The sequence below is a fragment of the Deltaproteobacteria bacterium genome (assembly GCA_005879535.1).
GTDB lineage: Bacteria > Myxococcota > Myxococcia > Myxococcales > 40CM-4-68-19 > 40CM-4-68-19.
The window spans coordinates 1-56,151 of record VBKI01000070.1 but is presented as its reverse complement, the minus strand read 5'-3'; the positions used below and the strand labels follow the sequence as shown (position 1 = coordinate 56,151).

The 56,151-nt window shown below is 69.1% G+C and carries 51 protein-coding genes, 2 tRNA genes and 1 pseudogene (1 of these 54 only partly in view); 35 read left to right on the top strand and 19 right to left on the bottom strand.

The window, feature by feature from the left end:
* The 4 genes in view from E6J58_15630 to cglE are tightly spaced (at most 41 nt apart) and all read left to right on the top strand, a layout consistent with a single transcriptional unit that may run on beyond the window.
* On the top strand, positions 1-839 hold the 3' portion of the coding sequence (locus E6J58_15630; protein TMB35625.1) for a tetratricopeptide repeat protein. It extends 1,066 nt beyond the left edge of the window; only the last 839 of its 1,905 coding nucleotides appear in the window; the start codon falls outside the window, past its left edge; its stop codon occupies positions 837-839.
* Between the two features lie 41 nt (positions 840-880).
* The gene (locus E6J58_15625; protein TMB35624.1) at positions 881-1,171 is read left to right on the top strand and encodes a hypothetical protein; all 291 of its coding nucleotides are present in this window, start codon (positions 881-883) and stop codon (positions 1,169-1,171) included.
* 11 nt (positions 1,172-1,182) lie between these two features.
* Positions 1,183-2,661, top strand: coding sequence for an AgmX/PglI C-terminal domain-containing protein (locus E6J58_15620; GenBank protein TMB35623.1), 1,479 nt, complete (start codon positions 1,183-1,185; stop codon positions 2,659-2,661).
* Entirely contained in the window at positions 2,658-3,284 is a 627-nt protein-coding gene (cglE, locus tag E6J58_15615; GenBank protein ID TMB35622.1) for an adventurous gliding motility protein CglE, read from the top strand. The genes E6J58_15620 and cglE overlap by 4 nt, the downstream gene beginning before the upstream one ends.
* A 9-nt stretch (positions 3,285-3,293) precedes the next feature.
* On the opposite strand, the gene E6J58_15610 is transcribed toward cglE, so the two are convergent.
* Positions 3,294-4,133 (bottom strand): SDR family oxidoreductase, encoded by an 840-nt coding sequence (locus E6J58_15610; protein TMB35621.1) that lies wholly within the window; start codon positions 4,131-4,133, stop codon positions 3,294-3,296.
* A gap of 56 nt (positions 4,134-4,189) precedes the next feature.
* Between E6J58_15610 and E6J58_15605 the strand changes: the two genes are divergently transcribed.
* Positions 4,190-5,710, top strand: a complete 1,521-nt coding sequence (locus tag E6J58_15605; protein TMB35620.1) for a hypothetical protein — start codon at positions 4,190-4,192, stop codon at positions 5,708-5,710.
* Between the two features lie 97 nt (positions 5,711-5,807).
* Positions 5,808-7,046, top strand: coding sequence for a hypothetical protein (locus E6J58_15600; GenBank protein ID TMB35619.1), 1,239 nt, complete (start codon positions 5,808-5,810; stop codon positions 7,044-7,046).
* On the opposite strand, the gene E6J58_15595 is transcribed toward E6J58_15600, so the two are convergent.
* Both E6J58_15595 and typA read right to left on the bottom strand, forming a co-directional pair.
* Positions 7,047-7,316 carry a hypothetical protein gene (locus tag E6J58_15595; GenBank protein TMB35618.1) on the bottom strand — a complete coding sequence of 90 codons (270 nt, stop codon included), beginning with the start codon at positions 7,314-7,316 and terminating at the stop codon, positions 7,047-7,049.
* A 38-nt stretch (positions 7,317-7,354) separates the two neighbouring features.
* Entirely contained in the window at positions 7,355-9,271 is a 1,917-nt protein-coding gene (gene typA, locus E6J58_15590) for a translational GTPase TypA (GenBank protein TMB35617.1), read from the bottom strand.
* A gap of 25 nt (positions 9,272-9,296) precedes the next feature.
* Between typA and E6J58_15585 the strand changes: the two genes are divergently transcribed.
* From E6J58_15585 to E6J58_15555, 7 genes are read left to right on the top strand one after another with little or no spacing between them, the layout of a single operon-like run.
* Positions 9,297-9,698: a VOC family protein gene (locus E6J58_15585; GenBank protein TMB35616.1), complete on the top strand. Its 402-nt coding sequence runs from the start codon at positions 9,297-9,299 to the stop codon at positions 9,696-9,698.
* Positions 9,699-9,708: 10 nt separating this feature from the next.
* The gene (locus E6J58_15580; protein ID TMB35615.1) at positions 9,709-10,371 is read left to right on the top strand and encodes a protein-L-isoaspartate(D-aspartate) O-methyltransferase; all 663 of its coding nucleotides are present in this window, start codon (positions 9,709-9,711) and stop codon (positions 10,369-10,371) included.
* A gap of 53 nt (positions 10,372-10,424) precedes the next feature.
* Positions 10,425-10,880 carry a hypothetical protein gene (locus E6J58_15575; protein ID TMB35614.1) on the top strand — a complete coding sequence of 152 codons (456 nt, stop codon included), beginning with the start codon at positions 10,425-10,427 and terminating at the stop codon, positions 10,878-10,880.
* Between the two features lie 36 nt (positions 10,881-10,916).
* Positions 10,917-11,231: a hypothetical protein gene (locus tag E6J58_15570; GenBank protein TMB35613.1), complete on the top strand. Its 315-nt coding sequence runs from the start codon at positions 10,917-10,919 to the stop codon at positions 11,229-11,231.
* Positions 11,228-11,857 (top strand): dTMP kinase, encoded by a 630-nt coding sequence (gene tmk, locus E6J58_15565; protein ID TMB35612.1) that lies wholly within the window; start codon positions 11,228-11,230, stop codon positions 11,855-11,857. The genes E6J58_15570 and tmk overlap by 4 nt, the downstream gene beginning before the upstream one ends.
* On the top strand, positions 11,854-13,413 hold the full coding sequence (locus E6J58_15560; GenBank protein ID TMB35611.1) for a sigma-54-dependent Fis family transcriptional regulator: 1,560 nt from the start codon (positions 11,854-11,856) through the stop codon (positions 13,411-13,413). Before tmk ends, E6J58_15560 begins: the two co-directional genes overlap by 4 nt.
* Entirely contained in the window at positions 13,410-14,135 is a 726-nt protein-coding gene (locus tag E6J58_15555; protein TMB35610.1) for a competence/damage-inducible protein A, read from the top strand. The genes E6J58_15560 and E6J58_15555 overlap by 4 nt, the downstream gene beginning before the upstream one ends.
* Positions 14,136-14,186: 51 nt before the next feature.
* Here the strand turns inward: E6J58_15555 and E6J58_15550 are convergent, their stop codons facing one another.
* Positions 14,187-18,839, bottom strand: a complete 4,653-nt coding sequence (locus tag E6J58_15550) for a hypothetical protein (protein TMB35609.1) — start codon at positions 18,837-18,839, stop codon at positions 14,187-14,189.
* Positions 18,840-19,147: 308 nt separating this feature from the next.
* Positions 19,148-20,689 (bottom strand): histidine ammonia-lyase, encoded by a 1,542-nt coding sequence (gene hutH, locus E6J58_15545; GenBank protein TMB35608.1) that lies wholly within the window; start codon positions 20,687-20,689, stop codon positions 19,148-19,150.
* A gap of 76 nt (positions 20,690-20,765) precedes the next feature.
* On the opposite strand from hutH, the pseudogene E6J58_15540 reads away from it, so the two are divergent.
* The 3 genes and pseudogenes from E6J58_15540 to E6J58_15530 all read left to right on the top strand — a co-directional run bounded on the left by E6J58_15540 (position 20,766) and on the right by E6J58_15530 (position 24,267).
* Positions 20,766-21,961: pseudogene (locus E6J58_15540) on the top strand (aspartate kinase).
* A 2-nt stretch (positions 21,962-21,963) separates the two neighbouring features.
* Entirely contained in the window at positions 21,964-22,989 is a 1,026-nt protein-coding gene (locus E6J58_15535) for a hypothetical protein (protein ID TMB35607.1), read from the top strand.
* A gap of 90 nt (positions 22,990-23,079) precedes the next feature.
* A complete protein-coding gene (locus tag E6J58_15530) occupies positions 23,080-24,267 on the top strand; it encodes a glycosyltransferase family 2 protein (protein TMB35606.1) in 1,188 nt (395 codons plus the stop codon).
* A gap of 85 nt (positions 24,268-24,352) precedes the next feature.
* Here the strand turns inward: E6J58_15530 and E6J58_15525 are convergent.
* The 4 genes from E6J58_15525 to E6J58_15510 form a co-directional block, all read right to left on the bottom strand.
* Positions 24,353-24,428, bottom strand: a tRNA-Glu gene (locus tag E6J58_15525).
* A 53-nt stretch (positions 24,429-24,481) separates the two neighbouring features.
* Positions 24,482-24,555: transfer RNA gene (locus E6J58_15520), tRNA-Gln, on the bottom strand.
* A gap of 41 nt (positions 24,556-24,596) precedes the next feature.
* Positions 24,597-24,956 (bottom strand): hypothetical protein, encoded by a 360-nt coding sequence (locus E6J58_15515; protein ID TMB35605.1) that lies wholly within the window; start codon positions 24,954-24,956, stop codon positions 24,597-24,599.
* Positions 24,953-26,329 carry a glutamate--tRNA ligase gene (locus tag E6J58_15510; protein TMB35604.1) on the bottom strand — a complete coding sequence of 459 codons (1,377 nt, stop codon included), beginning with the start codon at positions 26,327-26,329 and terminating at the stop codon, positions 24,953-24,955. Before E6J58_15510 ends, E6J58_15515 begins: the two co-directional genes overlap by 4 nt.
* Before the next feature lie 38 nt (positions 26,330-26,367).
* On the opposite strand from E6J58_15510, the gene ggt reads away from it, so the two are divergent.
* From ggt to E6J58_15495, 3 genes are read left to right on the top strand one after another with little or no spacing between them, the layout of a single operon-like run.
* Complete coding sequence (gene ggt / locus E6J58_15505) at positions 26,368-28,059, top strand: gamma-glutamyltransferase (GenBank protein ID TMB35603.1); 1,692 nt, start codon at positions 26,368-26,370, stop codon at positions 28,057-28,059.
* Positions 28,060-28,071: 12 nt separating this feature from the next.
* Positions 28,072-28,563, top strand: a complete 492-nt coding sequence (locus E6J58_15500; protein TMB35602.1) for a hypothetical protein — start codon at positions 28,072-28,074, stop codon at positions 28,561-28,563.
* Complete coding sequence (locus tag E6J58_15495) at positions 28,560-29,501, top strand: matrixin family metalloprotease (protein ID TMB35601.1); 942 nt, start codon at positions 28,560-28,562, stop codon at positions 29,499-29,501. Before E6J58_15500 ends, E6J58_15495 begins: the two co-directional genes overlap by 4 nt.
* Here E6J58_15495 and E6J58_15490 read toward each other — a convergent pair.
* The 4 genes from E6J58_15490 to E6J58_15475 form a co-directional block, all read right to left on the bottom strand.
* Complete coding sequence (locus E6J58_15490) at positions 29,357-30,436, bottom strand: sterol desaturase family protein (protein ID TMB35600.1); 1,080 nt, start codon at positions 30,434-30,436, stop codon at positions 29,357-29,359. The two genes, E6J58_15495 and E6J58_15490, sit on opposite strands and share 145 nt — an antisense overlap.
* 8 nt (positions 30,437-30,444) lie before the next feature.
* Positions 30,445-30,915: a hypothetical protein gene (locus E6J58_15485; GenBank protein ID TMB35599.1), complete on the bottom strand. Its 471-nt coding sequence runs from the start codon at positions 30,913-30,915 to the stop codon at positions 30,445-30,447.
* Positions 30,912-32,219, bottom strand: coding sequence for an aspartate aminotransferase family protein (locus E6J58_15480; protein TMB35598.1), 1,308 nt, complete (start codon positions 32,217-32,219; stop codon positions 30,912-30,914). Before E6J58_15480 ends, E6J58_15485 begins: the two co-directional genes overlap by 4 nt.
* 108 nt (positions 32,220-32,327) lie before the next feature.
* Positions 32,328-34,322 carry a hypothetical protein gene (locus E6J58_15475; GenBank protein TMB35597.1) on the bottom strand — a complete coding sequence of 665 codons (1,995 nt, stop codon included), beginning with the start codon at positions 34,320-34,322 and terminating at the stop codon, positions 32,328-32,330.
* Positions 34,323-34,568: 246 nt separating this feature from the next.
* Here E6J58_15475 and E6J58_15470 point away from each other — a divergent pair, with 246 nt between their 5' ends.
* The 3 genes from E6J58_15470 to E6J58_15460 are packed head-to-tail and all read left to right on the top strand — an operon-like array spanning position 34,569 to position 37,787.
* Positions 34,569-35,030, top strand: a complete 462-nt coding sequence (locus E6J58_15470; protein TMB35596.1) for a (2Fe-2S)-binding protein — start codon at positions 34,569-34,571, stop codon at positions 35,028-35,030.
* Positions 35,027-37,168, top strand: a complete 2,142-nt coding sequence (locus tag E6J58_15465; protein ID TMB35595.1) for a xanthine dehydrogenase family protein molybdopterin-binding subunit — start codon at positions 35,027-35,029, stop codon at positions 37,166-37,168. Before E6J58_15470 ends, E6J58_15465 begins: the two co-directional genes overlap by 4 nt.
* A gap of 7 nt (positions 37,169-37,175) precedes the next feature.
* Positions 37,176-37,787, top strand: coding sequence for a hypothetical protein (locus tag E6J58_15460; GenBank protein TMB35594.1), 612 nt, complete (start codon positions 37,176-37,178; stop codon positions 37,785-37,787).
* Between the two features lie 9 nt (positions 37,788-37,796).
* Here E6J58_15460 and E6J58_15455 read toward each other — a convergent pair whose 3' ends face one another.
* The gene (locus E6J58_15455; protein ID TMB35593.1) at positions 37,797-38,702 is read right to left on the bottom strand and encodes a DUF1835 domain-containing protein; all 906 of its coding nucleotides are present in this window, start codon (positions 38,700-38,702) and stop codon (positions 37,797-37,799) included.
* A gap of 57 nt (positions 38,703-38,759) precedes the next feature.
* On the opposite strand from E6J58_15455, the gene E6J58_15450 reads away from it, so the two are divergent.
* The 4 genes from E6J58_15450 to E6J58_15435 all read left to right on the top strand — a co-directional run bounded on the left by E6J58_15450 (position 38,760) and on the right by E6J58_15435 (position 41,101).
* Positions 38,760-39,545, top strand: a complete 786-nt coding sequence (locus E6J58_15450) for a hypothetical protein (protein ID TMB35592.1) — start codon at positions 38,760-38,762, stop codon at positions 39,543-39,545.
* A gap of 55 nt (positions 39,546-39,600) precedes the next feature.
* Positions 39,601-40,017 carry a hypothetical protein gene (locus tag E6J58_15445; protein TMB35591.1) on the top strand — a complete coding sequence of 139 codons (417 nt, stop codon included), beginning with the start codon at positions 39,601-39,603 and terminating at the stop codon, positions 40,015-40,017.
* 123 nt (positions 40,018-40,140) lie between these two features.
* Positions 40,141-40,464, top strand: coding sequence for a hypothetical protein (locus E6J58_15440; GenBank protein ID TMB35590.1), 324 nt, complete (start codon positions 40,141-40,143; stop codon positions 40,462-40,464).
* Positions 40,465-40,480: 16 nt separating this feature from the next.
* A complete protein-coding gene (locus tag E6J58_15435; GenBank protein TMB35589.1) occupies positions 40,481-41,101 on the top strand; it encodes a hypothetical protein in 621 nt (206 codons plus the stop codon).
* Positions 41,102-41,117: 16 nt separating this feature from the next.
* Here the strand turns inward: E6J58_15435 and E6J58_15430 are convergent, their stop codons facing one another.
* The 5 genes from E6J58_15430 to dnaK all read right to left on the bottom strand — a co-directional run bounded on the left by E6J58_15430 (position 41,118) and on the right by dnaK (position 46,886).
* Positions 41,118-41,771 (bottom strand): VWA domain-containing protein, encoded by a 654-nt coding sequence (locus E6J58_15430; GenBank protein TMB35588.1) that lies wholly within the window; start codon positions 41,769-41,771, stop codon positions 41,118-41,120.
* Positions 41,768-43,216 (bottom strand): hypothetical protein, encoded by a 1,449-nt coding sequence (locus tag E6J58_15425; GenBank protein ID TMB35587.1) that lies wholly within the window; start codon positions 43,214-43,216, stop codon positions 41,768-41,770. Before E6J58_15425 ends, E6J58_15430 begins: the two co-directional genes overlap by 4 nt.
* Positions 43,217-43,241: 25 nt before the next feature.
* A complete protein-coding gene (locus E6J58_15420) occupies positions 43,242-43,880 on the bottom strand; it encodes a hypothetical protein (GenBank protein TMB35586.1) in 639 nt (212 codons plus the stop codon).
* Between the two features lie 82 nt (positions 43,881-43,962).
* Complete coding sequence (gene xth / locus E6J58_15415) at positions 43,963-44,793, bottom strand: exodeoxyribonuclease III (GenBank protein TMB35585.1); 831 nt, start codon at positions 44,791-44,793, stop codon at positions 43,963-43,965.
* 173 nt (positions 44,794-44,966) lie between these two features.
* A complete protein-coding gene (gene dnaK / locus E6J58_15410; GenBank protein TMB35584.1) occupies positions 44,967-46,886 on the bottom strand; it encodes a molecular chaperone DnaK in 1,920 nt (639 codons plus the stop codon).
* A gap of 103 nt (positions 46,887-46,989) precedes the next feature.
* Here dnaK and E6J58_15405 point away from each other — a divergent pair, with 103 nt between their 5' ends.
* From E6J58_15405 to E6J58_15365, 9 genes are all read left to right on the top strand, one after another.
* Complete coding sequence (locus E6J58_15405) at positions 46,990-48,306, top strand: PEGA domain-containing protein (protein ID TMB35583.1); 1,317 nt, start codon at positions 46,990-46,992, stop codon at positions 48,304-48,306.
* Positions 48,307-48,552: 246 nt separating this feature from the next.
* Positions 48,553-49,065 (top strand): MerR family transcriptional regulator, encoded by a 513-nt coding sequence (locus E6J58_15400; protein ID TMB35744.1) that lies wholly within the window; start codon positions 48,553-48,555, stop codon positions 49,063-49,065.
* An 82-nt stretch (positions 49,066-49,147) separates the two neighbouring features.
* The gene (locus E6J58_15395) at positions 49,148-49,564 is read left to right on the top strand and encodes a DNA-binding protein (GenBank protein ID TMB35743.1); all 417 of its coding nucleotides are present in this window, start codon (positions 49,148-49,150) and stop codon (positions 49,562-49,564) included.
* Between the two features lie 199 nt (positions 49,565-49,763).
* Positions 49,764-51,356, top strand: a complete 1,593-nt coding sequence (gene purH, locus E6J58_15390; protein TMB35582.1) for a bifunctional phosphoribosylaminoimidazolecarboxamide formyltransferase/IMP cyclohydrolase — start codon at positions 49,764-49,766, stop codon at positions 51,354-51,356.
* A 4-nt stretch (positions 51,357-51,360) separates the two neighbouring features.
* Positions 51,361-52,602 (top strand): phosphoribosylamine--glycine ligase, encoded by a 1,242-nt coding sequence (gene purD / locus E6J58_15385; GenBank protein ID TMB35581.1) that lies wholly within the window; start codon positions 51,361-51,363, stop codon positions 52,600-52,602.
* Positions 52,603-52,647: 45 nt separating this feature from the next.
* Entirely contained in the window at positions 52,648-53,718 is a 1,071-nt protein-coding gene (locus E6J58_15380; GenBank protein TMB35580.1) for a YjgP/YjgQ family permease, read from the top strand.
* Between the two features lie 28 nt (positions 53,719-53,746).
* Positions 53,747-54,457, top strand: coding sequence for a spore coat protein (locus E6J58_15375; GenBank protein ID TMB35579.1), 711 nt, complete (start codon positions 53,747-53,749; stop codon positions 54,455-54,457).
* The gene (gene rfbB / locus E6J58_15370; GenBank protein ID TMB35578.1) at positions 54,454-55,470 is read left to right on the top strand and encodes a dTDP-glucose 4,6-dehydratase; all 1,017 of its coding nucleotides are present in this window, start codon (positions 54,454-54,456) and stop codon (positions 55,468-55,470) included. The genes E6J58_15375 and rfbB overlap by 4 nt, the downstream gene beginning before the upstream one ends.
* On the top strand, positions 55,467-56,151 hold a 685-nt coding region (locus tag E6J58_15365), incomplete at its 3' end, for an NAD(P)-dependent oxidoreductase (protein ID TMB35577.1). The genes rfbB and E6J58_15365, both read left to right, overlap by 4 nt.

The window sequence follows — 56,151 nt, the reverse complement described above, 5'->3', positions numbered from 1 at the left end:
TCCTGCGCGCGGCTTTGCTGAAACAACCGGCCGATCCCCGACTGCTGAACGCGCTTGCCACCATTTTGCGCGGGCGGCGCCAGCTCGAGGACGCCGCGGCGGTGCTCCGCCAGGTGCTGCAGCGACATCCGCGCGATGCCGATGCGTATCGCAATCTCGCCGCCATCGAAGGCGACCAGGGACACGTCCGCCTCGCCGAGGCGGCGTTCGACCACGCGCGAAAGCTCGATCCGAAGGATGCCAGGATCCCGAACAGCCTCGGGCTGCTGGCGCTGCAGCGCGAGGACGTGGCCGCCGCGCGCGCATTCTTCGAGGAGGCAGCTCAGCTCGATCCGGACTTCGCCCCCGCCTTCATCAACCTCGGGGCGCTCGCAACGAGGTATCGCGACTACGCGGCGGCGGAAGAGGCGTTCGCCAGGGCGCTCCAGCTGGATCCCGCGCGCTGGGAGTCGCATCTCGGTCGAGCCTGGGCATTGGAAGGCCTGCGCCGGCCTGGGGAGGCGCGCGCCGAATACGAGAAGGTGCTCGCCATCGCGCCGCGCCAGGACGACGCGCTGTACGGGAGGGCCACGGCGCTCAAATCGGAGGGAGACCTCCCCGCTGCACTCTCTGGATTCAAGGAATACCTGGGGCTGCCGAAGGCAAGCCGTCTGAAGGAAGCGCAAAATCAGCTCGCCTCAATCGATCTCCGGCTGCGGAATGCGCCTCCTGCGGTCGCGAGGACTGCGGCGAAAGCTGCCGGCGCCAGCCTCGATCTGTCGAAATTGCCACAAGGCGCGGATCCCGGATCGTCGCCGGAAGACCTTCCCCCGGAAGACGCCCCTTCGGTTGTCCGTTGAACGACGGGCGAGCGGGCTGACGGTTGGCCGATCGCGCTGCGATGCAAATCGTCCCCGCGGAGGTGAGTGTGAGGAGAACCGTCCTGATCGTCCTGCTCGCGCTGCCGGCGCTCGCCGAGGAAAAGCCCCGCGCGAAGGTCGTGCAGGAAGCCGACCGGATCGTGGTCCGCAAGCGCACCGTCATCGACTTCAACGACGTGACGGTCGAGGGCGAGCTCACGAGGCCGGAGGGCAGCTACGTCCTCAATCGCAACCGCACGCGGTTCCGCTCGCTGGTCCGTCTCCGCGACAACTTCAATCCCGAGCTGCAGAAGTCCGCCGACAACCTGTAGGACGCGGGAAGATGGCCCAGATCGAGCGCATGGTGGAGGTCGAGGAGGTGGAGGGAGCGCAGGGGACGCGTCCGACGCTCGCCTCCCGGGTCTCGGACGCGGCGGCGGCGCAGCTGCTGATCTTCGACGAGCTTCCGGACGACGAGCGGCCACGGCCCGGCGGCCGCGTCCTGCTCGTCGGTATCGTCTGGGGCGGCTCGACGTTGGTCGAGCTGGAACAGGTCGGCGATGGCGCGGATCTCAGCGTCAGCCGCCTGTTCGATCTGCCGGAATCGACGCTCCCCAGGAACTTCCACCTGGTGAAGCACGCGCCGGACGGGCACGTGGTGACGCTGCCCGACGAGCTGCATGCGGAAGTGCACGGCGGCGGCAGGGTCCTCCCTCTGGCGGTGAAGGGCCGACGCGTCGACGCGCCGTTCCGCGGATACGCGCACGCCATCGCGGGCGACGATCGGGTCGTCGCACAGCTCACGCCGTCGTTGACGTTGATCGCCCGCTACGTCCGCGCGGAGCGGCAGAAGGAAACGCCCGCGCTGAAGCGGATCGACCTGCCGTTCGCGATCGTCGTGGTGTTCGCCCTCCTCGCGCTGCTCGCGTTCCTCCGCGCGATGAGCTCGATGCCGCGGGTCGATCTCGACCGCGACGCCCTGGTGCAGAACCCGGAGCGCTTCGCGAAGTACCAGGTGAAGCCGGCGGAGAAGGCGTCCGAACCGCCCAAGGCGAAGGAGCTGTCCGGAGCCAAGGAGGGCGACAAGAGCGCCGGCGCCGAAGGAAAGCTCGGCAAGCGGGAACCGAAGAAGAAGGAAGCGGCGCCTTCGAAGCCCGGTGGCGATCCGGACAAGAAGAGGAGGGATCTGTCGAAGATCAAGAAGCTCGGCCTCATCGCCGCTCTCTCGAAGATGGGAGCCGTGGGTGGTGGCGGCGCGGGCCTGCCCGGGCCGAGAGGGCTCGGCGCCGGCGTCAATCCTTCGCTCGGCGGCACGCGCGCCCGGGCGGGCGTCGGCGATGCATATGGCGTCGGCGGTCTGGGCACCCGCGGCACCGGAGCAGGTGGCGGCGGCCAGGCGTTGGGCATCGGAGGCCTCGGCACCAAGGGCTCCGGACATGGTCGAGGCGGGTACGGCGACGTCGATCTCGGCGGGCGCGGGAAGGACGAGACGGTGTTCGTGCCCGGCCGCACGGTCGTCGTCGGCGGCCTGTCGCGCGATGTGATCAACCGCGTGATCCAGAAGCACTACAACGAGATCAAGTACTGCTACGAGAAGGAGCTCTCGAAGAAGCCCGAGCTGTACGGGAAGGTGACGGTGCTGTTCATGATCGAGGGCAGCGGCCGCGTCGGAGAGGCTCTCATCCAACAGACGACGATGGGAAGCGAGCCCGTGGAAAGCTGCATGATCAATCACGTACGCCGCTGGCTGTTCCCCGCTCCGCAGGGCGGCGGAACGGTGCAGGTCACCTATCCCTACGTCTTCAAGAGCAGCGCGCAATGAAGGCCTTCCTGATTGGCGTGCTGCTGGGCACCGCCGCCTGGGCGCAACCCGACCCGGGGGCGCGGCCACCCGACACGGTGGTCGTCGCTGGCGTCGACGATGCGCCTCGCCGCGGAACGTACGTCGAGGCCGCGCTAGGGGTGTTCACGGCGATGGGCGGTACCCGGCCGTTCTCGAGCGGCGAGCCGTACCTCGCGTTGACGTTCGGGCGCGACCTCGGCTCGCGCGCGTCGGTCTTCGCCTCGCTCGGGCTCGGCGCTGCGCGCTCTTCCTGCTACCAGCTGAGCCCGACGGGAGATTCCTGCCTGGGCGCCGACTCCTTCGGCGCCACCTTCCTGGAGGTCGGGGTCTCGTACGGTTTCGCGATCGCTCCCCGGACGATGCTGGCGGCGAAGGTGCTCGGAGGATTCACCGACCTCTCGCCAGGACCGGTCCAGCGGAACGGCTCCGTGCCAGACCACGTGCCCGGCCTGCATGCGGGCGGCGGATTCTCGCTGGATTACGATACCCGCCTCGATCACTTCGCCGTCGGGATCGATGCGGTGATCCGCGAGACGTTTGCCAGGTACGGCGTCAGGATGCCTTCGCTGGTGGTGATGCCGCGCATCCGCTACGTCTTCTGACGCCGCCCCCTACTTCGCCTTTCCACGCATCGCCTTGAGCATCTGCTTGAGGTTCTCGCGATCGTAGTCGGTGGCGTAGCTGAACTCGCCGCCGTTCCGCAGCCACTCGCCTCCGTCGATGGTCAGGCAGTCGCCGGTGACGTAGCCGGCGCCGTCGGACATCAGATAGACGGCGGCATCGGCGATCTCGCGCGGCGTGCCGAATCGCTTCAGCGGCACGCGATTGCGGGCCATCTCCTCGAGGCTGGGGTCGGGCATCAGCCGGGAGAACGCACCTTCCGTCGGCACCGGTCCCGGAGCGATGGCGTTGACCCGGATCCGGTAGGCGGCCCACTCGACCGCCAGCGACCGCGTCAGCGCGAGGACTCCCGCCTTGGCGCAGGCGGACGGCAGGACGAAGGCCGATCCGGTCCACGCATACGTCGTGACGATGTTCAGGATCGCGCCGCCCTTGCCGGATTCGATCATCCTCCGGCCGAACGCGCTCGTGCAGTGGAAGGTGCCGTTGAGCACGATGTCGACCACCGCCTTGAAGCCGTTCGCCGACAGGTCCTCGGCTGCTGCGAGGAAATTGCCCGCGGCGTTGTTCACCAGTCCGTCGACCTGGCCGACGCGCGAGGCCACCTCCTGGACCGCCGCGAAGTCCCTCACGTCGCAGGAATGGGCGCTCGCCCTTCCGCCAGCGCGCTCGATCTGCGCCACCACCTCGTCGAGCTTTTCCTTGCGCCGCCCGAGGACGACGGAGTGGGCGCCGAGCCCGGCGAAGCGCTTCGCCATCTCCGCTCCGAGCCCCGTCCCGCCGCCCGTCACCACGAAGGTCTTGTCTTTCAGCAGCCCAGCCTGGAACATGCGCGCACAATGCAGGCCCGACGACAATCGATCAAGCCCGACCCGGTCATCCTCAAATGATTGCCTCGCTCCTTTTGGCGGCGGCCGCGGCGGCGCCGCAAGGCCGGCTGGTGGTTCTCGTCGTGGTCGATCAGCTCCGGTACCAGGACGTGCTCTGGCTTTCGCCCGAGTTGGGTCCGAAGGGGTTCGCCGGTCTGGGCCGCGCTGCGCCCATGCGCTACGAGACCGCGGTCACCGAAACGGCGCCGGGCCACGCGACGCTCGCAACCGGCACGTATGCAGAGGTGCACGGCATCGTCGGCAACCGGTTTCCGCTGGGCGCGCGCGAGCAGGAGGCCGTCGACGATCCGGCCTGCCCGGTCTGGGGATCGAAGGTCGGAAAGAGCGCCAACGCGTTGCGCGCCCCGACCGTCGCCGATGCGCTCAAGCTCAATACGGACGGGAAGGCGCGCGTCGTCTCGATCAGCGTGAAGGACCGGAGCGCGCTCTTTCTCGGCGGTCCCTCCGCGGACGTGGCGCTCTGGTGGGAGGCGGAGGCCGGCGAGATGGCCTCCACCACCTGCTACGCCCCGGGTCCGCCTGCATGGCTGCCTCGGCGTCCGGCGGAGGCGTACAAGGACTGGATCTGGACGATGTCGCACCCCGATGCGATCGCCCGGCTGTTGCCCAATCCCGGTCCTGCGCCGGCAGCGCCTGCCTACGACATCGGTCCCTCGTTCCCGCATCGCGTCGGTCAGGGCGTCCTCGACGCGCGGCTCTATCGCGCGATCCGCAATACGCCCGCGAGCACCACCATCGCCTTGCGCACCGCCCGCGCCGCCGTCGGGGCGCTGAAGCTCGGTGAGAACGGCACCGCCGATCTGCTCACGGTCGCTGTGGCCGCGGTCGATACGGTCGGACACCAGTTCGGAACGCTCTCGCGGGAGCGGATCGACGCCGTGCTCCGCGTCCACGACGAGCTGTCCACCTTTCTCGGCGAGCTGCGCGCCCGCCTCGGGACGCGAGTGTCGGTGGTGCTCACCGCGGATCACGGCCTCAATCCGACCGAGGTGGAGGAGAAGCGCCTGCGCGTTACCCAGGGTGGCACGGTCGCGCTCGACGAGCTGACCCCGCGCCTGAACCGGGCGCTGGCGGAAGCGGTCGGCGAGCGTTCCGACGGGTGGGTTGCCAGCATCGACGCGAACGCGCTCACGCTGCGGACGCCGTTTCCGCCGCGGGCGGTCGAGGTCGCTCTCGACGTCCTGCGGCGGGAGCCGGGGATCTGGAAGGCGGTCCCGGCGAGCGAGATCGAGCGGGCGGAGGCCTTCATCCGCCACGCGTACTTTCCCGGCCGCAGCGGGCATGTCCTCCTCGTCCTCCGGCCGCTCTGGACGTTGAAGCGCCGCAGCGAAGGCGCCGACCATGGGACGCCCTGGAACGACGACGCCCTCGTCCCCCTGATGGTCCAGTCGCCGCAATACCGCCTTCGCCGCGATCCGCAGTTCCGGGCGACGCAGGTGGCGCCTACCGTCGCCATGCTTCTGCAGACCGCTCCTCCGGCCGCGGCGCTGGATTCCGCGGCGATCGAGCAGCCCTGAATACAGGGGCGCACTTCCACGCAGATCCGCTTCTTTGACGCTGACCCAGCGCGTTGCCATACGAGAGAAGCGTCTCGCTTTCTGGCCGGGGGGCCCAATGAACCGCATCGCCCTGATCGCATCGTTCCTCGTCGCGTCGGCCGTTCAGGCCGCGCCACCCAAAGAGATCAAGCTCGGAGCGGCGCTGCCGCTGACCGGCGCCGAGAGCAAGAGCGGCGGCCGCCTGCGCGACGGCTACGAGCTCGCGGTGGAGCTCGCGAACCAGCAAGGCGGAGTGGACATCGCCGGCGCCCACGTCCCGGTGAAGCTGGTCCTGGTGGACGACAAGAGCGACGGCGCCGCCGACGAGCGCGCCGTCGAGGATCTGGCCGGCCAGGGCGTCGACGTCATGCTCGGCACGTTCGGGTCGTCGCTGGTGGAGAAGGGCAGCGCGGTCTCCGAGAAGCTCCGGGTTCCGTACGTGGCGGCCACCGGAGCGAGCAAGGCGCTGTACCAGCGCGGCTTCAAGCACCTGTTCGGCCTGCAGGCTCCCATCGAGCAGCTCGCAAACGCGCTCATGCGCTGGGCCGAAGAGGAGCAGCAGCGGGGCCGGCTGCCTTCGCCCGCGCGCGTCGCCGTCATCTGGGAGAAGACCTCCCACGGCAAGGAGTACGCCGAGGCGATCAAGGATTTCGCGGCCAAGACGCCGCGCCGGCGCGGCGCCTGGAACATCGTGATGGACGAGTCGTTCGAATTGAACGCCAAGGACTTCAAGCCTGCGCTCGAACGGCTCAAGGGGGCCAAGGCCGACGTCGTCCTCGTCGACGCCCACCTCCCCGACTACATCACCATGCACGGCCAGTACGCGAAGATGGGCCTCTGCCACAAGATGATCTCCTACGGTGCGCGCGGCCCCGAGCGCGAAGCCCGCGAGCAGCTCAAGGCGGCGGCAGACTACGTGACGTCGGCGGTGTGGTGGAGCGACGAGATGGCGCACAACGCGCGGACCGCCGAGTTCGTGAAGAAGTTCAACGAGAAGTACAACCGCTCCGCCGACTGGTACGAGGCGCTCGGATACGAGGCGGTGCGCGTCTCGCTGGAGGCGATCCATCGCGCCGGCACCACCGATCGCGCCACGGTCCGGAACGCGATCACGCAGCTGAAGATGGAGTCGCTGCTTCCAGGCGGCTTCCTCGCCTTCCCCGAACAATACGGCGGCCAGGCGCAGTACCTCTTCGTCGTGCAGCAAAATCTGCCCGACGGGAGCGCGCCGGTCATCTACCCGCGCATCGCGGCGGTGAAGGAGGGCGTCGCGCCCAACCCCGCCTGCCCGGGATCGACCGTGGCCGGCAAGTAGTTACCCCTTGTCGCCGCAGGCGGGACACGCCTCGCCGCGCCAGAGCTGGACCAGCCACTCCGAGGTGTGCATGTGCGCGAGCACGAGCCACCCGATCCGCCGCCGGCATCGCGGACAGCGGATGCTGAGGGCCAACCACAGGTACGCCCCGGCGGCGATGAAGACCACGCCGAGCGCGAACACCACCACGGTCTCCTCCGGCGCACGCCCGATCGCCGCGAAGAGCGCGAAGAGGCAGCCGGCGGTGACCAGCATCAGGGCGCAGAACACCCACAGCTTCCACTTCTGCCCGGTCGCCCCGATCCAGCTCAGATGAGCCCGTCCGCGCGCTTCCGCTCGCGCTCCAGCCGGTAGCGGTCGCCCGCCGAGAGCACCTTCTTGCGCAGCCGCACGTTCTTCGGCGTCACCTCTACCAGCTCGTCCTCGTTGATCCACTCCAGCGCCTTCTCCAGCGACATCTCGCGGGGCGGGCTGAGGATGACGTTCTCGTCGCGGCCGGCAGCGCGGACGTTGGTGAGCTTCCGCCCCCGGGTCACGTTGACGTCCAGATCGTTCGGGTGGGCGTGCTCGCCGCAGATCATCCCTTCGTACACGGGGACGCCGGGTCCGTAGAAGAGCGCGCCGCGCTCCTGGATGTCGAAGAGCGCGTAGGCCACCGTCTCGCCTTCGCGGTCGCTGACGATGGCGCCGTTGCTGCGCTTGGGGACCTTCCCCTGCCAGGGCTCGTACCCGTCGAACTGCGAGGACATGATTCCTTCGCCCCGGGTGATGGTGAGGAACTCGTTCCGGAACCCGACGAGCCCGCGCGCGGGCACGCGGAAATTGAGGCGCACGCGGTCCGAGCCGATGCTCTGCATCTCCGTCATCCGACCCTTGCGCGGTCCCAGGCGCTCGGTGACGACGCCGACCGCGGACTGCGGGACGTCGCACACCATCAGCTCCATCGGCTCGTGCACCTGGCCGCCGATTTCCTTGGTGATCGGCTCCGGGTTCGAGACCGTCAGCTCGTATCCCTCGCGCCGAATGGTCTCCACGATCACCGCGAGCTGCAGCTCGCCGCGCCCGATTACCTTGAAGGCATCGGGGGAGTCGGTGTCGAAGACGCGGATGGAGACGTTCCGGTAGGACTCGCGCTGGAGGCGCTCCCGCAGGTTCCGCGAGGTGACGTACTTGCCCTCCCGGCCCGCGAACGGGCCGTCGTTCACCTTGAAGACCATCGACATCGTCGGCTCGTCGACGTGGATGCGCTCGAGCGGGATGGGGTGCTCGGGGTCGGCGATGGTGTCGCCGATGGAGACCTCCTCGAGGCCCGCGAGCGAGATGATCTCCCCGGGACCCGCCTCCGCAATTTCCACCTTCTTCAACCCTTCGAACGCGTAGATCTTGGTGACCTTGCCGCGCGGCGTGCTGCCGTCGGCGCGGCAGACGGAGATCTGCTGCCCCACCTCGATGCTTCCGCTGCTCAGCCGCCCGATGGCGAGGCGGCCGACGTAATCGTCGTAGTCGAGGTTCGCCACCAGCATCTGGAGCTTTTCGTGCGTGGTCTCCGCTTTTTTCGGCGGCGGAACGGTCTCCAGGATGGCGTCGAGCAGCGGCTCGAGCGTACGGGCACGGGATCCCGGCTCCTCTCCCGGGTGCGGAGCGGCCCCGGGCGCCGCGGCCTTGCCGGCGGGAAGGTCGTCGAAATTGGACAACCTGAGGGACGCTCTCCCTGCGCGGGCGACCGCGTAGATCACGGGGAACTCGATCTGGTGCTCGTTCGCGCCCAGGTCGATGAACAGCGAGTAGATGGCGTCGAGGACCTCTGGAACGCGAGCGTCCTGCCGGTCGACCTTGTTGACCACCACCACGGCCGGCAACCCGAGCGCCAGTGCCTTGCCGAGCACGAAACGCGTCTGCGGAAGGGGACCTTCGGCCGCGTCGACGAGGAGGAGCACGCCGTCGACCAGCCGGAGGCCCCGCTCGACTTCGCCGCCGAAGTCCGCGTGTCCGGGCGTATCGACGATGTTGATCTTCACGCCGCGATAATTCACCGCGGTGTTCTTGGCGAGGATGGTGATGCCTTTCTCCCGCTCGAGATCGTTCGAGTCCATCGCCCGCTCCTGCACCTGCTCGTTGGCCCGGAAAGTCCCGGTCTGGCGGAAGAGGAAGTCCACCAGGGTCGTCTTTCCGTGGTCGACGTGCGCGATGATGGCGATGTTGCGAATCTGCTCGCGGGGAAGCATGGCGGGGCTCCTTTATACTGGCCCGATGCCGCAGGTCCACGGACATCACCATCTCGCCATCCAGGTGAAAGACCTTCCCGCCGCGGAGCGCTTCTACGTCGAGGCGCTCGGGCTTCGCGTCCTGAGGCGGTGGCCGTGGGAAGACGGCCGCCCCGGCGAACGATCGGTGTGGTTGTCGGTGGGTGCGGGAGAGGAGTTCCTGGCGCTGGAATCGTGCGAGGCGGAACGTCCGGCCGCGCCGTTCCGGGACCCCCACGGTGGACTGCACCTGTTGGCGCTGCGCATCGTGCCCGGCGAGCGCAAGGCCTGGGAGCAGAAGCTCGCCTCGCTGGGAGTCCCGATCGTGCACCGGACGCGCTGGTCTCTTTACGTCCGGGATCCCGAGGGAAACCGCATCGGGCTTTCGCACTTCCCTCACGAGGGGTAGGTTGGGGAGCATGGAGGGCCTTCTCCCGCAGCCCCTCGAGGGACCGCTCGTGCGCCGGCTCATCGAGCAGGGAATCCGCGACTCGCGCGTGCTCGCCGCGTTCGGCCGCGTCCCGCGCCGGTTCTTCGTCCCCGACGATGCCCAGTTGTTCTCGGAAGGGGACCACCCGCTCGAGATCGGGTACGGCCAGACCATCTCGCAGCCTTACATCGTCGCGGCGATGACCGAAGCGCTTCAGCTCGAAGGAAACGAGCGCGTGCTCGAGGTCGGCACCGGCAGCGGCTACCAGACGGCGATCCTCTGCGAGCTCCTCCCCTTGGCGAGCATCGTCCGGACCATCGAGATCGTCCCCGAGCTTTCCTGGCGCGGGCAACGGACCCTGAAGGAATTGGGCTACGAGAACGTCGAGTTCCGGGTGGCAGACGGCTCGAACGGCTGGCCCGAGGCAGCGCCCTTCGATGCGATCCTCGTCGCCGCCGCGCCCGAAGTGGTCCCCCGGCCATTGCTGGAGCAGCTCGCGCCGGGCGGACGCCTGGTGATCCCGGTGGGGCCGGATCCAGACCACCAGGAGCTTCAGCTCTGGCGCAAGATCCCCGGGACTGGAGCTTTCGATCGCAAGGTCCTGATGCACGTCCGGTTCGTCCCTCTGACCGGCGATTCGCGCCTGCACTGACGGCATCAGGGCTGATCGGTTTGTCTTCTTGGCGGGCGCATCGCGGTGGTACGTTGCGCGCGATGCACTGCCCGATCTGCGAAACCGAGAACCCCGACGACTTACCGGAGTGCGCGACGTGCGGCGGTATGCTGCACGCCGCCGCGTCCCGCGCAGGCCAGCCCGTGACGCCGATCGAAGGTCTGGAGCCGACGGCGTTGGCACCGGCCGATCTGGCCGTCCAGACCGAACCGATCCCCGACATGGAACATACGCGCCTGGACGACTTCGGTGAGCGGATGCCGGCGCCGCCGGAGACGGCGACGTGTCCGTGGTGCGGGACAGCCTCGCTCGGCCTGGTCTGCGACTCCTGCGGTCGCCGCAAATCGCGTTACCTCGCTCCCCCTGTTGTGGAGGTGCGCCGGGTAGCCACCGGCGAGACGGTGACCTGTCCCTCGTGTTTCGCCCGCGTCGCGAAGGACGTCCGCTGCAGTGACTGCGGCGTGCCATTCCCGCTGCAAGAGCTGTGATTGACGGACGTGGCTGCGGGGAGTAGAGCGCGCGCGATGCACGAGCGGGCCGCCATGGAGCAGGAGCTTTCGATCCTGGCGGTCGCCGCCCGCGAGCGAAGGTCCGCCGACCTGTTCCTTCGGGCGGCGGTCGAGGGCTTGTGCTGGGCGCTGCTCGCCGGCGTCTGTGGAAAGCTCCTCTGGGACTCCCGCATCCCGCCGTTGTTCTTCTGGCCTCTCGTGCTCCTCGACCTGGTGCTGCTCTGGGACGCGGTGCGCCGCTATCGCGAGGGCCGCGTCAGCCTCCGCCGCGAGGTCCAGGTGGAAGCGCGATTGCGCGAGCTTCGTCTGGCCCTGGGGATCGATCCATGACGGTTCCCGGCCGCTTCATCGTCTTCGAGGGTCTCGACGGCGCCGGGACCACCACGCAGGCGCGCCTTCTCTCGGAGCGACTCCAGAAGCAGGGAAGAACCGTCTATCTCGCACACCAGCCCAGCGAAGGGTCGGTGGGGCTCCTGATCCGTCAGATCCTCGCCGGCCGCGCCGCCACCACGCAGGCGGACGGAAAGCTGGGAGTGGTCGACGAGAGGGTGATGGCGCTGCTCTTCGCCGCCGACAGGCTCGACCACCTCGGATCGCAGATCGACCCGCGCCTCGCCCGCGGGGAGGACGTGATCCTCGATCGGTACACGCTGTCCTCGCTCGCGTATCAGGGCGCCAGCGTCTCGCACGACTTCATCAACCACGCGAACCGCTTCGCGCGCCGGCCCGACCTCACCCTCTTTCTCTACGTGCCGGCGAATGTGGCGCTCGAACGGGTGCGGAGCCGCGGCGCGAAGCTCGAGCGGTACGAGACCGCCCAGCAACTCGGGCTCATCGAGCGCGAGTACTCGCGCCTGGTCGGCACCCTGGCCTCGGTGGTGTCCATCGACGGAACCCGATCGGTGACCGAGGTCGCCGATCTCTGCAACGCGGCGCTGCAACAGCAGCTGGGATGAGCGCCATGCCCATCGACTCCACACGCCTGGAAGAGCTCCAGATCGTCCGGCGGATCCGCGAGACGGTCCGGCGCTGGTGGGGCATCGAGCTCTCCTTCACCGACGCGCGAGGTCTCGTGCTGCAGCAGGGCAAGGGCATCATCGTCCCGCCCCAGAACCGGATCTGTACCGCCTGCCTCGGCGATCGCGAAGGCCTGCGCCGCTGCAACGAAAGCATCGAAAAGGCCGTGCAGAAGCTCTCGCGGGGCACCGAGCTGCTCGGGCCGTGTCACATGGGCCTCGAGATCGTCGGCACGCCCATCTCCTTCGCGGGCGAACGCCAGGGAGCGCTCTTCGCCTGCGGCTTTTTGGTGGAGGAGAAGGCGCGCGGCGCGCGCGACCGCGCGGTGACCACGGTGAAGGCGCTCTCCCTGCCGGTCATCCAACCGGAGGACGCGTTCGAAAGCATTCAGAGAATCGAGGCCCGCGAAGTGCCGCGCCTCGCCGACCTGATGGACACCACGGTCGAGGAGATCGACGCCTACCACGCCGCCGTGGCGCAGCGGGAGAGGCGGATCCGCGATCTGCAGGACGAGCTGGAGGGCCGGTACCGGTTCGCCGACATCATCGGCAAGAGCGACCCGATGCGAAGGCTGTACGGGTTGCTCGACAAGCTGGTCGCCAGCGACGTCACGGTGCTGATCCACGGGGAGAACGGCACCGGGAAGGAGCTGATCGCCCGGGCGCTCCACTTCAGCGGGCCGCGCAAGGACAAGCAGTTCGTCGCCCAGAACTGCTCGGCGCTCAACGACCAGCTCCTCGAGTCGGAGCTGTTCGGGCACGTGAAGGGATCGTTCACCGGCGCCACCCGCGACAAGCCGGGCCTGTTCAAGGTCGCCGACGGCGGCACGTTCTTCCTCGACGAAGTCGCGGACATGAGCCCGGCGATGCAGGTGAAGCTCCTGCGCGTGTTGCAGGAGGGAACCTTCGTGCCCGTGGGCGGCACCAAGCCGGAGAAGGTGGACGTCCGCATCATCGCGGCCTCCAACAAGGACTTGCGGGAGGCGGTCCTGCGCCGGGAGTTCCGCGAGGATCTCTTCTACCGCCTCCACGTCGTCGCCCTCGAGGTGCCGTCCCTGCGCGAGCGCCTCACCGATCTTCCGCTGCTGGTCGATCATTTCCTCGACGCCGTGGCCCAGCGGACGGGAAAGCCGCGCAAGAGGCTGCACCCCGAGCTGATGGCCGCTTTCTACGAATGGCGCTGGCCGGGCAACGTGCGCGAGCTGGAGAACGAGATCGAGCGGCTCTGCGTGCTCGCCGGCGATGCCGACGTGATCCCGCCGGAGCTTCGCGCGCAGCGGGCGGCGAAGGCTCCCGCCAACGCCGCGCACCTGGCGGCGCTCGTGCAACAAGGTTTGGGTAGCGATCTCGCCACGGCGGTCGGGGCGTTGGAGAAGGAGCTGATCGAGACCGGGCTGCGGGAAACGAGAGGGAACCGCAGCAAGCTCGCGGAGAGGCTCGGCGTGTCGCGCACCACGCTGATCAAGAAGATCCGAGAGTACGGCATCGCCGAATGAGCACCGCCGCCATTCTCGTGATCGGCAACGAGATCCTCTCTGCGAAGGTGCAGGACGAGAACGGTCCGTTCCTCGCCCGCGAGCTGCGCGCCCTCGGGGTGGACCTGCGCCGCGTCGAGACGGTGCCCGACGAGGTGCCGCTGATCGTCGACGCCCTGAAGCGGTGCCTCGCGCAGGCGCAGTGGGTCTTCACCAGCGGGGGGATCGGCCCGACGCACGACGACGTCACCATCGCCGCCGTCTCGCAGGCCTTCGGCCGCGCGGTGGTGCTGGACGAACGGACCCTGGAGCTGCTCCGCGCGCGCTTCGGCGAGCCGCTGAAGCCCGCCTTGCGCCGGCTCGCGGAGGTGCCGCAGGGTTCGCGCGTCGAATTCCACGAGGGGTACGTGTTCCCGGTGATCTCGCTGGAGAACGTCGTCATCCTCCCCGGGGTCCCGTCGCTCTTGCGAGAAGGGTTCATGCGGATCCGTGACCGCTTCCGCGTCTCGCCCATCCATTCCAGGGCGCTGTACTTCTCGGTGGGGGAGGCGATGCTTGCGGAGCATCTCGATGCGACGGTCGCGCGCTTTCCAGCGGTGGGGATCGGGAGTTATCCGCGCTTCGACGACGCGGACCACCGCGTCAAAGTCACGTTCGATTCGCGCGATGAGGGGCAGGTGCGCGCCGCGGCGGAGTTCCTCAAGTCGCGGCTGCCCGGCGGAGTGATCGTCCGCGAGGAGTGAGAGTACGGGTCCAAAACCTGGCCGCAGTGCGCGCCTTGCGGCGCGGAGCGGCTACTTCGCGCGGATCGCGAGATACGCCTCGCTGACGGCGAATCTCGCCAGGCGCGCGACCTCCGGCCGCTCCAGCCCGCCCTGGACCTCGCTGCAGACGATGGAAATGGCGGGCGCCGGATCGCCGCAGATCGCGAGAGCGACGCGCTCCGCGCTCTCACGGATCCCGAGCGCGAGCGCGTCCCAGTCCGGCGCCGGTTCCGCGGCGACGTTCGCCGCCAGCCAAGAGAGCGTCTCGCGCGCCTCCTGACCAAAGTATGGCGCGAGCCGCTCGCCAAGCACCGGATCCGCAGGAGGAAGATGGGAGAAATCCGTTTCGACCGGCGCGGCGATGCGCACGATCTGGCCCACGAGGCTGGCGAGGCCCGGGCCCGGGAGATGGGCGATCGCGTGCGTGCCGCGGCGGATGTGCGCGAGCGCCCGTGCGTAGAGGAACCGCTGCTGGCGAGGGGACCAGTGCTTGGGGACTTCGGAGCCGACGAGAATGCCCGGCGGTTCCGCCGCGACGGGCGCGACGACGCCGGGCTCCGTGCGCGAGAGATACAGGGCCGGCTCCGTCATCCCCAGAGCGCGGGCAATGGCGGCCACGACCCGGCGCACGGGGTTGTCGCCCTTGACCACCGCTCCCCGCCTGCCGCTCATGTCCGTGGCCAGCGCTCTGGCGAGCTCGGGTGCGGCCGCCGCGAGGAGATCCCGCGCCGCTCCGGCGTCGCTCGAGGCCCGAACCGAGGCGTCGTCGGCGATCTGGGGCAATTCCACCGGCGGCGGACGGCTGGAGCTCGCCTCGTGGCGAGTGCGCTCCTCGGGCTCCGCAGCTCCGAGCCCGGCGAGGACGGCCGCCGCACAGAATGAGCCGTCGGGCCGCGACTGCGCCTCGAACAGCTTGCCCAGAGCGCGGATCGGCTCGACGGACGGATTGACCTCGAAGAGCGCGAGCTGGGCCTCGACGCCGTCGGACGAGCCGCCCAGCTCAGCTACGTGCCGGAGAGCGGCGACGTTGCCGGGCTCGTGGACCAAGGCGAGGCGGAAGGCCTGCAATGCCGCCTGCGGCTGTCCTTCGGCGAGAAGCCGGCGCCCGAGGGCCTCGCTCCACTCGGCGAGCTGCGCCTGGGTCGGACCGGGATCCGTCGCGGCGGGAAAAAGATCGAGCAACCGCCGATAGAGGCGCACGGCGTCGGGCGCGGGGAGTGACCGCGCTCCCGAGGCGAGGTGCATCAGCACCGCCGGCTCGATCCCCTCGAGCGAGCCGAGCAAGGAGAGGGCCTTTTGCGCCTCGCCGGTCTCGGCGTAGAGCCGTCCGAGGCGCAGCCTCCACGACGGCGCGCGTGGGTCTTCGCCGGCGATCTCGATGCGCTTGCGCAGCGCCTCGGCGGCGTCGCGGGCGCGTCCCGCGGCCTCTCCCGCGTCCGCGCGCAGCTCCAGCGCGTCCGGATTGCCGGGATCGCGTGCCAGTGCCCTGCCGGCGGCGAAGAATGCCGCGGGAGCGTCGGCGAGCTCGCGCAGCTCGAGCTTTCCTGCCTCGATCCACGCGCGGGCGCCCAGCTTCGGGTCGGCGTGGGCATGGCCGATGCGCTCGTGGATTCCCGCGAGCCCCCGGACCGAATCGTTGCCGAGGACGGCGCGCAGCTTGGCCGCGACTTCGGCGTTTCCCGGATCTCCTTCCAGGACGGTCGCGAGTCGCTCGACGGCGTCGTCGTCCTGGCCCATGTCGGCGGCGAGCAGCGCCGATTCGACCATCGCTCCGGCGTTGCTCGCGACCGAACCTTCCTTGGCGAGCAGGCGGGCCACCTCGGCTTCGTCGCCGAGAAGCCCGGCGATGTGACGCGCGCCCTTCAATGCGACCAGGGAAGCCGGCTCGCTCGCCAGGGCCTGGCGGTAGGCGGCCGCCGCCTCCTTCATCCGGCCTTGCTCGACGAAGATCTGCGCCTGCTCCAGCGCGAGCGCGGCCCGCGTGTCTCCGTCGGCGAACGAGCAGCGGAAGGCGAGGTGGTCCGCGAGCACGGACTTCTGTCCGCTGCCTCGCAGCACGTCCTCGACCACGTCGAGCGCGACCCGATCCTGGGGGTTGAGCGCCAGCGCCCGCCGGTACTCAGCGATGCCCTGGTCCCGCTCCCCGGCCGCCAGGCGGTCCTCTCCGGACTCCGCGCGCAAGAGAGCGGCAACGCGCGGGTCCTGGCATCTGGAGGCGAGCCGGCCGCGCAGCTCGACGCGCTCCTTGCGGGCCGCGGCGGTCGCTTCATGCGCGATCAACCCGAGCAGCTCGGCGGCCGCCTCGAGGTCTCCAGGCGCGTCGGCGAGCAGCGCCCGCAGGAGCGACGCCGCCTTCTCGGGCTGCCCGGCCCGGTGCGCATAGAGGGAGGCTGCCCAGCGCCGCGCCTCGTTGCGCTCGGAGAGCGGTTGGGCAACGGCGGCGAGGTGCTCGCAGGCCAGAGCCGCCTCCGCCGGCTTTTCCGTCCAGGCGAGAAGGCGCGCCAGCTGCGACCAGGCGAACGCGGCCTGCGGATGCTGCTGCGTTGCTGCCTTGTAGAGATCGATGGCGCGCAGCGGATCGCCGACGCGCCACTCCGCCGCCTCGGCCGCCCGCCCGTAAGCCTCCGCCCGCGGATGTCCCTCGGGGACCGTCTCGGCGACGTGTACCAGCGCCGCGAGTGCCGCCGCGTGATCGCCGCGGCGGAGCTGCAGCCGGACGAGCCGCCGGAGCACCGCGAGGTCGAGCCCGGCGAGCGTCAGCGCCTGGGTGCAAGCGTACACCGCCTCGTCGACGCGTCCTTCCTCCTCGAGGAGCATGGCGCGCTCGGCCTGCAGCGCCGCCGCCCGCTCGGGCGCCGTGTGGCGCGCTTCTTCCTGCAGCAGCTCGATGCGCTCGCGGCTCGGGATCGTGCTGAGGGCGAGCAGCGCGTTGCGCGCCGTGGACGAGCCGGGATCGACCCCGCGCGCCTTGCGCAAGAGCGTGGTGGATCGCACGTCGTTGCCCGCGGCCCGGGCCAGCTCGCTCGCCTCGACCAGCAGGTCCGCGGCGTCCGAGCCGGAGGTGGAATCGGCGCGCGCTTCCAGCGCTTGCGAGAGCTGGGCGAAGTCCCTCAGCTTGAAGGCGAACGTGCACCAGGTCTCCAGCCCTCGTGGGCTGACGAGGCCGCGGGCCATCTCGGCCGCCCGCCGGGCGAGAGCGATGCTCCGCTCCGGCTCGGCTTCGCTCACCAGCGCTGCGGCGCGCGCGAGAAGCTCGGCGCCGATGGCGCGGGGAAGCTGGACCGAGGCGTGCTCGAGAAGGTCGGCGAGCTGGTCTCCCGCCATCAGGCCGGGCAGCGTGCGCGTCAGAAGCCGGAGCGCGGGAAGGTGCTTCGGCACGAGCTTCAGCGCGCGCTGGGCGAGTGCCGCGGCCTCTGCACGCCCGCCGGCGCGTTCGTGCCAGACCCCGGCCTCGAGATAGTGCGCCGCCGCCTCGTCGGGCGCATGCGTTTCCAGCGCCTCGCCGAGCGCGATGAACCGTTCCGCGGCGGAGCCCGGATCGCGCTGCGTGACCAGTCGCGCGTGGAGCGCGATCGCCGCCGCGTCTCCGGGGTTGTCGGCCAACGCCTCGGAGAGGAGCTGCTCCTGCTCGAGCGGGTCGGACAGCAGCAGCGCCGTGCGCATCTTGAGATGGGCGCGCTCGGTCGCCTCGATGCTTCCCGCGGCGCGCTGGCGGAGCACGTCGGCGAGGTCCGGCGACTTCTGCTGCTCGGAGAGCTCGCTGCGCAGCGCGAGCAGCGCGCCGTCGCGGCGGTTGTCCTCGAGCGCGGCGGTGGCCTCCGCCAGGCCTTCGGAGACTCGACCCAGGCGGTACGCCGCGATGGCGGCTGCCAGCGCCCGGTCGGCGGCGCCGGCGGTCCGATCGGCCCGCTGCCGGCAGAGGCGGAGAACCGTCTCCCAGTCGTTGCTCGAACGTGCGCGCAACAGCGTCGCGAAGAACCCGATGGCGTCGTTGGGATCCGCCTGGTGCAGCTTGTGGACCACCTCGTCGTGCAGCTGCGTGATATCCCCGGACGCACCATCCGGTTGCGCTCGCAGCGCGTCGAGCAGCAAGACCGCCCGCCGCAAGTGCTGCGCTTTGTAGACGGGGTCGCGCGTGGCGCGCGCGGAACGGATCAAGAGGGTCGCGGTGCGCGCCCGATCGCCCTCGCGCTCGGAGGCCTCGACGCTCGCTTTCAGGAGGGCTGGATGCTCGGGCGCGAGGCGGAGCGCGCCGTCGATCAGTTTCTTCGCGTCTTCCACCCTGCCGAGCTCACGAAGGAGCAACGCCTGTGCGCGCAGCGATTCCGCGCGTTCGCCGTCGTCGTCCAGCAGCGCTTCTTCGCGGTGATGGAGCGCGAGCGCCTTGTCCTTCCGCCCGGCGGCGGCGAAGAGGCGTCGAGCGGACTCGAGGTTGGGCCGGTATCGCGGGTTCAAATCGAACGCGTTCTGGTAGCAGACGGCAGCGCTCTTCGCGTCTCCGAGCTGCTCGAGGAAGATTCGCCCCATGGCGTGGTGCACGGGCGCAGCGGAGGGAACGTTGCCGAGGGCGGCCGCTTCGCTTTCCAGGTGCGCCAGAGCGTCCTTCGCAGCCTGGATCTCCTCGTCGCTCGGATCGCGCTGCGGGGCCGGAACCGGAAGCTCCTCGGTGACGATCGAGTCCATGGGGAGCCCGAGGGTACCAGAGCGCAACGGGTGCAGTCCGCTTCCGTGCGCGGTGGTCGCGCGCTCTTCGCCGAGGGAACGGAGCCGCTTGTGGGACGATGTGCGGCTCTTACGTCCCGAGGCAGCGCGCGGACCCCCGCGGCGCTGCGGGACAGCCGGCGCGACCCCGCGCCGGGCTAGTCCCGAGGCAGCGCGCGGACCCCCGCGGCGCTGCGGGACAGCCGGCGCGACCCCGCGGCGGGCTAGCCCCGAGGCAGCGCGCGGACCCCCGCGGCGCTGCGGGACAGCCGGCGCGACCCCGCGCCGGGCTAGTTCAATCCGGCCGCGGCCCTCGCGGCGCTCTCGATCTCCGGCATCATCTGCCGCACCGCGGCGATGTCCCTGTGCAGCTCGCGGTCTTCGTCCATGTGCGACACCCGGCTCCGGATCCGCTCGTGCGCGGCCGCCGCTCCCGCCCCGGCCCGGAGGGGCTTGCGCAGATCGAGCGCCTGGGCCGCGACCAGCAGCTCGATGGCGAGGCCGGTGCGGGCATTCTCCACCGCCGTCCGGGCCTTGACGGCCGCCGTCATCCCCATGCTGACGTGATCCTCGCGTCCCGCGGACGAGGGAATGGTGTCTACACACGCCGGATGCGCGAGCACCTTGGTCTCCGCTGCCAGCGCGGCTGCTGTGACCTGGGCAATCATGAAGCCGGAGTTGAGCCCGCTGTTGCGGGCGAGAAACGGTGGCAGACCGGAGAGGGAGGGATTGACGAGCTGCTCGACGCGCCGCTCCGAGATGGTCTGCAGCTGCGCGCAGGCGATCGCGAGCAGGTCCAGTGCCTGTGCCACCGGCTGACCGTGGAAGTTGCCACCGCTGACGATGGTGCCGGCGGAGACGTCGTCGAGATCCTCCGCGAATACCAGGGGATTGTCGGTGGCGGCGTTGGCCTCGACCGCGAGCGTCCGGCGGATGAAGGCGAGGGCGTCGCGCGCGGCTCCGTGCACCTGGGGAGCGCAGCGCAGGGAGTAGGGATCCTGCACCTTGTCGCACTGCTCGTCCTGGTGCGCGGCGTTGATCTCGCTGCCGGCGAGCAGAGCCCGCAGTTCGGCCGCCACCCGGGTCTGGCCTTCGTGGCCGCGGATCCGGTGGATGGCGGCGAGGAAGGGCCGATGCGACCCCATCAGGCCTTCCACCGTCATTGCGGCGGCGATGTCGGCGACCCGCGCGCAACGCTCGGCTTCCAGCAGCGCCAGCGTCCCGACCGCCTGCATCGCCTGCGTGCCGTTCACCAGCGCCAGACCTTCCTTCGCTTCCAGCACCACCGGCTGGAGCCCGGCGCGCGCGAGCGCATCCCGGCCCGGGAGGCGGTTCCCCCCGAAGAAGGCCTCTCCCTCGCCGATCAGCACGAGCGCGAGGTGCGCGAGCGGGGCGAGATCGCCGCTGGCGCCCACGGACCCCTTCTCGGGCACGACGGGGATGACATCCCGCTGCAGCATCTCCAGCAGGAGCTCCAGCGTGGTTTCCCTTATGCCCGAATACCCACCGGACAGTACGTTCGCGCGCAGGAGCATCAGCGCGCGCACCTCGTGAAGCGGAAGGGGTGACCCGGTGCCCGCCGCGTGCGACAGGATGAGGTTGCGCTGCAGCTTGCGCAGGTCGCTCTTCGGGATCGACACCTCCGCCAGCGTCCCGAATCCGGTATTGATGCCGTAGGTGGGGGTATCGCCCGCGGCGATGCGCTCGACGAGCGACCGGGCGGCGCGCACGCGGTCCCGGGCCCTGGGCGCGATCTCGACGCGTGCCCCTCCGAGCGCCGCGGCGCCCACTTCCTCGAGTGTCAGTTTCTCGCCCGAGAGAACGATGCGCATGCGCCGCTTGTACACCAGAGCGGGCGCCCGCGGTTCCTTTACCCGGCCGCGCCCGGTCCACGATATGTTCCGCTAGATGCTCATCGTTCAGAAGTATGGCGGCACCTCCGTGGGAGACGCCGATCGCATCCGCAACGTCGCGCGGAAGGCGATCGCGACGCGGAAGGCCGGCCACGACGTGGTCGTCGTCGTGTCCGCCATGGCCGGGGAGACCAACCGGCTGCTCAAGCTCACGAGCGAATTCTCCAGGCGCCCCAGCCAGCGCGAGCAGGACGTGGTGGTCTCGACGGGTGAGCAAGTGTCGGTAGGCCTTCTCGCGCTCGCCATCCAGGAGATGAAGGGAAGGGCACGCAGCTTCCTCGGGCATCAAGTGCGGATCCTCACCGACTCGGCGTTCGCCAACGCGCGCATCCGCAGCATCGACGACGTCAAGCTGCGCGAGAGCCTGCGCAAGAAGGAGATCGCCGTCGTGGCCGGTTTCCAGGGCATCGACGAGCAGGGGAACATCACCACGCTCGGGCGCGGAGGATCGGATACCACCGCGGTCGCGCTCGCCGCCGCCCTCAAGGCGGACTCGTGCGAGATCTACACCGACGTCGATGGGGTCTACACCACCGATCCGCGCGTCTGCGACCGGGCCCGCAAGCTCGCTCGCGTCCGAAGGTCCTGCAGATCCGCAGCGTCGAGTTCGCCATGAAGTACAAAGTGCCACTCTGGGTGAAGTCGTCGTTCGGCGACGAGGCGGGTACCCTGGTCTGCGAGGAGGACGCAGCGATGGAGGAAGTGCTGGTCAGCGGGATCGCGCTCACGCGCGACGAGTCGCGGTTCGTGATCCGCAGCGTCCCCGACAAGCCGGGCATCGCGGCCAAGGTGTTCGGCTCCCTGGCCGAGCAGGGGGTCGTGGTCGACGTCATCGTCCAGACGCCTGCCAAGGAAGACGGTCGCACCGACATGGCGTTCACCGTCGGCCGCCTCGATGCGGAAAAGACCAGCGAGCTGGTCCGCAGGATCGGCAAGCAGATCGGCGCCGGGAAGGTGGAGCACGAGGAGGGCATCGCGAAAGTGAGCATCGTGGGCGTCGGGATGCGCAACCACGCGGGCGTCGCGGCCAAGATGTTCCAGGTGCTCGCGGACGAGGGCGTGAACATCCGCGTGATCAGCACTTCGGAGATCAAGATCTCGTGCCTGATCGACGAGAAGTATGCCGAGCTGGCGGTCCGGGCGCTACACACCGCGTTCGGGCTCGACAAGAGCGACACCGCCAAGAGCTGACCATGGTCATCGAGTGCAGCCGCTGCCACGCCGTCTTTTCCCTCCAGGAGGGGGCGGTTGCGGCTGCCGAAGCTCCGTTCAGCGTCGAGTGCGGCCGTTGCCACGCCGTCTTCGAGGTGGCGGCGCCGCAGGCGGCTGCCGCGTCTCCGGCACCCGATGTGCCCGTTGCGCCCGCCGTCGTCGCCGTCGACCCGCCGGAGCTTCCACTCGTGCAGACCGGAGTCGCGGAGCCAGAGGCGCCGGGGCCGATCACTTCGGTTGCCGCCGATCGCGCGTCGCGCGCACGCTGGCCGGTGCTGCTCGGGATTCTTGCCCTCGCGAGCGTCGCCGGAATCGCGCTGCACCGCCGCGAGCGGGTTCGCGAGCTCGACGAGAAGGTGCGGCAGGGTCGAGAGAAGATGTTCCTCGACGATACCCGGAGCCTCGAGGACGCCACCAGGCTGTTCACCGAAGCAGCGCGCAGCGCGCCTGGTCGCGCCTTGCCGGAGGCGGAGCGGGCATTCTCGCTGCTGCTGCGGGCCGCGGCGCACAAGGATCTCTACGAGCGCGTTCCCGCGCCCGAGCGGGACGAGGAGGGCCGCGCGGCGGCGCGGCTGCTGCAACAGGGCGCCGCGGCGGCGCGGCAGGCATTCGCGGAGGACAAGGACGACGTTGCCGCGCTCCGCGCGATGGCGTTTGCTGAAGCGATTGCCGGAACCGCGGACCGGGCGGTCGCGCACGCCGATCAGGCCGAACGCGCGGCGCCGCGCGATGCTTGGGTGTTGTACGCCAAGGCCGCGGCTGCGAAAGCAAACCGCGCCCACGAGAAGGCCGTTCAGGGCCTCTCCGAAGCGCGTCAGATCGAGCCGAGGTTGCTCCGTGCCGACGTGGACCTCGCGGACATCTCGCTCGACCGCGGCGATCCCGCCGGCGCCCGGCAGCTCCTGGAGAGGGTCCTGAGGCGCAACCCGCAGCACGAGCGCGCGCGACGTATCTTGTCGCTGATTCCTCCTGAGGCTGGGTATCGGCCGCCACAGGGTGGGAACTGAAGTTCCCATCAGGGAAGTGTGTCGGTATCCGGGGCAGTCGCGTGCCTGCGGCGCCGCCGCCGAGGCACGGCGATTGCTGCGGACTGGCGCATGCTCGCCGTCGTGTTCTGGGTCGCAGTCGGATGCGTCCTGCACACCTACGTGATCTATCCGCTGCTACTCGTCGCGCTCGATGCGATCGCGCAGGCGCGCGGCGCCTGGGGGTACCTGGGCGGAAATGAGCGTCGCCGTCCGCCCGCCCAGATTGGCCTGCCCAGCGTCTCCGTCCTGATCGCGGCCTTCAACGAGCAGGATTGCATCGCGCGGCGAGTCGAGAACCTGCTCGCCCAGGACTATCCGCCGGACAAGCTGGAGATCCTGATCGGCTCCGACGCCTCGACCGACGAGACCGACGCCATCGTCCAGCGGTACGGGGCGCGCGGGGTGAAGCTCTCGCGCGCAGAGCGCTGCGGCAAGGCCGGAGTCCTCAGCCGGCTGGTGGCGCTCGCCAAGGGCGACGTCCTGGTGATGACGGACGCGAATACCGAGTTCGAGCGCGACGCCATCCGGCATCTCGTACAACCATTGCGCGACGACGAGGTGGGCCTGGTCTGCGGGCGGCTGCGGCTGCACTCTCCGGCGGGCGCCCCTGTCACGGAAGGCGCCTACTGGAAGCTCGAGAGCCTGCTCAAGCTGTACGAGTCGCGGCGCGGCTGCGTGATGGGGGCCAACGGAGGAATCTACGCCGTCCGCAAGGATCTCTTTCCGCCGCTGCCGGCAGGGACCGTCGTCGACGACTTCGTCGCCGCGTTGCGGGTCCTGGCGGCAGGCTCCAAGGTGGCCTACGAGCCCGAGGCGGTCGCGCACGAAGAGACTGCTCCCGATCACGTCGGCGAGTACCGGCGGCGTGTCCGCATCGCGGCGGGCGGCTTCCGGGCGCTCTCGCAGCATCGGGACCTGCTCTCGCCGCGCCATGGGTTCACCGCGTTTGCGCTCTGGTCGCACAAGGTGCTCCGCTGGTTCGTGCCGCACGCCCTGGTGGTGGCCTTCGTCGCCAACCTGTTCCTGGCGCGGGCGGGCACCTTCTACTCGCTCGCCCTGCTCACGCAGTGCACCGCGTACGCGCTCGCCGCGCTCAGCCTCCTGGGGATGACGCCGCGGCACGTGCGGGCCGTCGCCGATGCGGCCGCTCATTTCGTCGAGATGAATGCCGCGCTGCTGGTGGGATTCGTCAAATACAGCCGGGGCGCCCAGGGGCAGACCTGGATGCGGACGGACCGCCCGGCGCGGGCAGCGTAGCCGCAGCGCGCCAGGAGGCTTGGCGGCTACTGGCTTTGCCTGTACCACGTAAAAGAGCCCGCCAGTCTCACCCTGGCGGGCCAATTGGTGACCCCAACGGGATTCGAACCCATGTTTGAGGCGTGAGAGGCCTCCGTCCTAGGCCGCTAGACGATGGGGCCGCCTTTCCTTTGCCGCTCCCGCGACTCTGACCCACAGGGTACTACACCCTCAATGGTTGGGGGACCAGGATTCGAACCTGGATAGTAGGAGTCAGAGTCCTACGTCCTGCCGTTAGACGATCCCCCAGCGAACGGGGACGCGCTAACTACAAAAGCACCCCCGCGCTGTCAAGGCGACTTGCCTTTCGCCGGCGGCTGCGGCGGCGCCTGCGCAGGCGGCAGGATGTACACGCGCACTTCACCGCGTCCGGCCTCGTACAGATTGACGCCTTCCCACTCGCCCTTCTCGGAGTTCTCGATGTGCATCGCGCGGACTGCCGTCTGGCTGTGCAGCGTTCGTCTCGTGTACTTCCCCGGCGGATATGCGCGCCGGTAGAACTTCACCGCCTCGTCCCAGGGCTGCGGCAGGCGGTACCGGTCGTCGTCGATCTTCACCGCCCCGTCGGGAAGGATGAAGCCGCGCGCCTTGAACCCTTCTGCCGCAACCGCCGCCGTGGCGGCGAGCAGCACCGCGAACACCACTCTCATCGGGTCTTCTCCAGCGCGGCATCGATGCGCCGCAGCGTCCGCTCCTTGCCGAGCAGCGCGATGGTCTCGAACAGCGGAGGGCTGACGGTGGTCCCGGTCACCGCTACGCGCACCGGTTGCGCGACCTTGCCGAGGCCGAGGCCGCGCTGCTCGGCCAGGGCGCGAAAGGCGTGCTCCATGGCCTGCGGTCCCTGGGGGAAGGTCCGGTCGATCAGCGTCCGCGCCTCGACGAGCAATGGCCTGGCCTCCTGGGTCAACTGTTTCGCCACCGCCTTGTCGTCGTATGCGGGAAGCTCCGCGGTCATATACGCGCGCCAGGCATCGCGGATCTCGTTCAGGTTCCGCGCCCGCTCCTGCATCAGGGCGGCGAACTGCGCCGAGACGCCGGTCTGCTTCGCGATCTCCTCCGCTGGCGTCATCTTGATCCACTGCTGGTTCAGCCATTCCAGCTTCTGCGGGTTGAACACCCCGGCGTTGGCGCCCACATGCTCCCAGTCGAACTTCTCGATCAGCTCGGGAATGGTGAAGATCTCCTGATCGCCGTGCGACCAGCCGAGGCGCGCGAGGTAGTTCACCAGCGCGCCCGGCAGGTAACCATCGTCGCGATACTGCAGGACGTTGACTGCGCCGTGCCGCTTGGAGAGCCGCTGCTTGTCGGCGCCGAGGATCATCGGCAGGTGCGCGAACTGCGGCACCGGGTACCGCAGCGCCTGGTACATGAGGATCTGCCGCGGCGTGTTCACGACGTGGTCGTCGCCGCGGGCGACCATGCTGATCTCCATCTCGATGTCGTCGACCACGGCGCCGAAGTTGTAGAGCGGCACTCCGTCGGCTCTGAGGATGACCTCGTCCTGCAGCTCCTTGTGCTGGGTGGTGATCTCGCCCTTGACCAGGTCCGTGAACGTCGTGGCTCCCTCGTCAGGCATGCGGAACCGCACCACCGAGCCCGGCGTCCCGCGCGGCAGATTCTTGTCGCGGCAGGTGCCCGGGTACTTGAAGCCCCGCTTCTCGCGCGCCGCCTGCTCGCGGAGCCGATCCAGCTCCTCCTTCGTGCAGTCGCAGCGGTACGCCTTGCCCTTCGCGATCAAGTCTTCCGCGTGCTTGTCGTAGGTGGCGAGCCGCTGCATCTGGAAGTACGGCGCGTGCGGGCCTCCCACGATCGGACCCTCGTCCCAATCGAGGCCCAACCACTTCATCCCGTCGATGATGGCCTGCTCGCTCTCCTGCGTGCTGCGCGACTGGTCCGTGTCCTCCACGCGCAGGACGAACACGCCCTTGTTCTTCCGCGCCCACAGCCAGTTGAACAGGGCGGTGCGCGCCCCGCCGATGTGCAGGTACCCGGTCGGCGAGGGTGCGAAGCGGACGCGAACCATGGGGGCAGCCGAGATAGCAGAAGTTATAGTGCGCCGCCATGCTCCTGCTCGCGCTGTTGCTCGCGTTCCCCGCGGTATCGCCCCGCGGCGCCGTCGCCGCGGCCCACCCGCTTGCCGCCGAGGCGGGCGCATCCATGCTGCGCCGCGGCGGCAACGCGGCGGACGCGGCCATCGCCGCGGCCTTCGCGCTCAGCGTCGTCGAGCCGCAGAGCTCGGGACTCGGCGGGGGCGGATTCGCGCTGATCTACACGGCGCGGACGAGACAGGTGCACGTGCTCGACTTCCGCGAAGTGGGCCCGCGCGCTGCGCGGCCGGACATGTACGTGCAGAACGGAGAGGCGCGGCAGGACCTCGCCAACGCCGGCCCGCTCAGCGTCGCCGTTCCCGCAGCGGTGAAGGGATACGCCGAGTTGCTCAAGCGCTTCGGAAAGAAACCGCTCGCGCAGGTCGTCAGCCCCGCCGAGCAGATCGCGCTCCGCGGGTTCCAGGTGAACGTCCAGTTCGTGCGCGCTTCCGAGTGGCGTCTGGAATGCCTCGCCGCCGATCCGGAGGCGGCGCGGATCTTCTTGCGCCGGGGAGACGACGGCGAATATGAGGCGAAGCAGCCCGGAGACAAGCTCATCCAGCCGGATCTCGCGCGCACCCTGCACGCCATCGGAGAGCGGGGTCCCGACGCGTTCTACAAGGGACGGATCGCGAAGAGCATCGTCGACACCCTCGCCGCGCGCGGCGGAGTGCTCGCGCCCGACGACCTGTCGCGGGTCCAGGTTCGCGAGCGGCAGCCGATCGAGTCGACGTATCGCGGTTACCGCATCGTCAGCATGCCGCTGCCTTCGAGCGGCGGATTCATCGTCTCCGCGCTGCTCAACGTGCTCGAGCGCGAGCAGCCCAGGGCGGGAGGCTATCGGCCGGACCGCTTCCTGCACGCGATGATCGAGGCCGAGAAACGGCTCTATGCCGTGCGGCAGAGGCTGGGCGACCCCGACTTCAATCCTGGTGTCGAGGAGCGGGTGCGGCGGATGGTCGCCAAGGACTTCGCCGGAGATCTCGCGCGGCAGATCGGCGAGCAGGCGACGCCGACGGCCCAGGTCGTGGTCCAGCAGGAGCATGGAACGACCCATGTCTCGGCCGTGGACGAAGAAGGAAATGCGGTCGCGCTCAACACCACCGTGAACGACGCCTTCGGCTCCTGCGTCGTTCCCAAGGGGACGGGTTTCCTCCTCAACGACGAGATGGACGACTTCGCCGTCGCCGCCGGTGTTCCCAACGCGTACGGCGTCCGAGGCGACGTGGAGAACGCGCCGGGCCCGGGGAAGGTGCCGCTCTCGTCCATGGCGCCGACGTTCGTCTTCGCTCCCGACGGCGCGCTGCTGCTCGCCATCGGCTCTTCAGGCGGAGCGTCGATTCCGACCACGGTCGTGCAGGCCATCGTGCACGTGATCGACGACGGCATGCCGGTCGATCGCGCCATCGCTCAGCCGCGCCTGCACCACAATCTCTACCCCGACCTCGTCCGCGTGGAGCCCAGCGGGCTGGAGGCCGCCACTGCGCGAGCCCTGGAGCAGCGCGGACACAAGTTGCAGTTCGGCGGCGAGCCTTTCCAGGATCACGGTCCCGGCTTCTTCGACACGCTGTGGGGAAAAGCCTGCGGGATACAGATCGACGCCGACACGCGCTGGCGCGTCGCCGCCTGCGACGTTCGCAACGACGGTGGCGGCGCGATTCCGTAGTACCCTCGCTTGATGCTGCTCGCGCTGCTCATCGCTGCGACGGTCCAGGGACCGTTCGACATCGAGTCGTTGACCGCATCGGCGGACGCGGTCGTGTACGGGCGCGTGATCCGGCGGACCAGCGCGTGGACGAAGGGGGGCGGACAGATCTTCACCGCCGTCGTCCTTCATTCCATCGAGGCATGGAAGGGCACGCCGGCAGGGGAGGTGACTGTCCTCGTGCCTGGCGGCGAAGTCGGCGATCTCTCCCAGACGGTGCAGGGCGCCGCCGCCTTTCGTGACGGCGAGGAAGTGGTGGTGTTTCTGCACCGACGCGCGCCCGGAACGTACGGCGTCGAGGGCATGGCGCTGGGAAAGTTCGCTGTCGGAGCGCCGGCGGATCTGCCGAAGCGCGCCATGCGCGATCGGCACGGGCTGACCTGTCTACGCTGTGCGCCCGCCGAACAGGACGATCTCTCGCTCGACGAGCTGCGCGCCCGCGTCCTGCGGAGCGCCCGGCGGTGAAGCGTGTCGCGGTCGTTCTCCTCTTCTGCGCCTTGCCCGCGCGCGCATGGGTGCGCACGAAAACGAACGGCACCGGCCTGTGTGTGTGGTGGCAGAGCCGCGGCCACGGCTTCCAGATCGACTCGCAGGGCACCCCGGATGCGCCCACCGCCGACACCTTCGCCGCCATTCGCAGCAGCCTCGCGACCTGGGCGGCGGTCTCCTGCACCGATCTCGCGTTCCCCGAGGAGTCTCTCTCCACCTCTGCGCAAAACCGGCTCGTCGGCTACTTCCAGGGGAGCACGAACCACAATCTGGTGCTGTGGCGGACGCGCGCGTGCCGCGACGTCGTTCCCGCCAACGACCCCTGCCTGACCCAAGGCGGATGCTCGAACGCCTACGACTGCTGGGATGACAGTCACGGCGATAGCGTCATCGCTACCACGACCACCACCGCCAACCGTCTCACCGGCCAGATCCTCGACACCGACATCGAGCTGAACGACGCGCCCTCCAGCGCCGGAACGAAATTCACCTTCAGCGTCGTCGACGTCCTCCCTTGCCCGACCGCGTCCGGGACGGGCTGCATCGACGTCCAGAACACGGTCACGCACGAGGCCGGCCACACGCTGGGACTCGATCACTCGCTGGACTCGAATGCGACGATGTACGCCAATGCGCCGCCGGGGGAGACGAGCAAACGTCGCCTGGGAACGGACGACATCGCCGGCATCTGCGCCATCTACCCGAAAGGACAGCCCACGGTGACCTGCCTTGCGCCGGAATCGTCCTCGGGCTGCGGCTGCTCGCAGGCTCAGACCGGACCGGGCGCCGCGCTGGGCGCGCTCGCGCTCCTGCTCCAGATCAGACGCCGATCGAGAAGAAGGCCCCAGCTCGCCATCAGCGCCAGGACGAAGCCAGCGACGGCGATCCGCTTCCAGAGCGGCAGCGAGAACTGAAACCAGAGCAGCAGGAAGGTCGCGACGATTCCGATCACCAGCGTCGTGGCAAGCCACGCCAACTGACGTCCCGTGAGCTCGGCCGCGTGCTTCCGCTGCTCGGCGCGGGTGATCTCCGGCGCGGGCGGATGGCCCCATTCGGGACCCCGGAAGAGCGCACGCAGGCGGTCGAGCCCGCGCATCGTCCGGGCTCGCCGGCCGATCTCGAGGAAATGGTATACCTGCGCCTTGAGCGGGTCGAAGCTCCGGAGCGGCTTCACCAGCCCGTAGACGGGTTGCTCGCGCTCCTCGACGTACGTGCCGAACAGGCGATCCCAGATGCAGAGCGTCGCCGCGTAGTTGCGGTCGAGGTATCGGGGATTGATCGCGTGGTGCACGCGATGCTGCGACGGCGTGTTGAAGATCCACTCGTACCAGCCGAGCCTTCCCACCAGCTCGGTATGGATCCAGAACTGGTACAGGGTGCTCAGCGAGTCGACGACGAGGAAGGTCGCCGGCGGGATGCCGATCAGCGCCAGGGGAAGGTGCAGCGGCCAGATGGTCCAGACCGAGAGCACGGCCTGCCGCAGGGCGACGGCGAAGTTGTAATCCTCGCTCTGGTGGTGCACGGCGTGGACCGCCCAGAGCAGGTTCACCCGGTGCGAGAGGCGGTGCCACCAGTAGTAGACGAGGTCGACCGCCACGAAGGCGATCACCCACGGCCAAGGGGAGCCCTCGCGAAAGGTGAACAGGCGGTGCTGGTACAACCAGACGTAACCGCCCGTGATCACGGCGACTTCGAAGACCAGCAGGATCTGCTGCGTCATGCCGCAAGAGAGGTCGGCGACGACGTCCGCGAACCGGTAGAGCTTGAGCCCGCGGCGCTTTGCCGCCCACAGCTCGACGCCGATGAGCAGGAAGAAGAACGGGATCGCCAGCGCAATCAGGTTCGGCATACGGCGCCCTACTCGGGAGGATCTTCCTCCAGATCCTCGTCGTCGTCCGGTTCCGCGAGGGGGGAGGGCGCCGTCTTGACACTGGGAAGGTCGTCCAGCTTCTTCACCGATAACCGCCTGTCATCCTCGCGCGCGCTGAGGGCGAGATGGCCCTGCGCATCCACTTCGAACGTAACCATGACGCGCGGCTCCGCAGCCCGGGCCGGGGACACACCGTCCACTTCCCACCATGCCTCGGACTTGAGGTTCGCCGCCGTCCGTCCGGCGCCGCGCAGCACATGCACCAGCAGCCGCTTTTCGTTGTCCTTCGCGGTGGTGAAGCTCTCCGTAGCGCTGGTGGGGATCTCGCTGCCCTGCGAGAAGAGCTGCGACGCCGATCCTCCCGGCTGCTCGACGGAGATGGCTTCGCCGAGCGAAGGCGGCCGAGCCTGACGCTTGCACGCGACCACGAGCAGGATGGCGAGTAGCGCTCTTCTCATTGCTTCAACGCCTCTCCGAGCGCCTCGCCGAGCAGCCGGATCGCGTCGTCGATCTGCCCTTTGTTGACCACCATCGGCGGCGCGATGCGCAGCGCGTTCCCGTACAGGCCTCCTTTTCCGATCAGAAGACCGCGCTTGCGCGTCGCCTCCATCAGCCGGTTCGTCCCCTGCGGGTCGGGCTCCTTCGTACCGCGATCCTTCACCAGCTCGATCGCCTGCATCAGCCCCATCCCGCGGACCTCGCCGATGCCCTGGAAGCGCTGCTGCAGCGACTCGAGCCCTTCCCGCAGCGCCTTGCCCATCATCTGCGCATTGAAGAGCAGCTTCTCCTCCTCGATGATCTTGAGGGTCGCGCCAGCGGCCGCCATGCTGATCGGGCTGGCGCCGAACGTCGAGATGTTCGCGAACGTGCCCTTGTCGGCCACCGCAGCTTTCGCCATCGTCAAGCCGATCGGCTGCCCATTGGCCATGCCCTTGGCGCTGGTGAGGATGTCGGGCTCGACGCCGTACTGTTCGACGCCCCACCACTTGCCGCCCGTGCGGCCCCACGCGGTCTGCACCTCGTCGGCGATGAACAGGCCGCCCGCATTGCGCGCGATCGGCACGGCGATCTCGAAGTACTCCTTCGGCGGCGTGATGAATCCGCCGACGCCCATGATCGGCTCCGCCATGAAGGCGGCGATCTCGCCGTCGGTCGTGGTCTCGATGAGGGACTTGAGATCTTTTGCGCAGGCGACGCCGCAATCGGGGTACTTCAGGCCGAAGTCGCAGCGATAGCAGTACGGCGCATGGGCGAAGCGGATGCCGGACACCTCGCTCTGCGTGCGGGGCCGGTAGTGCTTGTTGCCCATCATGCTCAGCGCCAAGGTCCCGCGGCCCGCATAATTGTGGCGGAGGACGACCAGTTCGTGACGTCCCGTCGCCTCCTTCGCCAGCGCCACGGCGGTCTCGTTCGCCTCGGTGCCGGAGTTGGTGAAGAAGACCTTCGCCTGCTCCTTCATCGGCTTCAGCTGCACGAGCTTCTCGGCCAGCTGCAGCTGCGGCACCGTGGGATAGAGCGTCGAGACGTGCACCAGCTTGCGCTGCTGCGCGATGGCGGCCTCGGTCACCGCCGGATGGCAGTGGCCGACGCTGACCGTGAGGATGCCGGCGAAGAAGTCGAGGTACTCGCGCCCCTCCACGTCCTTGACGAACATTCCCCGGCCGGACTCCAGCGGCAGCGCCTCCTCGTAATAGGTGCCGACGTTGGGGAACAGCAGCTCCTTCTGCTTGCGGCGGATCGTTTCTGCGAGGTTCTCAGCCATTCTCGGTCGCCTCGGGAAAGAGGTCGGCCGAGAATAGCATCTCGATACCGGCGGAGGCGGCGAAACGGAGGGGGCCGCTCGGGCGCCCTCCGTCCGCGGACGTGATCGCTACCGATGGCCTATGGTGGCGCCGAGCGTAACCCTGGCCTGCCCGTTCGGGAGGCCGACGTTGTCGGTGAAGATATCTTCGTCGTGAATCACCCCGTTCGCCGGCGCGTAGGGGTCGACGTTCCGCGTATCGGACCAGATGGGATGTGCGTCGGTTCCCTTGTTGATCGTCAGCCCGCTGTAGTCGCCATTGAAGCCCGTCTGGGCGCCGTCCGGTGGAGCAAAGACGGGTGAGACCACCTTGAAGTCATATGGCGTTTGCGCGCCGGTGCCTCCAGCGAGCACGTAGTCCGAATTGCCGAGGCCAACTCCCGCGCTGCAGGCGGTGGGATCGCCGCCCTGGTTCGGATTGCAAGTGAGGAATCCGCCTGTCGGCGTCGTGTTCTCGTTCGGGACGCGCTCGGTCCGGTAGTAGCTGACGCCGACGCGGTCGTTGAAACCATTTGCGGTCAGCGCTTTGTCTACGGCCGGGAAGTAGTGATCGAGACCGCGGTCGGGGTTCACCGTGCCCGCCTCGTGCCAGGTGAGCCCGCTGTCCGTCGAGATGGAAAGCTGGATATCGTACTCCTGGTTCCGGTAGTCCTGCCACACCGCATACAGATGGCCATTCTCGGTATTCCGGCTGATCCGCGGGAAGTCGTTCGTCCGGATATACGCCCCAGGGATGCACTCCTCTGGCCCGCGCCCGAAGTCGCATTGCGGCTCGCCGGTGATGATGTCGTTGCCGACCTTCGCCGGCTCCACGCAATTGAGATGGGCGGTCCCTGTCGCCGAGTTGCCGGTTGGATGGCAGTGCACGCCGAGCTGCTGGCCGTTCGGGTTTCCGGCAGGCGTGTTCCCGTTGTTGAAGATTACTTCCAGATCGCCATTCGGGAGGACGATCGGATCGGAACCCTGGTTGAAGTCGCACTTGTGCTCACCGAGCGTCGGATCGAAGAAGTTGCCGAAGAAGCAGAGCGTATCCGAGCTGCCGCTGATGTCCTCCGGAGTAGAGAAGTGGCGGCCGCCGTCCGTCGACATCGATCCGAAGATTGGCGACTGCTGATAGCTGCCGCTCTGGTCGAACCTGAACACGGTCCAGGTCACGTACACGTTTCCCTTGTTGGGGCTGACGCCGTTCGGATCCCGGTCCGCTGCGATGAAGTTCTTGTCGTGGAACACGAGGCCGTTGTTGTCCTCGGCGACCATCCACTGGCGGAACGTGACGTTGAAGAAGAACGATCCGTGCGCCCCCGGCGGCGACTGGGTGACGAACAGCGCGCTGGCGTTGCTGAGTATATCGAAGACGACGCAGCTGAAGTAGCCGCGACCGAAGGCGTCGATCGCCACCGCAGGGTCGCTGGCGGCGTCGTACGTATGTTCCGTTCCCGGACCGCCGCCAATGGTGTGGCGGTTGGGATCGGAGGCAGTGGGCTCCTGGCTAAACGGCTCGTTCAGCTTCTGGCGGAACGGCGGCAGCAGGTCGCCCCAGTGCTTGCCGTTGTCGGTCGACCAGTCGATGCCGCACTGGTTGAATCCCACCCGGCTGTCGTTCTGGCCCGCAAGCAGTTCGTTGGGATCGAGCGGGTTGAAGGTGATCGTCTCCTCCGCCTGGCGGCGGAAGCTGCAGTCCTGGTTGACTCGCTTGTTCCCGTTGCTGTCCCGGCCTGGGCACCCGAGAGATCCGGGGCCTGAGCCGAGGTCGGCGGTGGGCAGGTCCTGTCCCGTGCCGGCCGCGTCGGCCGCCTCCTCCCGATCGTCGCCAGCCGAGATGCCCAGCGCCTGCTGGGCGGCGACCACCGTGCCCGCGGACAGGAAGGGCAGGGTACGCGTCACCGTCACCTCCTGGCCGTCCTTCTGCACCTTCATCTTCAGCACGGCGGCCTTCAGCTGTCCTCTCGCGGCCCGCTTCGCGATGCCATCCTCGCCCGACGCGCGCGCCAACACGGCCCAGCCGAGCGCCGTTGCGCCTGCAGCGAGCAGTCCTACTACGGTGATTCTTCCTCGAATGCGCATGTTCCCTCTCCCTTGCCTGGCGGCCGTCGTGGGTCGCGTCAGGGCAGACCGTCCATGGTCCCGATGGGGACGACGGATCAAGCCGCTGCATCGATGAGTGTCGACTGGCGCTGCGATGCCGGGCGCCCGACGGCGCCACAAAAGAGGATTGAACCGCCCGCGCCGTTGGCGCATCTTCCGGCCCGGGGACTCCCTTGGATCCCCGCGCTGCAGCGAACGGATTCCGACCACACCGCGAGGTTTGCGATGCAGCTGAACGTGAACGGGACGGCCCACCAGGTCGATGCGCCCGACGACATGCCTCTTCTCTGGGTGTTGCGAGAGGTGCTCGGCCTCACCGGAACCAAGTACGGATGCGGGATGGCCCAGTGCGGGGCCTGTACCGTGCACCTCGAAGGCCAGGCCGTGCGGTCCTGCGTGCTGCCGGTTTCGGCGGTCGGCAACCGCATGGTGACCACCATCGAGGGACTTTCGCCGGATGGCGCGCATCCCGTGCAGAAGGCCTGGGTGGATCAGGACGTGGTGCAATGCGGCTATTGCCAGCCAGGGCAGATCATGTCCGCGGCGGCGCTCCTGGCGCAGAACCCGGATCCGAGTGACGAGGAGATCGACGTCGCGATGGCGGGCAACATCTGCCGCTGCGGGACGTACCAGCGCATCCGCGAGGCGGTGCACCGCGCGGCTGCGAAGAGGAGGGCCGAGCGATGACCAACCTGACAAGGCGCGCGCTGCTGCAGAAGTCGCTCCTGTCCGGGGCTGGCCTGTTCGTCGCCTTCCACGTCCCGCGCAAGCTGGGGGCCGTGCCGCAGGCGGCGGCGAAGCAATTGCCCGATCCCAACGCGTTCGTGCGCGTCGCTCCCGACGGATCGGTGACGGTGCTGCTCGCCCATTCCGAGATGGGTCAGGGGATCTGGACCAGCCTCGCCATGCTCGTCGCCGAGGAGCTCGACTGCGATTGGTCGAAGATCCGCGTCGAGCATGCTCCGGCCGCACCGGTCTACGCGCATCCGGCCTTCGGGATGCAGATGACCGGCGGCTCGACAAGCACCTCGTCGGAGTTCGACCGCTACCGCCAGGCGGGCGCGCTGGCGAGGGCGATGCTCGTACGCGCCGCGGCCGCGAACTGGAAGATGGACGCGAAGAAGCTGCGCACGGAGAACGGGTTCGTGCTGCGCGGCAAGGAGAAGCTCTCCTACGGCGAGCTTGCGGTGGCCGCGCAGGGCCAGACGCCGCCCCAGTCCTTCAAGCTCAAGAATCGCAAGGACTGGAAGATCCTCGGCAAGCCCACGCGTCGCCTCGATTCGCCGGAGAAGGTCATCGGGAAGGCCGGGTTCGGGATCGACGTCCGCTTCCCTGGGCTGCGGACCGCGCTCGTCGCGCGCTCGCCCGTGTTCGGCGGCACCGTCAAGTCGTTCGATCCGGCCAAGGCGCGCGCCGTCAAGGGCGTCGAACAGGTCGTCCAGGTTCCCTCGGGTGTCGCGGTGGTCGCGAGCAACTTCTGGAGCGCGAAGCTCGGCCGCGACGCGCTCCAGGTCGATTGGGACCTCGGGCCCGGCGCGTCGCTCGACAGCGCGAAGCTGCTCGAGGACTACCGCGCGCAGGCGCAGACGAAAGGCGCCGTCGCCACGGAAAAGGGCGACGCGGACGCCGCGCTCTCCGGCGCGGCGAAGAAGGTCATCGCCGAGTACGACGTCCCCTACCTCGCCCACGCCACCATGGAGCCGATGAACTGCGCGGTGAAGCTGGAGGGAGACCGCTGCGAGATCTGGACCGGCACCCAGTTCCAGACCATGGATCAGATGACGGCCGCGAAGATCGCGGGCATCCCGCAGCAGAACGTCTCGATCCATACGCAGTTCCTCGGCGGCGGATTCGGTCGGCGTGCGACGCCGTCCTCGGACTTCGTCGCTGAGGCGGTGCACGTCGCCAAGGTGGCCAAGGTCCCCGTGAAGGTCGTCTGGACCCGCGAGGACGACATCCAGGGAGGCTACTACCGGCCGCTGTTCCTCCACCGCATCGAGGCCGGCCTGGATTCGCAGGGCCGTCCGGTCGGCTGGAGGCACAGCATCGTCGGCCAGTCGATCCTCACGGGAACGCCGTTCGAGCAGTTCATGGTGAAGAACGGCATCGACGCCACCTCCGTCGAGGGCGTCGTCGACTCGCCGTATCTCGAGGCCATCCGCGATCGCCGCGTCGTGGTCCACTCCCCGCGCCTGCCCGTCCCTGTCCTCTGGTGGCGGTCCGTCGGGAACACGCACACCGCCTTCGCGATGGAGAGCGCGATCGACGAGCTGGCCTGGGCCGCCGGACGCGATCCGCTCGAATTCCGCTCCATGCTGCTCGCCGACAAGCCTCGCCACCTGCGCGCCTTGAAAGCGGCCGCGAAGAAGGCCGGCTGGGGGACGCCGCCGTCCAAGGGTCGCGCGCGCGGGCTCGCCGTCCACGAGTCGTTCGGCAGCATCGTCGCGCAGGTGGCCGAAGTCTCCGTGGACAAGGACAAGGAGATCCACGTGCACAAGGTGAGCTGCGCGGTGGATTGCGGGACGGCCATCAATCCGCTGGGCATCGAGGCGCAGGTCCAGGGCGCGATGGCCTTCGGGCTCGCGGCGGTCCTGCACAGCGAGGTGACGCTGAAGGCGGGCCGCGTGGAGCAGAGCAATTTCCACGATTACCTCGTCCTGCGCATGCCGGAGATGCCCGACGTCTCGGTGCAGGTCCTCGAGAGCGACGCGAAGATGGGAGGCATCGGAGAGCCCGCGGCGGCGCCGATCTCCGCGGCGGTCGCCAACGCGGTGTACGCACTGACCCGGCAGCGGCTGCGATCGCTGCCGCTTCGGCTGGCGTGAGTCGTCGATGAGAGCGCCCATTTTCTACATCGCCGGCTTCGCAGCGATCTCGTGCTCGCACGCACCCGCCCCGGCCCCGGCGTCCGGGGCGCCCTCTGCCGCCAGCGATCCCATCGCGTCGTTCGAGACGATCCGCGCCGTGCTGCAGAGCCCGCGCTGCGTGAATTGCCATCCCAACGGGGATCAGCCCACGCAGGGCGACGACAGACACATCCATCAGCAATCGGTCCAGCGCGGTCCTTCCGGCCGCGGAGCTGTGGGCCTCGCCTGCTCCACCTGCCACGGGAAGGCGAACCCGCCCGACAGCTACGGCGCGCACATGCCGCCGGGCGTCTCGACGGAATGGCGCCTGCCTCCGCCCGAGCACAGGATGGTGTTCGCCGGGCGCAGCTCCCGCGAGCTCTGCCTGCAGCTCAAGGATCGCCGGCAGAATGGCGGACTCGACATGGCCGGCCTCACGCATCACATGGCGGACGATGCTCTGACCCGATGGGGCTGGTCGCCAGGATATGGTCGGAAGCCGGTGCCCGTTTCCCACGACGAGTTCGTTCGCGCGTTCAAGGCCTGGGCCGGCGCGGGCGCGCCTTGTCCGGCGGAACGCGTCGCGCGCGACCGCTGACTCCGGGCTTCAGGGCGGAACGATGCGCGATCCGTCGCGGCGGAAGCAGGACGATCCGCTCAGCAGGACGCCGCCCACCCAGCGATCCGTCGCGCGCGTCCGGTAGTCGAGCTTGCCGCCCAGGCATTCGCTGCGCGCGGGCTCATCGAACATTCCCGCCTCGTGCAGCTCCGTCACCACCCGCGCAAAGAAGAGGTCGGTGATCCAGGGGACGGGCTCGCGGGCCTGCACCCGGGGGAACGATCCCTCTTCCTCGAGGACCGTCCGCTCGGTACGCGACAGTCCGCTGCCCACCTCCGGAAGCTCCTCGATGAGGCGGCGAAGAGCCGGGCCCATCTGCGGCGGAAGACCGGCAACGTCGAGCGCCTGCAGGCCTCGTGGATCGGGCGCTGCGACCGCCTCCCAGGCCCTGCGCGCTTGCGCGCGGTCGTAGCGTTTGCGGGTGTCGAGCAGCGCAGCGAAGTCTTTCTGTTCTGGCACAGGCTCCCGGGTGACGACGGCTGACGCCTCGATCAGCACGAGGTGGTGGAGGAGGGCGAGCTGGCAGGTCAGGTCGGCCTCGAACCAGAGCACGGTTTCCCCCGCGGGAGTGCGGAGCGCCGCGTCCCATCGTTCGAGCTGCGCGCTCACCTGCTCCAATTCGCCCGCGCCGTTCGTCGCCAGCCATTCGGCCCGAAGCTCGCGAAAGGCGGCCGTTCCGGGCTCGCCGCGGACCGGGCCCTGATCGAGCACGTCGGACCAGGCGATGACCTCGCCCTGCAAACCGGCCGCGCGCAGCACGGCGAGAGCATGATCACCATTCGCGACGTGCAGCATGCCGGGAGGGTACAGCGCGCGCACCCCGCGCGCGAGCCGCCCCGGTGACACCGCAGACCGCCGGGGATTGCCAATCTCGCGCGTTTGCGGGACAGTCATTGCCGCACCTCAGCCGAAGCTGCTCCTACCGGCATATCCAAGCACTGGAGGGCCGAGATGGCCCGAAAGAACCCGACACTTCCGGCGAAGCCCTCTGGGCGCTCCGCGTCCGATGCGCGCGCCGATCTGGTGGCCCGAGCGGTCCGCAACGCGGAGGGCGCGACGATGTGTCGCTCCGATCCGCTGGCGGACGCGCAGGCTGCGCGCGCCGTAGTGCAGGCAGTCGGGGAGCACTCGAAGGAGCTGTCCCGGCGGGGCCTGAACGGCGCCTACTGCGAGGCAGCGTTGGACCTTGCCCGCGAGATCGAGGACCACCTGCAGGCAATGCCCGCCGCCGCGGTGAGCGCGCGTGGACGGTCGCAGGAAGCGGCCGATCTCCTCGCCGACGCGGCCACCACCGCGCAGGCGCTGCGCACCGCGGTGCTCCGTGTGACGAGGAGCGCGGATGGCCGGCGCGTCGCGCGCGATTTCGGGCTCGGCGATCCGCTCTCGGCGCGGCAGCCCGCGCAGGTCGCGCGCGCCCTCACGCGGATCCTCGCGGCGCTGGAGGCGCACCGCGAGGTGCGCGACGACATCGGCGTCCTCCCCGAGGACGTGCAGACGATGCAGGACCTGGTCCGCGACCTGGCCGAGATCGCCGGAGCGCCGGCCACCGTCGCCGACGAGCACGCGCAGCTCCTCGAGGCACAGGGGGCGCTGCGGGTCTTCTTCGACCTCTTCGCCGCGAAGGCGTCGCTGGCCCTGGCCGCGGATCCGGACGAGCGCGCGCGTGTGCTCGCCTTGCTTCCAAGGGTGGAGGAGAGGCGACATCTGCGTCGCGAACCCACCCGCGCCTCCGGCTGATCCTTTTACCGCGTCCCCGATCCGTGGGTTGATCGAGCATCCCCGGAGGACACGGATGAAGACGCTCTTGAGAGGAATGGTTGCCGCTCTCGTGCTCGTTCCCGCGATGGCGCGGGCGGATCGCGCGGATCGGATGGAGCGCCGAGCGGAGCGGCTCCAGCGTCAGGGCGAGAGGCGTGAGAAGCACGGTGAGCGGCGCGAGCAGCGCGGCGAAAACCTGGTGCAGAAGGCGGAAGCCAAGGACCAGCGCGCCGAGGAGCTTCGCGCAGCGGGCCACGTGAAGGCCGCGAACGCGCTTGAGCGCGCCGCCGATCGGCAGGAACGGCGCGGCGAGCGGATGGAGCGCCAGGGCGAACGCATGGAGCGGCAGGGTGAGCGCCGCGAGAAGCGCGGCGACCGGGTCGAGCACCGCGCAAATGCGCTGGAGCAGCGCAATGCCAATGCCGCGGCGCCCGTGACGCCCGCGAACTGATCCACGGACGTTTGATGGCCGACGCGCTCCCGGGAAACGCCCCGGGGGCGCGTTTCCTTTTTTTCCGGATCGCGCGGCGCGGCACTTGAAAAGGTCGTGCTTCCCGTGCGTACGGTACCGACCATGAACACCGCCATGCTGGAGCTGCTCATTCCGATCATCGCGATTCTCGCCACGTTCGGGTTTCCGGTCGCGCTGGTGTTCGTCTGGAAGTGGTTCAAGCTCAAGGACAGGGAACTCCAGGTCGACTCGGAGATTCGGAGGACCGCCGGACAGGCGCTGGAATCGCGCGTACAGCGGCTCGAGTCCGTGATCCTCGCCCTCGATGCCGACCTGCGCGCGCGGCTGGGGGAGTCGGCGTCGCGCGCCGACTTGTTCGAGTCGCCCGCCACTTCGGAGAGCAGCCAACCGGGCCCCTTGCTGGAGGCGCCCGGCAAGACACGGTAGTAGCTACCTTTCCAGCATGAACAGCCTTCTTCTCGGCGCGCTTCTCTGGGCGCTGGCCATGGCACAGAGCACTGGTGAAGGCCGCCCGGACAGCGCCCAGCGGGGCTCCGCCCCGACGCCCACCGATGCGAACCGCGCCGCGGACACCTCGCAGCGAGGGTCGCGCGGGTCGACCGCTGGCGGTGACGAGCGCACCGGCCCGCCCGCGGCGGGCATCGAGAGCGGCGACGCAAATGGAATGGCAGGCGGACGCACCGACGAAGGCCCGCGCGGCGGCACCGGCATTCGCGAAGGAGGCTCGCGCATCCAGAACGAGCGTGCGCGCGGCAAGGTCAACTCGCAGGCGCGGCCGCGCAACCGCAAACGCTCTTTGAACCGGCCCGCCGACTCCCCGCCCCAGCGCAACGAGGACCCGAAGCCGATGGGCTCGGGCGCCCCGATGACCCCGGTGCAACGCGAGCCTGTGCCGCAGGGCCGGAACTATCCCGACGGCGCGCAGCACGGCGCGGCCGGAGGCGTGGCGAGCGGCACCGACGAGGGGGCCGGCTCCGCCTCGACCCGGGGCACCGCCGGAAAGGGCGCGCAGACCCAGCCCGACAAGAAACCCTCGGCAGGCCCACGCGAGGACGAAAAGTAGAGCATCAGAACTGTGGCTAGCCTTCGTCGATCAGCTCGGCCAGCTTCTCCGCCTCGAGCACCACCTTGAACTCGCGCGCGCCGTGGGAGGTGAGCTGCTTCTCCCAGCCTGCCAGCCGCGCCCGGTATGCGGTGGGGTTCGCGTTGTCGCGGGCGAGTCGCTTGACGTTCATCGCCAGCACCCGCACTCCTTTCAGCTCGTCCGGGGCCATGTCGCGCTTCACGCCGCGAGGAAGGTCTTCCTCCATGTCGCTGAAGACCACCATGGTGCGGCGGCCGGCGTTGGTCTCCCGCAGATACTCCGCGCCCAGCATCATCGCCCCGCGAATGTCGGTGTGGCCCGAGCGCAGGCGCTTGTGGGCGAAGGCGTCGAGCGTGCTCGCCAGCGCCAGCTTCTGCGCGTTGGCCCTCGAGGGCCGGACGTCGAGCGTCATGTTGGCTTCCACGTTCTGCTTGCCGTAGCTCTCGTTGTCGATGCGGATGACGACCAGCGTGTCGCCCGGGGTCAGGCGAGGCAAGAGGCCCTTGCGGATCACGTCCACGACCTCGGGCCGCTGGTCCGCGTATGTCCCCGACACGTCCACCAGCGCGACGATCGCCTGCGAATACCGCGCGCCGCTAGAGCAGGAGAGTGCAAGAAGGGCGCAGGCCACGATCGAGGCGCGCTTCACGGGCGCACTCCCTGGCCGCGCACTCCGACCGCCGCTACCGGGCTCTGCCGCGAGCCGCCGCCCACCATCCGCTCGATCTGCAGCGGAATGACGATGTAGATGTCGTACACGTGCCGGGCGGCCTCGCAGAGGTACCGCATGCCGTGACCGCCCAGGCGGCAGACCATCCAGCCGACGTGCATCAGTCCGGTCACCGTGCTGAGAACGATGTGGCCACCGGTCGAGATCATCGTCTCCAGCGGGACGGCGACCATCGCCAGGATCCAGGGAAGGATGAACCCGAGCACGGCCTGGCCGACCACCGGAATGCGCGAGGACGCGGTGTGGGCCACCGGATGCTCCTTGATGCCCGCCAGCGACGCCTTCAGCGCGGTGGACGACTCGACGATCTGCTCGCGGAGGATGGCCAGCGAGGACTCGATGCAGGCCAGCATGAAGAGACCGCCAACCGCGACCACGAGGATGATGCGGCGCCGCGACCTGGGCAGCAGCTCCAGCTTGGGGAAGAAGCTGGTGATCCCGAGCATCTCCATCGCGAATACACCGGCCGCGATCTCCATCAGCACCACAACGAGCGCCGCGACGGTGGAAACCGGCATGCCGGCGATGCGGTTGCCGGAGGGGACCAGCTCGCTCATCGGCAGCGCGATCAGGTTGAAGTTCACGAACGCGCCGCCCATCGCCACCGCCATCACCAGCAGCGAGACCACGAAGAGCTGCGTCGCGTTCCAGCCCAGAGCGCGGGTCGCCTTCTCCTCCGCCGCGCGCACGCTCTCGTACGACGTCATGAAGCCGTCGATGCGCTTGGTGGCTTCGAGCGCGCCGGAGACGGCGCGGGCGACGTCGGTGGCGATCTTCTGCATTTCCTTCCACGCCGGCGCCATCGCGGAGAGGATCTTGTGCCTCTTCGCCGTCGCCTCGCGGAATTCCTGCAGCGCCTTCTTCTCGCCTGCGATCGCCGACTTCTGGATCTCCTCCAGCACCTTCTTCACCATGCCGTCGGGAGTCGGCGGCATCTTCGCCACCGCAGCGACCGCCTCGGTCCAGCCGGGCGCGGCCGGAGCCGCCGTGCCGCACTCCTGGAAGTCGGCGTCCATCTTCGTAACGACGTCGTCGAGCTTGCGGTGCAGATCGGGATAGCGCGCCAGCTCCTTGGCGAACGCGCCCTCGATGCGGTGGAACTCGCGGCCGATCTTGGCCTCGGTGTCCCCCTTGCCCATCTCGACGATCATCTCGTGATCCCGGCGGGAGGCCACGGTCGCGAGCCCGCGGCACCAGCGGGCGCCGATGCGGAACGCGCCGCCGAGCAGCCGGCCCACCTCACGCAGCGCCCGGTGCATCGGCACGCGGGCCGCGTAGAGGAAGATCTGGCTCAGGACCCACAGCGTGAAGATCGACGCCGCGGGGTTCGATGGCCAGAAGTAGAAGCGCTCGACGATCGACATGTCTCTCCCTTTCTAGGTGAAAGCGTCAGCGGGCCAGGGCCCAGTCGAGCACGCCGCGGACCGACGGCTCGACCCTGAACTGTGCGAACCGCACCCTGCGCCGCAGGGTGCGGACCTTTCCGATCCGGACCAGAAGACCTGCCAGGAGCCGCTTGGCCTCGTCGCGGATGCCGTCGCGCCGGAGGAGATCGGCGAGATCGATGGTTCCGTCGACGTGGCCGGGCTCCAGCTCCAGCACCTGGCGCAGCAGCAGAACGGCGAACGGGCGCTGGCGTCGCTTGCGCAGCATCGAGCGGCCCTGGAGCAGCGCGAGCACCGCATCCTGCCGCTTGCCGCGCTTCACCTGCTCGTTCGCGATCCGCTCCCAGTAGTCGACCTGCTCCGGAAAGGTCTGCGCCGCCACCGTCCAGACGGCGATGGCCTTGGGCGCGAATCCCGCGTCGAGATATCCGGCGGCGGCTTTGTCGAAGTTCTGCCTCGCCTCGTCCCAGCGGCCGACCTTCGCGAGCAGCGGAGCGAGCTTGGAGCGGACGACGTGGTCGGCCGGGTCGTGCTCGAGGACCTTCAGGTAGCAGCGCACTGCCTTGCGCACGCGGCCGCGCGAGCGGGCTTTCTCGGCGGCGGCGAGCGTCTTGCCGCGATCGTAGCTCCGTTGCCAGAACACAGAGAGCAAACCTAGAGATTCTCGCGTGGAGGTCGAAAGGGGCTGCGCGTGCGCAGCGCGCGGCGAATGTGCGTGCCGTCCGCTAAAGCAGCGGAATCTGGCCGGGCGGCGGTGCAGCCTGCGGCGGCGGCTCGGGCGCCGCTTCGTAGCTCGGAGCGGGCACTTCGAATGCCGCCTGCAACGGCCCGTGATCGCTGGTGCCGAACTCACGAAAGCCCGAGCAGGAAGTTGCTTTTTCCGCGAGGACCCCGCTGGCGAGGACGTAGTCGATGCGCCATCCGATGTTGCGCTCGCGCAGGTTGCGCCACGGCGCCCACCAGGTGAAGAGGCGATCGTCGTCGGGAGCGAACTGGCGGCCAAGGTCCACCAGCCCGCGCGAGAGCAGCTTGGCGAACAACTCGCGCTCCAGCGGCGTGGTCCCGATCTGATCCTGCTTGCGCAGCTTGGGATGCACGTCGCGCTCCTCGCGCGCGACGTTCAGGTCGCCACAGAGGAGCAGCTTGGCTCCTTCCGCCTGCGCCGCGGCAGCGAACTTCTCCAGCCCTTCGAGGAAACGGATCTTTGCGGGCAGATCCTTGCCGCCGTTCGGGACGTAGACCGAAGCGAGAAGGAGATCGCCGAGCCGGACGGTGACGATGCGCGTCTCAGCATCGAACTCCGGATGCGTGAACCGGGGACGTCCCGGAAAGGTGCTCTTGCGCAGATGGAGGGAGACGCCCGAATAGCCTTTGAAGCCGTGCCAGAAGCACCAGTAGCCCGCCAGATCGCAGAGCGGGACGGGAACGTGCTCCGGCGAGGCCTTGATTTCCTGGAGGCAGAGGACGTCGGGAGATTCGCGCTCGATCCACTGCAGCACCTCGGGAGCGCGCGCGCGGATGCCGTTTACGTTCCAGGTCGTCAGTTTGAGTGTCACCGCGGACCTGCAAGGCTGTTTCCGCCTTCGCGGAAACAGCCAGAAAAAGCGTTGCTCCTAAGCCGCCTTCGGCGGCCGGAGCAAAACGAAAGGCGGAACCCCGAAGGGTCCCGCCTTACGGCGCAGCGTCGCGAAAGGGGGGGGATTTCGCGGACGCCGCGAACGGTTGGATGTTACTTCTGCTCCTCGAATTCAGCATCCACTACGTCGTCCTTTTTCGGGCCGCCCGCCTGTTCGCCGGGCTGGCTTCCCGTCTCCGGGCCGGGGGCGCCCGGCTCACCCTGCGCTCCGCCGGCGGCCTTGTAGGCCTCCTCGGCCATCCGGTGGGAAGCCTGCATCAGGGTCTCGGTAGCGCTCTTTACCGCCGCCACGTCCGAGCCGTTCAGCGCGTCCCGAACCGCCTTCACTTTGGCCTCGAGATCGCTGCGGGTCGCGGCGGGGATCTTGTCGCCCAGCTCCTTGAGCGATTTCTCCGTCGCGTAGGCGAGGTTGTCGGCGCGGTTGCGGACCTCGATCTCCTCGCGCCGCTCCTTGTCCTCCGCCTCGTGGGCCTGCGCTTCCTTGACGGCGCGGTCCACGTCCTCCTTGGAGAGGCCCGAGCTGGCCGTGATGGTGATCTTGTTCTCCTTGCCGGTGGCCCGGTCCTTCGCCATGACGTGGACGATGCCATTGGCGTCGATGTCGAAGGTCACCTCGATCTGCGGCACGCCCCGCGGAGCAGGCGGAATTCCGTCGAGGTGGAACCGGCCGAGCGTCTTGTTGTCGCGCGCCATCGGACGTTCGCCCTGGAGCACGTGCACCTCGACGCTGGTCTGGCCATCGGCCGCGGTGCTGAACACCTCCGACTTCTTCGTGGGAATGGTGGTGTTCCGCGGGATCAGGGGCGTGGCCACGCCGCCCAGCGTCTCGATGGAAAGCGTCAGAGGCGTGACGTCGAGCAGCAGGATGTCCTTGACCTCGCCGGTGAGCACGCCACCCTGGACAGCGGCGCCGATGGCCACGACCTCGTCGGGGTTCACCGAGCGGTTCGGCTCCTTGCCGAAGAAGTCCTTCACGATCTGCTGCAGCTTCGGCACGCGCGTCGCGCCGCCCACCAGGATGACCTCGTCGATCTCCTTCGGGCTCTTCTTGGAGTCGGCCAGGCACTTCTTGGTCGGCTCCAGCGCGCGCTGGAACAGGTCCTCGCACATCTGCTCGAACTTCGCGCGGGTGAGCCGCTTGACCAGGTGCTTGGGGCCAGTCTGATCGGCAGTCAGGAAGGGCAGGTTGATCTCCGTCTCCATCGTGCTGGACAGCTCGATCTTGGCCTTCTCCGACGCTTCCTTCAGGCGCTGCAGCACCATCTTGTCCTTGCTCACGTCGATGCCGGTCTCGCCGCGGAACTCCTGGATCAGCCAGTCCATGATCTTCTGATCCATGTCGTCGCCGCCGAGGTGCGTGTCGCCGTTGGTGGCGACGACTTCGACGACGTTCTCGCCGACTTCCTGGATGGAGATGTCGAAGGTGCCGCCGCCGTAGTCGAAGACGGCGACGATCTCGTCCTTCTTCTTGTCGAGGCCGTAGGCCAGCGCCGCCGCGGTGGGCTCGTTGATGATGCGGCGCACTTCGAGTCCGGCGATGCGGCCGGCGTCCTTGGTCGCCTGTCGCTGGGCGTCGTTGAAGTAGGCAGGAACGGTAATGACGGCTTCGCTCACCCCTTCGCCGAGATAGTTCTCGGCGGCCCGCTTCAGCTTCTGCAGGACCTTGGCGCTGATCTCGGGCGGGCTCCATTTCTTGCCTTGGATCTCGACGGCGGCGTCGCCGTTGTCGCCCTTCACGACCCGGTAGGGGACGCGCTTCTGCTCGCTGGTGGTCTCCTCGAACTTGCGACCCATGAAGCGCTTGATCGAGTAGACGGTGTTCTCTGGATTGGTAATCGCCTGGCGGCGGGCAACCTGGCCGACCAGGATTTCGCCGTCCTTGCTGAAGCCGACGACGGATGGGGTAAGCCGGTTGCCTTCCTCGTTTTCGATCACCTTCGGATCGCGGCCTTCCATGATCGCGACCACGGAGTTCGTCGTCCCGAGGTCGATTCCAATGATCTTCTTCGCCATTTCCTTTGCTCTCCCTCGACGCGCTCGCGGCCTATCGGTCTGCCGCGGTGCGGCGCTAGAGTAAGTACGGGCAGGGGCCTGTCAAGGAACGCCAGAGGGTCGTGTGCAGGCAGGCGAACGCATCGGCGCCAGGTACGTCCTCGAGCAGCGATTGGGTCTCGGGGGCATGGGCGAAGTCTGGCTCGCGGAGCTGGAGGGAGCAGGCGCGTTCCGGCGGCGAGTCGTCCTCAAGGTGCTCGCTCCGGAGCGCCGCGGCGATCCACGGATTGCGGCGATGCTCGCCGACGAGGCCCGCATGGTGGGAGCGCTGCACCACCCCGGCATCGTCGCCGCGCTCGACTACCTGGAGACCGAGGAGCACGGCCCCGTCTTCGTGCTGGAATTCGTCGACGGTCCGTCGCTCCGGTCCGTCCTCAAGATTTCGCGCAGGCAGAACGTGGTGATGCCGGAAGCGCTGGCGGCGCACGTCGGCGCGCAGGTCGCGCATGCCTTGCACGCGGCGCACACGGCGCTGGGACGCGACGGAAAGCCGCTCTCCGTGATCCATCGCGACGTTGCGCCCGACAACGTGCTGCTCTCGCGCTCAGGCGCGGTGTACCTCGGCGACTTCGGCGTCGCCCGGGCCACGGGCTGCGAAGACGTCGCGCACCAAGGCGCGGGACCGACGGGAAAGCGCGGGTACATGGCGCCCGAGCAGGCCCGGGGCGGGAAGATCGGGCCCGCCGCCGACATCTTCTCGCTCGGGCGCGTCATCGCCGACGCGGCGGACGTGGGATGCGGGCCGGCGTTGCGCGTCGTGATCGAGCAGGCAACGGCGGACGATCCGCGCGACCGATTCGCCAGCGCATCGGAGATGGCGGCGGCGCTGCTGCATGCATGTCCGCCGCCCAGCGATCCGGACCGCGCGCTCGCGGAGTGGCTGCACCGGTATGCGCGGGACGCGCTCGTGCAGACCCGCGGATCGAAATCCGTCGTGTCGCGCTCCGACCCGCCGCCTGCGGGGCGGCCGTCGGAAAGCACGCCGCGGCGGGTGGAAGCGCGCGGGCCGCTGTTCGCCGCCGTCCCGGCGCCGCGGCGGCGGGCGCTCAAGATCGTGGCAGCCGGCGGGGCGCTGCTTTTTTTGCTTCTGCCGGTGGTGCTGCTTTTCGCCGCGCCGCGCCGCGCACATCGATTTCTGCAGTCCGCGATCAGCGCGGGGCCTGCGGCCGCCCATGGTGACATCCGAATCAACGCCTCGCCGGGAGAGGCGGAGGTCTACGTGGACGGGGAGCTCCGGGGCTTGACGCCACTGTTGGTCGAAGTGCCTTCCGGCAATCATTCCGTGCGGGTAGGGTCCGTGAAGCTCGGGCGGTGGCGCGCGATCGATGTCGCCGTGAAGGACGGCGTGGAGCACCGCTTGGACGTCGACCTGTCGCGCTGATGGACCCTACGAAACCGCGTTTGCGGTGCTTTGTAGGTGTCGCTGCTCCCTCTGGCGGGCTCCTGCCTACCCGATTGACAGTTGGGGTCGCGGAATGGCGAATTCACAAGCGTGGGCTCGCCTGCTTGCGCCATGTTGACACGCTACTCAAGATACGCTACTCCTGCGAATGCATTCACGCGATGCTATTCAAAGCATCGCCGGTGGGGCGGCGTCCGAGGGGGCGGCACCTTGAGCGGGGTGACGATGGCGCAGCGCGAACGCGACGACTTCGACGCTCTCGAGGAAGAGCACCCGCAAGGGATCTCCGCTGTCCAGATCGTCGACTTCTTCGCGCCTCGCGGCGTGAAGCTCGCGCAGGCCACCTTCCGCAAGTACGTCCAGCTCGGATTGCTCCCGCGCAGCCGGCGCGTCGGCGAGAAGGGAAAGCATCGCGGCTCGAAGGGCCTCTATCCGGCGAGCGCGGTCCGGCGCATCCACGTCATCAAGTCGTTGATGGACGAGGGGATGACGCTCGAGGACATCCGGCACTCGTTCATCTTCTTCCGCGGGCAGCTCGACGGCGTGGAGCGATCGCTCGACGAGCTTTTCGCGGCGCTGGAGAAGGCGGTCGCCGACAAGGGCGAGCTGCGCCCCTCGCGACGCAAGGAGCTCGACAGGCTGCTCGCCGAGAGCCGGCGGCACGCCCATCAATTCGTCAAGGACATGGAGCGAACGGTCTCCGAAATCACGTCACGGGAAGACCCCGGGAAGGGATGAGCCTTTCATGAGCGAGGCGAAGAGGAACATTCTGCCCGTCGTCGACGAACCGGAGGACAAGCCGCGCCAGCGAGCGCGGACGATGAGCCGCAAGGAGATGGCGCGGCTCTTCCGGCAGCAGGCGGCGGCCGGCGGACTCGATCCCGAGCTGCAGACGCTGATGGCGGAGCTGGACGCCAGCCGGCCGCAGAACCGGGGCGACTGCGCCGAAGGCGAGCGGCCCTGCCCGTACGTCTCCTGCAAGTACAACCTCTACGTGGACGTCAATCCCCGCACCGGGTCGGTGAAGATGAACTTTCCCGACAAGGAGCTGTGGGAGCTCGCGGAGACCTGCGCTCTCGACGTCGCGGACCGGGCCGGCATCACGCTGGAAGAGGTCGGCGTGATCATGAATCTCACCCGGGAGCGGGTGCGCCAGCTGGAGATGCGCGGCCTGGCGAAGCTGCGGGTGATCGCCGACGACGAGCCGCTGCCGGCCAGGGACGACGAGGACGACTAGGCGCTGCCGCACCGGAAGGTGCGGCTTTGCGCCTCCGCAGTAGACGAGACGCGTAGGGCGGCGGCGAGCGCCGCGGGGACGAGTACTACGGATGCGGACGTTCGCTCCGCCAGCCCGCTCCACCTGACCAATCCGGCGCCGGCCTTCGGCCGGCGTTCCGCGGGCTGAAGCGCGCGGTGCTGTGGTATGGAGCCGCGTGATGACTGTCGCGCGCGCGTTGATCAGCGTCTCGGACAAGACGGGCCTGGTGGAGTTCGCCCGCGGCCTCGCCGGGCTTGGGATCGAGATCCTGTCGACGGGCGGCACCGCCGCAATGCTCGCCAAGGAGGGCGTGAAGGTGAAGCAGGTCCAGGACTTCACCGGCGCGACGGAGATGCTGGGCGGGCGGGTGAAGACGCTGCATCCCAAGGTGCACGGCGGCATCCTCGCGCGGCGCAAGCTCGCCGCCGACCAGGCCGACATGCAGAAGCAGGGGCTTCAGCCGATCGACCTGGTGGTGGTCAACCTGTACCCGTTCCGCGAGGCGGTCGCGAAAGGCCTGCCGTACGAGGAGGTCATCGAGAACATCGACATCGGCGGGCCTTCGATGATCCGTTCCGCGGCGAAGAACGCCGAGTACGTCACCGTGGTGGTCGATCCCGCAGATTACGGTGTCGTCCTTGCCGAGCTGCAGCAGAAGCGCGAGGTGCACGAGAGCACGCGACGGCGGCTGCAGGCGCGCGCGTACGCCCACACCGCCGCTTACGACGCTGCGATCTCCGGCTGGCTGGCCGAGCAGCTCGCAAAAGCGCACCCGGAGGAGGGCGGCGGGTTCGCGGAGTCTCCGCCGCTGCCGGAATACCGGCGGCTGCAGTCGCTCAGGTACGGAGAGAACCCGCACCAGCGCGCCGCCTTCTACGCGGCGGTGCCGCCGCCCCCGGAGCCGACGCTGGCGTCCGCGAAGCAGTTGCAGGGCAAGGAGCTCTCCTACAACAACCTCCTCGACGGATCCGCGGCGCTGGAGGCGCTGAAGGAGCACGCGATGGGTCGCGACGGCCAGGCTGCGGCGGTCATCGTCAAGCACACCAATCCGTGCGGCGTCGCGCGGGCACCTACCGTGCTCGACGCCTACCGGATGGCGCGCGACTCCGATCCGGTGAGCGCGTTCGGCGGCATCGTGGCGCTCACGCATGCGGTCGACGCCGGTACGGCGATGGCATTGGCCGAGACGTTTCTCGAGGCCGTGATCGCGCCTGGATTCGACCGCGGGGCGCTCGACGCCCTGAAACCCAAGAAATCCCTCCGGCTCCTGGAGGTCCCGTCGCTGGCGGAGGCGCGCGATTCCTGGACCCCCGAGCCGCGCGAGCTGCGCAGCATTCCCGGCGGGCTGCTGGTGCAGTCGCGCGATCTCGCGGACGCCGATCCACGCGGCTGGAAGGTGGTCACCCGGAGGGCGCCGACGCCCGAGGAGGTGGAAGCGCTGTCGTTCGCCTGGAGCGTGGTCAAGCACGTGAAGTCGAACGCCATCGTCCTGGCGCGGCGGGACGTCACCGTCGGAATCGGCATGGGACAGACCAACCGGGTGGACTCGGTGCGGATCGCGGCGCAGCGCGCAGGAGAGAAGGCACGGGGTGCCGTGCTCGGGTCCGATGCGTTCTTCCCCTTCCCCGACGGCGTGGAGGAGGCGGCGCGCGCGGGCGTGACCGCGATCGCGCAGCCGGGCGGTTCGGTGCGCGACGACGAGGTCATCGCGGCCGCCGATCGCCTGGACGTTGCCATGGTGTTCACGGGCGTCCGGCACTTCCGGCACTGACTTCATGACCCGGGTCGTCGTCATCGGGGGCGGGGGCCGGGAGCACGCTCTGGTCCGCGCGCTGCGCCGCGGCGGGGGAGCGCGCGAGATCGTCGCGGTCCCCGGGAATCCGGGGATCGCCCGGGAAGCGCGTTGTGTGCCGGCGCTTCCGTCGCTCGCCGACGCGGCCCTCGCGGAGTCTCCGGACCTCGTGGTGGTCGGGCCGGAGGCGCCGCTGGCCGAGGGCTTCGCGGACCGGATGGCGCAGCGGGGCGTCCCCTGCTTCGGGCCCGTGCAGGCCGCGGCACGGATCGAGTCGTCGAAGGCATTCGCCAAGGAGGTGATGCTCGCCGCGGGCGTGCCGACGCCGAAGGCGGCGGTGTTCGTGGATCCGGCAGCCGCGCGGGATTACGCGCGGTCGCAGGGGCCCAGTGTGATCAAGCTCGACGGCCTCGCCGCGGGAAAGGGAGTCATCGTCGCGGACGACGGCGCGGCGGCGGCCGCCGCGGTCGACGAGCTCTGGAAGCCCGGAGCGACGTTGCTCGTCGAGGAGCGCCTCGCTGGCCGCGAGGTCTCGATCATCGCGCTCTGCGACGGCGAGATGGTGCTTCCGCTGCCGCCCGCGCGCGACCACAAGCGGCTCCTGGACGGTGACCGGGGCCCGAACACGGGCGGAATGGGTGCCGTATGCCCGCCGTCCGACGTGACGCAGGAACTGGTCGACGTCGTGGTGCGAACGGTACTCGAGCCCACGGCGAGGGAGCTGGCCCGCCGCGGCGCGCCGTTCGTCGGCGCGCTCTATGCCGGGTTGATGCTGACGCGCGAGGGGCCCCGCGTCCTCGAGTTCAACTGCCGGCTCGGCGACCCCGAAGCACAGGCGATCCTGCTACGGCTGCGCAGCGACCCGCTGCCGCTGTTCTTCGCCGCCGCCCAGCGCCGCCTGGCCGGACAGAAGCCGGTCTGGGACGCGCGAACGGCTGTCGCCGTCGTGCTGGCCGCGCACGGGTACCCCGGGGCGCCGCGTGCGATGGATCCGATCCACGGCCTCGAAGCGCTGGCCGCCGAGGAAGGCGAAGATCTGTGGATCCTCCACGCCGGAACGAAGTCGCAGGCCGGAACGGTGGTCACCGCCGGCGGTCGCGTGCTCACCGTCGCGGCACTCGGCTCCGGCCCTGCGCAGGCGCGGGCGCGCGCTTATGGCGCCGCCGCGCGGATCTCCTTCGCCGGGTCGCACAGCCGGTCCGACATCGCCGCGGGGGAGCTGTAACTGAAGCGGGGCCGGCAAAGACCGGGAGGGCAGCTCGACCGCCTCATGCTGGCGGAGCTCGCGCGCCTGTTCTTTGCCACGCTGGGCGGCGTCGTCCTCATCTATCTGGTGATCGATTTCGCCGACCGCGCGCATACCTATACCGGCCGGGCCTGGGGTTGGGCCGCGGCGGAGCTCTACGCGAACAAGGCCGCGGTGGTGTCGTACCAGCTCGCGCCGGTCGCGCTCATCATCGCGACGTCGCTGCTGGTGACGCTGCTCTCGCGGCGCGGAGAGCTGACCGCGCTCTTTGCGCTCGGCGTGCGGCCGCTGCGCCTGCTCGCGCCGATCGCCGCCTTCGCCGCCGTGCTCGGACTGGTGCTCTTCTGGCTCTGCGAGCTGGTCGTGGTCGGCGCCGACGCGCGGGCGGAGGAGATCCAGGTCAAGCGCTTCAACCGCTGGGGCGACTGGGCCACCTATCACGCGGGCTCTTCCTGGCTGCGGGGGAAGTTCGGGCGCATCTATCATCTCGGTCCGGTGCGGGACGGCGGATGGGAACCTGCGACGGTCCTCGAGATCGCTCCGCCGTTCCGGCTCTCCCGCCGGATCGACGCCCGCCGCATCGAGCCCGCCGGTCCGGGGCGGTGGCGCTTCCTGGAGGCGGTGGAGACCCGCTACGAGCTCTACGGCGGCCCGGGCGGCACCATCTCCGAGCGCCGGGTCGACGTGCTCATCGAGTTGTTCCCCGAGACCCCGGCGGATCTGGAGCTCCGCAGCGGCCGTCCGCGGCAGCTGCCCTGGCGCCAGCTTCGCGAGCAGCTGCGGCGACGGGAGAAAGGGGGACAACGCGCGCGAGAATACGAGGCGGCGCTCGCAGAGCGTGCCGCAACGCCGGTGCACGTGATCCCGGCCGCGCTTGCCGCATTCGGTCTGACGCTGAAGCTGCAGCGCCCACGCCGCCGCCTGCCTCTCGCCGGGGCCGTCGCGCTCGGCATGGGGCTCTCGATGGTGCTGTGGGCGGCTTCGGTCATCGCTCACGCGATCGCCGTCTCCGGCGCCCTCGAGCCGTGGACGGCCGCGGCGATCCCGGGCCTGGCCAGCGCGCTGATTGCCGCCCTGACGCTCTGGGGGGCGTGATAAAAGGCGCGCCGTTCAAGGAGCCGCGATGAAAGGCATCATCCTCGCCGGCGGAACCGGGTCCCGCCTGTTTCCGCTCACCAAAGTGACCAACAAGCACCTTCTTCCGGTGGGGCAGGAGCCGATGATCTTCCATCCGGTGCGCAAGCTCACCGACGCCGGCATCGAGGAGATCCTCGTCGTGACCGGCGTCGAGCACATGGGCGACGTGGTGACGCTGCTCGGCTCCGGCAAGGACTTCCGCTGCCGATTCACCTACAAGGTGCAGGACGAGGCCGGCGGCATCGCGCAGGCGCTCGGACTGGCGGAGAGCTTCGCCGGCGACGACCTGATGTGCGTGATCCTCGGCGACAACATCTTCGAGGACGCCATCGGTCCCTACGTGAAGGCTTTCCGCGAGCAAGGGAAGGGGGCGCGCCTGCTGCTCAAGCAGGTGCACGACCCGCAGCGGTACGGCGTCGCCGAGGTGGAAGGCTCCCGCGTGGTGCGCATCGTGGAGAAGCCGAAGAAACCGAAGACGGATCTGGCGGTGGTCGGCATCTACTTCTACGATTCCCGGGTGTTCGACATCATCCGCACCCTCAAGCCCAGCGGCCGAGGCGAGCTGGAGATCACCGACGTGAACAACCATTACCTGCGCGCGGGAACGCTGCATTGCGACCGCCTGCAGGGGTGGTGGACGGACGCGGGCACCTTCGACTCGCTGGCCTCGGCGAACGAGCTGGTGAGGCGCAAGTGACGCAGACCGTCCTGGTCACGGGCGGCGCAGGGTTCATCGGCAGCAACCTGGTGCGGCTGCTGCGCCGCGAGCGCCCGGACTGGACGGTCGTCAACCTGGACAAGCTGACCTATGCCGGCAACGCCGAGTCGCTGGCGGAACTGCGGGAGGATGAGAAGCACGCCTTCGTCCGCGGCGACATCCTCGACGCGGAGCTGGTGAATCGGCTGATCAGCGACCGCAAGGTCGACGTGATCCTCAACCTCGCCGCGGAGAGCCACGTCGATCGCAGCATCCTCGGGCCGGCCATCTTCGTGGAGACCAACGTCTCCGGAACGCAGGTGCTGCTGGAGGCCGCCCGGCAGGCGAAGGTGAGGCGGTTCGTGCAGGTCTCGACCGATGAAGTCTACGGATCGCTGGGAGCGACGGGCAGGTTCAGCGAGAGCAGCCCGCTGAGGCCCTCCAGCCCGTACAGCGCGTCGAAGGCCGCGGCCGATCTGCTCGCGCTGGCCTACGGGCACACGTTCGGCATGGACGTGGTGGTGACGCGCTCCTCGAACAACTACGGCCCGTACCAGTTTCCCGAGAAGCTGATCCCGCTGATGATCGCCAACGCGCTCGAAGGCCGCAGGCTGCCTGTCTATGGCGACGGGCTCCAGGTCCGCGACTGGATCCACGTGGACGATCATTGCCGCGCGCTGCTCGCGGCTGCCGAGCGAGGCCGCGCGGGAGAGGTGTACAACGTCGGCGGCGACAACGAGTGGCCGAATCTCCAGATCGTGGGACGGCTGCTGGAGATCCTCGGCAAGCCGCGCGAGCTGATCGAGCACGTGAAGGACCGGCCGGGACACGACCGCCGCTACGCCGTCGACGCTGCGCGGGCGCGTGCCGAGCTGGGCTGGACACCGCGCATCTCCTTCGGCGAGGGGCTGACGAGCACCGTCGAGTGGTACGTGCAGAACCGCGGCTGGTGGGAGCGCGTCCGCACCGGCGAGTACCTCACGTACTACGAGCGCAATTACGGAGCGCGATGACAACCCTCGTCGCCGGCGCGAACGGGCTGGTCGGTAGCCGCATCGTCGCGCGGCTGAGCGGGGCGGGAGAGCGGGCGGTCGCGCTTGGCCGCGGTCCGCGGCGGGTCGAAGGCGCGTTCGAGTACGTGGAGATGGATCTCCTGCACGCGCCGGAGAAGCTGTGGGAGCTGATCGGCAGGATGCGGCCGGCGGGCGTGATCAACGCGGCTGCGATGACCGACGTCGATGCCTGCGAGCAGAGCCCCCACGATGCCTGGGCGTTGAACGTGCGTGCGGTGGAGGTCGCGGCTTCGGCGTGCGCGCAGGCCGGCGCGCGCCTGACCACGCTGTCGACCGACTACGTGTTCGACGGCGCCAAGGGCAGCTACTCCGAAGACGACGCTCCCAATCCGCGCGGCATCTACGCCCGGACCAAGCGCGCCGGAGAGGAGGCCGCGCTGATCCTCGCGGACGACGTCGCGGTGTGCCGCGTGGCGCTGATCTATAGCGGCCGGCCAGGAGCGAAGAAGACGTTTCCGCTCACCGTCCTCGAGTCCTTGCGGGCCGGCAAGTCCGTCAAGGCATTCTCGGATCAGATCGGCTCGCCGACCTTGGCGGACAACGCGGCCGAGATGGTGATCGGAGTTCACCGCTCGGGCGCCAAGGGAATGTTCCACTGCGCGGGCGCGACGGAGATCTCGA

What these genes read in the sequence shown, in the direction of transcription:
- cglE (TMB35622.1), top strand. Translation starts at nt 2,658, where the DNA reads ATGAAGGCCTTCCTGATTGGCGTGCTGCTGGGCACCGCCGCCTGGGCG.
- E6J58_15500 (TMB35602.1), top strand. Translation starts at nt 28,072, where the DNA reads ATGCTGCTCGCGCTGCTCATCGCTGCGACGGTCCAGGGACCGTTCGAC.
- E6J58_15440 (TMB35590.1), top strand. Translation starts at nt 40,141, where the DNA reads ATGAACACCGCCATGCTGGAGCTGCTCATTCCGATCATCGCGATTCTC.
- ggt (TMB35603.1), top strand. Translation starts at nt 26,368, where the DNA reads ATGCTCCTGCTCGCGCTGTTGCTCGCGTTCCCCGCGGTATCGCCCCGC.
- E6J58_15400 (TMB35744.1), top strand. Translation starts at nt 48,553, where the DNA reads ATGGCGCAGCGCGAACGCGACGACTTCGACGCTCTCGAGGAAGAGCAC.
- E6J58_15455 (TMB35593.1), bottom strand. Translation starts at nt 38,702, where the DNA reads ATGACTGTCCCGCAAACGCGCGAGATTGGCAATCCCCGGCGGTCTGCG.
- E6J58_15570 (TMB35613.1), top strand. Translation starts at nt 10,917, where the DNA reads ATGCACGAGCGGGCCGCCATGGAGCAGGAGCTTTCGATCCTGGCGGTC.
- E6J58_15620 (TMB35623.1), top strand. Translation starts at nt 1,183, where the DNA reads ATGGCCCAGATCGAGCGCATGGTGGAGGTCGAGGAGGTGGAGGGAGCG.
- E6J58_15380 (TMB35580.1), top strand. Translation starts at nt 52,648, where the DNA reads ATGCTGGCGGAGCTCGCGCGCCTGTTCTTTGCCACGCTGGGCGGCGTC.
- hutH (TMB35608.1), bottom strand. Translation starts at nt 20,689, where the DNA reads ATGCGCATCGTTCTCTCGGGCGAGAAACTGACACTCGAGGAAGTGGGC.
- E6J58_15580 (TMB35615.1), top strand. Translation starts at nt 9,709, where the DNA reads ATGGAGGGCCTTCTCCCGCAGCCCCTCGAGGGACCGCTCGTGCGCCGG.
- purD (TMB35581.1), top strand. Translation starts at nt 51,361, where the DNA reads ATGACCCGGGTCGTCGTCATCGGGGGCGGGGGCCGGGAGCACGCTCTG.
- E6J58_15610 (TMB35621.1), bottom strand. Translation starts at nt 4,133, where the DNA reads ATGTTCCAGGCTGGGCTGCTGAAAGACAAGACCTTCGTGGTGACGGGC.
- dnaK (TMB35584.1), bottom strand. Translation starts at nt 46,886, where the DNA reads ATGGCGAAGAAGATCATTGGAATCGACCTCGGGACGACGAACTCCGTG.
- E6J58_15515 (TMB35605.1), bottom strand. Translation starts at nt 24,956, where the DNA reads ATGAGAGTGGTGTTCGCGGTGCTGCTCGCCGCCACGGCGGCGGTTGCG.
- E6J58_15530 (TMB35606.1), top strand. Translation starts at nt 23,080, where the DNA reads ATGCTCGCCGTCGTGTTCTGGGTCGCAGTCGGATGCGTCCTGCACACC.
- E6J58_15425 (TMB35587.1), bottom strand. Translation starts at nt 43,216, where the DNA reads ATGTCGATCGTCGAGCGCTTCTACTTCTGGCCATCGAACCCCGCGGCG.
- E6J58_15465 (TMB35595.1), top strand. Translation starts at nt 35,027, where the DNA reads ATGACCAACCTGACAAGGCGCGCGCTGCTGCAGAAGTCGCTCCTGTCC.
- E6J58_15600 (TMB35619.1), top strand. Translation starts at nt 5,808, where the DNA reads ATGAACCGCATCGCCCTGATCGCATCGTTCCTCGTCGCGTCGGCCGTT.
- E6J58_15585 (TMB35616.1), top strand. Translation starts at nt 9,297, where the DNA reads ATGCCGCAGGTCCACGGACATCACCATCTCGCCATCCAGGTGAAAGAC.
- E6J58_15550 (TMB35609.1), bottom strand. Translation starts at nt 18,839, where the DNA reads ATGGACTCGATCGTCACCGAGGAGCTTCCGGTTCCGGCCCCGCAGCGC.
- E6J58_15535 (TMB35607.1), top strand. Translation starts at nt 21,964, where the DNA reads ATGGTCATCGAGTGCAGCCGCTGCCACGCCGTCTTTTCCCTCCAGGAG.
- E6J58_15395 (TMB35743.1), top strand. Translation starts at nt 49,148, where the DNA reads ATGAGCCGCAAGGAGATGGCGCGGCTCTTCCGGCAGCAGGCGGCGGCC.
- E6J58_15470 (TMB35596.1), top strand. Translation starts at nt 34,569, where the DNA reads ATGCAGCTGAACGTGAACGGGACGGCCCACCAGGTCGATGCGCCCGAC.
- purH (TMB35582.1), top strand. Translation starts at nt 49,764, where the DNA reads ATGACTGTCGCGCGCGCGTTGATCAGCGTCTCGGACAAGACGGGCCTG.
- typA (TMB35617.1), bottom strand. Translation starts at nt 9,271, where the DNA reads ATGCTTCCCCGCGAGCAGATTCGCAACATCGCCATCATCGCGCACGTC.
- E6J58_15445 (TMB35591.1), top strand. Translation starts at nt 39,601, where the DNA reads ATGAAGACGCTCTTGAGAGGAATGGTTGCCGCTCTCGTGCTCGTTCCC.
- E6J58_15490 (TMB35600.1), bottom strand. Translation starts at nt 30,436, where the DNA reads ATGCCGAACCTGATTGCGCTGGCGATCCCGTTCTTCTTCCTGCTCATC.
- E6J58_15555 (TMB35610.1), top strand. Translation starts at nt 13,410, where the DNA reads ATGAGCACCGCCGCCATTCTCGTGATCGGCAACGAGATCCTCTCTGCG.
- E6J58_15480 (TMB35598.1), bottom strand. Translation starts at nt 32,219, where the DNA reads ATGGCTGAGAACCTCGCAGAAACGATCCGCCGCAAGCAGAAGGAGCTG.
- E6J58_15375 (TMB35579.1), top strand. Translation starts at nt 53,747, where the DNA reads ATGAAAGGCATCATCCTCGCCGGCGGAACCGGGTCCCGCCTGTTTCCG.
- E6J58_15625 (TMB35624.1), top strand. Translation starts at nt 881, where the DNA reads ATGCAAATCGTCCCCGCGGAGGTGAGTGTGAGGAGAACCGTCCTGATC.
- E6J58_15475 (TMB35597.1), bottom strand. Translation starts at nt 34,322, where the DNA reads ATGCGCATTCGAGGAAGAATCACCGTAGTAGGACTGCTCGCTGCAGGC.
- E6J58_15605 (TMB35620.1), top strand. Translation starts at nt 4,190, where the DNA reads ATGATTGCCTCGCTCCTTTTGGCGGCGGCCGCGGCGGCGCCGCAAGGC.
- E6J58_15460 (TMB35594.1), top strand. Translation starts at nt 37,176, where the DNA reads ATGAGAGCGCCCATTTTCTACATCGCCGGCTTCGCAGCGATCTCGTGC.
- tmk (TMB35612.1), top strand. Translation starts at nt 11,228, where the DNA reads ATGACGGTTCCCGGCCGCTTCATCGTCTTCGAGGGTCTCGACGGCGCC.
- E6J58_15560 (TMB35611.1), top strand. Translation starts at nt 11,854, where the DNA reads ATGAGCGCCATGCCCATCGACTCCACACGCCTGGAAGAGCTCCAGATC.
- E6J58_15450 (TMB35592.1), top strand. Translation starts at nt 38,760, where the DNA reads ATGGCCCGAAAGAACCCGACACTTCCGGCGAAGCCCTCTGGGCGCTCC.
- E6J58_15485 (TMB35599.1), bottom strand. Translation starts at nt 30,915, where the DNA reads ATGAGAAGAGCGCTACTCGCCATCCTGCTCGTGGTCGCGTGCAAGCGT.
- E6J58_15510 (TMB35604.1), bottom strand. Translation starts at nt 26,329, where the DNA reads ATGGTTCGCGTCCGCTTCGCACCCTCGCCGACCGGGTACCTGCACATC.
- E6J58_15435 (TMB35589.1), top strand. Translation starts at nt 40,481, where the DNA reads ATGAACAGCCTTCTTCTCGGCGCGCTTCTCTGGGCGCTGGCCATGGCA.